The organism is Paraburkholderia phytofirmans (assembly GCF_046028095.1).
Classification (GTDB): domain Bacteria; phylum Pseudomonadota; class Gammaproteobacteria; order Burkholderiales; family Burkholderiaceae; genus Paraburkholderia; species Paraburkholderia phytofirmans_A.
The window spans coordinates 110,573-166,073 of record NZ_JAQQDJ010000016.1 but is presented as its reverse complement, the minus strand read 5'-3'; the positions used below and the strand labels follow the sequence as shown (position 1 = coordinate 166,073).

General features: G+C 60.4%; 61 protein-coding genes and 1 tRNA gene (1 of these 62 only partly in view). 57 read left to right on the top strand and 5 right to left on the bottom strand.

All coding sequences use genetic code 11. The annotated features are described in order from the left end of the window. The 47 genes from tuf (PQR54_RS33715) to PQR54_RS33485 form a co-directional block, all read left to right on the top strand. The coding region (gene tuf, locus PQR54_RS33715) for an elongation factor Tu (protein ID WP_244146128.1) at nucleotides 1-1,170 on the top strand (1,170 nt) is incomplete at its 5' end. 64 nt (nucleotides 1,171-1,234) lie between these two features. Beyond that, nucleotides 1,235-1,310 (top strand) — tRNA-Trp (locus PQR54_RS33710). A gap of 36 nt (nucleotides 1,311-1,346) precedes the next feature. Continuing rightward, entirely contained in the window at nucleotides 1,347-1,727 is a 381-nt protein-coding gene (gene secE, locus PQR54_RS33705; protein WP_408253237.1) for a preprotein translocase subunit SecE, read from the top strand. A gap of 1 nt (nucleotide 1,728) precedes the next feature. Then, nucleotides 1,729-2,286: a transcription termination/antitermination protein NusG gene (gene nusG / locus PQR54_RS33700; protein ID WP_007180147.1), complete on the top strand. Its 558-nt coding sequence runs from the start codon at nucleotides 1,729-1,731 to the stop codon at nucleotides 2,284-2,286. A 165-nt stretch (nucleotides 2,287-2,451) separates the two neighbouring features. Then, a complete protein-coding gene (gene rplK, locus PQR54_RS33695) occupies nucleotides 2,452-2,883 on the top strand; it encodes a 50S ribosomal protein L11 (protein WP_408253235.1) in 432 nt (143 codons plus the stop codon). Then, the gene (rplA, locus tag PQR54_RS33690; RefSeq protein WP_007180145.1) at nucleotides 2,884-3,582 is read left to right on the top strand and encodes a 50S ribosomal protein L1; all 699 of its coding nucleotides are present in this window, start codon (nucleotides 2,884-2,886) and stop codon (nucleotides 3,580-3,582) included. A gap of 302 nt (nucleotides 3,583-3,884) precedes the next feature. Further along, entirely contained in the window at nucleotides 3,885-4,388 is a 504-nt protein-coding gene (gene rplJ / locus PQR54_RS33685; protein ID WP_007180144.1) for a 50S ribosomal protein L10, read from the top strand. A 63-nt stretch (nucleotides 4,389-4,451) separates the two neighbouring features. Next, nucleotides 4,452-4,826, top strand: coding sequence for a 50S ribosomal protein L7/L12 (rplL, locus tag PQR54_RS33680; protein WP_062129471.1), 375 nt, complete (start codon nucleotides 4,452-4,454; stop codon nucleotides 4,824-4,826). A 370-nt stretch (nucleotides 4,827-5,196) separates the two neighbouring features. Further along, nucleotides 5,197-9,303, top strand: a complete 4,107-nt coding sequence (gene rpoB, locus PQR54_RS33675) for a DNA-directed RNA polymerase subunit beta (protein WP_106284137.1) — start codon at nucleotides 5,197-5,199, stop codon at nucleotides 9,301-9,303. Between the two features lie 21 nt (nucleotides 9,304-9,324). Next, nucleotides 9,325-13,563 carry a DNA-directed RNA polymerase subunit beta' gene (gene rpoC / locus PQR54_RS33670; protein WP_012434576.1) on the top strand — a complete coding sequence of 1,413 codons (4,239 nt, stop codon included), beginning with the start codon at nucleotides 9,325-9,327 and terminating at the stop codon, nucleotides 13,561-13,563. Between the two features lie 218 nt (nucleotides 13,564-13,781). Beyond that, entirely contained in the window at nucleotides 13,782-15,629 is a 1,848-nt protein-coding gene (gene recQ, locus PQR54_RS33665) for a DNA helicase RecQ (protein WP_408253231.1), read from the top strand. 221 nt (nucleotides 15,630-15,850) lie between these two features. Further along, nucleotides 15,851-16,231 carry a 30S ribosomal protein S12 gene (gene rpsL, locus PQR54_RS33660; protein WP_006998493.1) on the top strand — a complete coding sequence of 127 codons (381 nt, stop codon included), beginning with the start codon at nucleotides 15,851-15,853 and terminating at the stop codon, nucleotides 16,229-16,231. A 178-nt stretch (nucleotides 16,232-16,409) separates the two neighbouring features. Then, nucleotides 16,410-16,880 carry a 30S ribosomal protein S7 gene (rpsG, locus tag PQR54_RS33655; protein ID WP_006053291.1) on the top strand — a complete coding sequence of 157 codons (471 nt, stop codon included), beginning with the start codon at nucleotides 16,410-16,412 and terminating at the stop codon, nucleotides 16,878-16,880. 134 nt (nucleotides 16,881-17,014) lie between these two features. Beyond that, nucleotides 17,015-19,117 (top strand): elongation factor G, encoded by a 2,103-nt coding sequence (fusA, locus tag PQR54_RS33650; protein WP_012434573.1) that lies wholly within the window; start codon nucleotides 17,015-17,017, stop codon nucleotides 19,115-19,117. A gap of 47 nt (nucleotides 19,118-19,164) precedes the next feature. Next, entirely contained in the window at nucleotides 19,165-20,355 is a 1,191-nt protein-coding gene (gene tuf, locus PQR54_RS33645; RefSeq protein ID WP_012434572.1) for an elongation factor Tu, read from the top strand. Between the two features lie 131 nt (nucleotides 20,356-20,486). After that, complete coding sequence (gene rpsJ, locus PQR54_RS33640) at nucleotides 20,487-20,798, top strand: 30S ribosomal protein S10 (protein WP_006998489.1); 312 nt, start codon at nucleotides 20,487-20,489, stop codon at nucleotides 20,796-20,798. Nucleotides 20,799-20,999: 201 nt separating this feature from the next. Further along, nucleotides 21,000-21,659, top strand: a complete 660-nt coding sequence (gene rplC / locus PQR54_RS33635; protein WP_007180137.1) for a 50S ribosomal protein L3 — start codon at nucleotides 21,000-21,002, stop codon at nucleotides 21,657-21,659. Continuing rightward, the gene (gene rplD / locus PQR54_RS33630; RefSeq protein WP_007180136.1) at nucleotides 21,659-22,279 is read left to right on the top strand and encodes a 50S ribosomal protein L4; all 621 of its coding nucleotides are present in this window, start codon (nucleotides 21,659-21,661) and stop codon (nucleotides 22,277-22,279) included. Before rplC ends, rplD begins: the two co-directional genes overlap by 1 nt. Beyond that, entirely contained in the window at nucleotides 22,276-22,590 is a 315-nt protein-coding gene (rplW, locus tag PQR54_RS33625) for a 50S ribosomal protein L23 (RefSeq protein WP_007180135.1), read from the top strand. Before rplD ends, rplW begins: the two co-directional genes overlap by 4 nt. Before the next feature lie 2 nt (nucleotides 22,591-22,592). Next, nucleotides 22,593-23,420 (top strand): 50S ribosomal protein L2, encoded by an 828-nt coding sequence (gene rplB, locus PQR54_RS33620; protein WP_408253228.1) that lies wholly within the window; start codon nucleotides 22,593-22,595, stop codon nucleotides 23,418-23,420. Nucleotides 23,421-23,430: 10 nt separating this feature from the next. Further along, entirely contained in the window at nucleotides 23,431-23,706 is a 276-nt protein-coding gene (gene rpsS / locus PQR54_RS33615) for a 30S ribosomal protein S19 (protein ID WP_004199273.1), read from the top strand. Nucleotides 23,707-23,713: 7 nt separating this feature from the next. Further along, the gene (gene rplV, locus PQR54_RS33610) at nucleotides 23,714-24,046 is read left to right on the top strand and encodes a 50S ribosomal protein L22 (RefSeq protein WP_007180133.1); all 333 of its coding nucleotides are present in this window, start codon (nucleotides 23,714-23,716) and stop codon (nucleotides 24,044-24,046) included. An 11-nt stretch (nucleotides 24,047-24,057) separates the two neighbouring features. Then, nucleotides 24,058-24,864, top strand: coding sequence for a 30S ribosomal protein S3 (rpsC, locus tag PQR54_RS33605; RefSeq protein ID WP_012434570.1), 807 nt, complete (start codon nucleotides 24,058-24,060; stop codon nucleotides 24,862-24,864). 2 nt (nucleotides 24,865-24,866) lie between these two features. Further along, entirely contained in the window at nucleotides 24,867-25,283 is a 417-nt protein-coding gene (rplP, locus tag PQR54_RS33600; protein ID WP_007180131.1) for a 50S ribosomal protein L16, read from the top strand. Nucleotides 25,284-25,293: 10 nt separating this feature from the next. Continuing rightward, the gene (gene rpmC / locus PQR54_RS33595; RefSeq protein WP_007180130.1) at nucleotides 25,294-25,488 is read left to right on the top strand and encodes a 50S ribosomal protein L29; all 195 of its coding nucleotides are present in this window, start codon (nucleotides 25,294-25,296) and stop codon (nucleotides 25,486-25,488) included. Continuing rightward, complete coding sequence (gene rpsQ, locus PQR54_RS33590; RefSeq protein ID WP_007180129.1) at nucleotides 25,485-25,757, top strand: 30S ribosomal protein S17; 273 nt, start codon at nucleotides 25,485-25,487, stop codon at nucleotides 25,755-25,757. Before rpmC ends, rpsQ begins: the two co-directional genes overlap by 4 nt. 290 nt (nucleotides 25,758-26,047) lie before the next feature. Then, nucleotides 26,048-26,416: a 50S ribosomal protein L14 gene (gene rplN / locus PQR54_RS33585; RefSeq protein WP_006052212.1), complete on the top strand. Its 369-nt coding sequence runs from the start codon at nucleotides 26,048-26,050 to the stop codon at nucleotides 26,414-26,416. A gap of 9 nt (nucleotides 26,417-26,425) precedes the next feature. After that, a complete protein-coding gene (gene rplX, locus PQR54_RS33580; RefSeq protein WP_006052213.1) occupies nucleotides 26,426-26,734 on the top strand; it encodes a 50S ribosomal protein L24 in 309 nt (102 codons plus the stop codon). A 17-nt stretch (nucleotides 26,735-26,751) separates the two neighbouring features. Next, entirely contained in the window at nucleotides 26,752-27,291 is a 540-nt protein-coding gene (rplE, locus tag PQR54_RS33575; protein WP_408253226.1) for a 50S ribosomal protein L5, read from the top strand. Nucleotides 27,292-27,298: 7 nt separating this feature from the next. Continuing rightward, on the top strand, nucleotides 27,299-27,604 hold the full coding sequence (gene rpsN / locus PQR54_RS33570; protein ID WP_006052215.1) for a 30S ribosomal protein S14: 306 nt from the start codon (nucleotides 27,299-27,301) through the stop codon (nucleotides 27,602-27,604). A gap of 14 nt (nucleotides 27,605-27,618) precedes the next feature. Further along, nucleotides 27,619-28,014: a 30S ribosomal protein S8 gene (rpsH, locus tag PQR54_RS33565; protein ID WP_006052216.1), complete on the top strand. Its 396-nt coding sequence runs from the start codon at nucleotides 27,619-27,621 to the stop codon at nucleotides 28,012-28,014. 18 nt (nucleotides 28,015-28,032) lie between these two features. Then, nucleotides 28,033-28,563 (top strand): 50S ribosomal protein L6, encoded by a 531-nt coding sequence (rplF, locus tag PQR54_RS33560; RefSeq protein WP_012434569.1) that lies wholly within the window; start codon nucleotides 28,033-28,035, stop codon nucleotides 28,561-28,563. A gap of 12 nt (nucleotides 28,564-28,575) precedes the next feature. After that, nucleotides 28,576-28,941 carry a 50S ribosomal protein L18 gene (gene rplR, locus PQR54_RS33555; RefSeq protein ID WP_012434568.1) on the top strand — a complete coding sequence of 122 codons (366 nt, stop codon included), beginning with the start codon at nucleotides 28,576-28,578 and terminating at the stop codon, nucleotides 28,939-28,941. A 14-nt stretch (nucleotides 28,942-28,955) separates the two neighbouring features. Further along, nucleotides 28,956-29,474: a 30S ribosomal protein S5 gene (gene rpsE / locus PQR54_RS33550; protein ID WP_006052219.1), complete on the top strand. Its 519-nt coding sequence runs from the start codon at nucleotides 28,956-28,958 to the stop codon at nucleotides 29,472-29,474. Nucleotides 29,475-29,484: 10 nt separating this feature from the next. Beyond that, complete coding sequence (rpmD, locus tag PQR54_RS33545) at nucleotides 29,485-29,667, top strand: 50S ribosomal protein L30 (RefSeq protein ID WP_007180126.1); 183 nt, start codon at nucleotides 29,485-29,487, stop codon at nucleotides 29,665-29,667. A 29-nt stretch (nucleotides 29,668-29,696) separates the two neighbouring features. Beyond that, nucleotides 29,697-30,131 (top strand): 50S ribosomal protein L15, encoded by a 435-nt coding sequence (gene rplO / locus PQR54_RS33540; RefSeq protein ID WP_012434567.1) that lies wholly within the window; start codon nucleotides 29,697-29,699, stop codon nucleotides 30,129-30,131. A 46-nt stretch (nucleotides 30,132-30,177) separates the two neighbouring features. Continuing rightward, the gene (secY, locus tag PQR54_RS33535) at nucleotides 30,178-31,524 is read left to right on the top strand and encodes a preprotein translocase subunit SecY (protein ID WP_007180124.1); all 1,347 of its coding nucleotides are present in this window, start codon (nucleotides 30,178-30,180) and stop codon (nucleotides 31,522-31,524) included. Nucleotides 31,525-31,532: 8 nt separating this feature from the next. After that, a complete protein-coding gene (infA, locus tag PQR54_RS33530; protein WP_004521905.1) occupies nucleotides 31,533-31,751 on the top strand; it encodes a translation initiation factor IF-1 in 219 nt (72 codons plus the stop codon). A 20-nt stretch (nucleotides 31,752-31,771) separates the two neighbouring features. Beyond that, nucleotides 31,772-31,888 carry a 50S ribosomal protein L36 gene (gene rpmJ, locus PQR54_RS33525; protein WP_004199844.1) on the top strand — a complete coding sequence of 39 codons (117 nt, stop codon included), beginning with the start codon at nucleotides 31,772-31,774 and terminating at the stop codon, nucleotides 31,886-31,888. Between the two features lie 41 nt (nucleotides 31,889-31,929). Next, nucleotides 31,930-32,295, top strand: coding sequence for a 30S ribosomal protein S13 (gene rpsM, locus PQR54_RS33520; RefSeq protein ID WP_012434566.1), 366 nt, complete (start codon nucleotides 31,930-31,932; stop codon nucleotides 32,293-32,295). A gap of 28 nt (nucleotides 32,296-32,323) precedes the next feature. Further along, on the top strand, nucleotides 32,324-32,728 hold the full coding sequence (rpsK, locus tag PQR54_RS33515) for a 30S ribosomal protein S11 (RefSeq protein ID WP_006052224.1): 405 nt from the start codon (nucleotides 32,324-32,326) through the stop codon (nucleotides 32,726-32,728). Between the two features lie 147 nt (nucleotides 32,729-32,875). Beyond that, nucleotides 32,876-33,499, top strand: coding sequence for a 30S ribosomal protein S4 (gene rpsD / locus PQR54_RS33510; protein ID WP_106284146.1), 624 nt, complete (start codon nucleotides 32,876-32,878; stop codon nucleotides 33,497-33,499). Nucleotides 33,500-33,623: 124 nt separating this feature from the next. After that, nucleotides 33,624-34,601 carry a DNA-directed RNA polymerase subunit alpha gene (locus tag PQR54_RS33505; RefSeq protein WP_006052226.1) on the top strand — a complete coding sequence of 326 codons (978 nt, stop codon included), beginning with the start codon at nucleotides 33,624-33,626 and terminating at the stop codon, nucleotides 34,599-34,601. Between the two features lie 170 nt (nucleotides 34,602-34,771). Beyond that, complete coding sequence (gene rplQ / locus PQR54_RS33500; protein ID WP_006052227.1) at nucleotides 34,772-35,164, top strand: 50S ribosomal protein L17; 393 nt, start codon at nucleotides 34,772-34,774, stop codon at nucleotides 35,162-35,164. A 167-nt stretch (nucleotides 35,165-35,331) separates the two neighbouring features. Continuing rightward, nucleotides 35,332-35,664 carry a divalent-cation tolerance protein CutA gene (gene cutA / locus PQR54_RS33495; RefSeq protein WP_408253222.1) on the top strand — a complete coding sequence of 111 codons (333 nt, stop codon included), beginning with the start codon at nucleotides 35,332-35,334 and terminating at the stop codon, nucleotides 35,662-35,664. Next, on the top strand, nucleotides 35,657-37,534 hold the full coding sequence (gene dsbD / locus PQR54_RS33490; protein WP_408253220.1) for a protein-disulfide reductase DsbD: 1,878 nt from the start codon (nucleotides 35,657-35,659) through the stop codon (nucleotides 37,532-37,534). The genes cutA and dsbD overlap by 8 nt, the downstream gene beginning before the upstream one ends. Continuing rightward, nucleotides 37,492-37,770 (top strand): PDZ domain-containing protein, encoded by a 279-nt coding sequence (locus PQR54_RS33485; RefSeq protein ID WP_408253248.1) that lies wholly within the window; start codon nucleotides 37,492-37,494, stop codon nucleotides 37,768-37,770. Before dsbD ends, PQR54_RS33485 begins: the two co-directional genes overlap by 43 nt. A gap of 169 nt (nucleotides 37,771-37,939) precedes the next feature. Here the strand turns inward: PQR54_RS33485 and hemB are convergent, their stop codons facing one another. Continuing rightward, entirely contained in the window at nucleotides 37,940-38,938 is a 999-nt protein-coding gene (gene hemB, locus PQR54_RS33480) for a porphobilinogen synthase (protein ID WP_408253218.1), read from the bottom strand. A gap of 249 nt (nucleotides 38,939-39,187) precedes the next feature. Beyond that, on the bottom strand, nucleotides 39,188-39,841 hold the full coding sequence (gene yihA, locus PQR54_RS33475) for a ribosome biogenesis GTP-binding protein YihA/YsxC (RefSeq protein ID WP_408253244.1): 654 nt from the start codon (nucleotides 39,839-39,841) through the stop codon (nucleotides 39,188-39,190). 264 nt (nucleotides 39,842-40,105) lie between these two features. Here yihA and PQR54_RS33470 point away from each other — a divergent pair, with 264 nt between their 5' ends. The 5 genes from PQR54_RS33470 (at nucleotide 40,106) to msrQ (ending at nucleotide 46,294) form a co-directional block, all read left to right on the top strand. Continuing rightward, nucleotides 40,106-40,759 (top strand): c-type cytochrome, encoded by a 654-nt coding sequence (locus PQR54_RS33470; RefSeq protein WP_012434559.1) that lies wholly within the window; start codon nucleotides 40,106-40,108, stop codon nucleotides 40,757-40,759. A 201-nt stretch (nucleotides 40,760-40,960) separates the two neighbouring features. Beyond that, nucleotides 40,961-43,183 (top strand): cytochrome c biogenesis protein ResB, encoded by a 2,223-nt coding sequence (locus PQR54_RS33465; protein ID WP_408253216.1) that lies wholly within the window; start codon nucleotides 40,961-40,963, stop codon nucleotides 43,181-43,183. A gap of 4 nt (nucleotides 43,184-43,187) precedes the next feature. Then, on the top strand, nucleotides 43,188-44,393 hold the full coding sequence (ccsB, locus tag PQR54_RS33460; RefSeq protein WP_408253214.1) for a c-type cytochrome biogenesis protein CcsB: 1,206 nt from the start codon (nucleotides 43,188-43,190) through the stop codon (nucleotides 44,391-44,393). A gap of 189 nt (nucleotides 44,394-44,582) precedes the next feature. After that, a complete protein-coding gene (gene msrP, locus PQR54_RS33455; protein ID WP_408253212.1) occupies nucleotides 44,583-45,578 on the top strand; it encodes a protein-methionine-sulfoxide reductase catalytic subunit MsrP in 996 nt (331 codons plus the stop codon). A gap of 11 nt (nucleotides 45,579-45,589) precedes the next feature. After that, complete coding sequence (msrQ, locus tag PQR54_RS33450) at nucleotides 45,590-46,294, top strand: protein-methionine-sulfoxide reductase heme-binding subunit MsrQ (RefSeq protein WP_408253210.1); 705 nt, start codon at nucleotides 45,590-45,592, stop codon at nucleotides 46,292-46,294. A gap of 88 nt (nucleotides 46,295-46,382) precedes the next feature. Here msrQ and lysA read toward each other — a convergent pair whose 3' ends face one another. Both lysA and lptM read right to left on the bottom strand, forming a co-directional pair. Beyond that, entirely contained in the window at nucleotides 46,383-47,645 is a 1,263-nt protein-coding gene (lysA, locus tag PQR54_RS33445; protein WP_408253207.1) for a diaminopimelate decarboxylase, read from the bottom strand. Between the two features lie 9 nt (nucleotides 47,646-47,654). Next, nucleotides 47,655-47,993 (bottom strand): LPS translocon maturation chaperone LptM, encoded by a 339-nt coding sequence (gene lptM / locus PQR54_RS33440; RefSeq protein ID WP_408253204.1) that lies wholly within the window; start codon nucleotides 47,991-47,993, stop codon nucleotides 47,655-47,657. Between the two features lie 35 nt (nucleotides 47,994-48,028). On the opposite strand from lptM, the gene cyaY reads away from it, so the two are divergent. Then, nucleotides 48,029-48,346, top strand: a complete 318-nt coding sequence (cyaY, locus tag PQR54_RS33435) for an iron donor protein CyaY (protein ID WP_310813684.1) — start codon at nucleotides 48,029-48,031, stop codon at nucleotides 48,344-48,346. 128 nt (nucleotides 48,347-48,474) lie between these two features. On the opposite strand, the gene PQR54_RS33430 is transcribed toward cyaY, so the two are convergent. After that, on the bottom strand, nucleotides 48,475-50,874 hold the full coding sequence (locus tag PQR54_RS33430; RefSeq protein ID WP_408253202.1) for a penicillin-binding protein 1A: 2,400 nt from the start codon (nucleotides 50,872-50,874) through the stop codon (nucleotides 48,475-48,477). Between the two features lie 254 nt (nucleotides 50,875-51,128). Between PQR54_RS33430 and pilM the strand changes: the two genes are divergently transcribed. The 4 genes in view from pilM to PQR54_RS33410 are tightly spaced (each overlapping or abutting the next) and all read left to right on the top strand, a layout consistent with a single transcriptional unit that may run on beyond the window. Further along, nucleotides 51,129-52,121 (top strand): type IV pilus biogenesis protein PilM, encoded by a 993-nt coding sequence (gene pilM / locus PQR54_RS33425; protein WP_408253200.1) that lies wholly within the window; start codon nucleotides 51,129-51,131, stop codon nucleotides 52,119-52,121. Then, the gene (locus PQR54_RS33420) at nucleotides 52,118-52,837 is read left to right on the top strand and encodes a fimbrial assembly protein (RefSeq protein WP_408253197.1); all 720 of its coding nucleotides are present in this window, start codon (nucleotides 52,118-52,120) and stop codon (nucleotides 52,835-52,837) included. The genes pilM and PQR54_RS33420 overlap by 4 nt, the downstream gene beginning before the upstream one ends. After that, nucleotides 52,834-53,766, top strand: a complete 933-nt coding sequence (locus PQR54_RS33415) for a hypothetical protein (protein WP_408253195.1) — start codon at nucleotides 52,834-52,836, stop codon at nucleotides 53,764-53,766. The genes PQR54_RS33420 and PQR54_RS33415 overlap by 4 nt, the downstream gene beginning before the upstream one ends. Next, on the top strand, nucleotides 53,766-55,501 hold the 5' portion of the coding sequence (locus tag PQR54_RS33410) for a type IV pilus secretin PilQ (protein WP_408253193.1). 25 nt of this gene lie beyond the right edge of the window; the window shows 1,736 of its 1,761 coding nt (coding positions 1-1,736); it begins with the start codon at nucleotides 53,766-53,768; its stop codon lies beyond the right edge, outside the window. The genes PQR54_RS33415 and PQR54_RS33410 overlap by 1 nt, the downstream gene beginning before the upstream one ends.

Below are 55,501 nucleotides of genomic sequence, written 5' to 3'. Positions count from 1 at the left end.
CGGACCAAGCCGCACGTGAACGTCGGCACGATCGGTCACGTTGACCACGGCAAGACCACGCTGACGGCAGCGATCACGACGGTTCTGACGCAGAAGTTTGGCGGCGAAGCGAAGGCATACGACCAGATCGACGCGGCGCCGGAAGAAAAGGCACGTGGTATCACGATCAACACGGCACACGTCGAGTACGAAACGGCTAACCGCCACTACGCACACGTCGACTGCCCGGGCCACGCTGACTATGTGAAGAACATGATCACGGGCGCAGCGCAGATGGACGGCGCGATCCTGGTGTGTTCGGCCGCTGACGGCCCGATGCCGCAAACGCGTGAGCACATCCTGCTGGCGCGTCAGGTTGGCGTGCCGTACATCATCGTGTTCCTGAACAAGTGCGACATGGTGGACGACGCTGAGCTGCTGGAGCTGGTCGAGATGGAAGTTCGCGAACTTCTGTCGAAGTACGACTTCCCGGGCGACGACACGCCGATCATCAAGGGTTCGGCCAAGCTGGCGCTGGAAGGCGACAAGGGCGAGCTGGGCGAAGTGGCGATCATGAATCTGGCCGACGCGCTGGACACGTACATCCCGACGCCGGAGCGCGCAGTTGACGGTGCGTTCCTGATGCCGGTGGAAGACGTGTTCTCGATCTCGGGTCGCGGCACGGTGGTGACGGGTCGCGTTGAGCGCGGCGTCGTGAAGGTCGGCGAGGAAATCGAAATTGTCGGTATCAAGCCGACGGTGAAGACGACCTGCACGGGCGTGGAAATGTTCCGCAAGCTGCTCGATCAGGGTCAGGCAGGCGACAACGTGGGTATCCTGCTGCGCGGCACGAAGCGTGAAGACGTGGAGCGTGGCCAGGTTCTGGCGAAGCCGGGTTCGATCAACCCGCACACGCACTTCACGGCTGAAGTGTACGTGCTGAGCAAGGACGAAGGTGGCCGTCATACGCCGTTCTTCAACAACTATCGTCCGCAGTTCTACTTCCGTACGACGGACGTGACGGGCTCGATCGAGTTGCCGAAGGACAAGGAAATGGTCATGCCGGGCGACAACGTGTCGATCACGGTGAAGCTGATCAACCCGATCGCGATGGAAGAAGGTCTGCGTTTCGCAATCCGCGAAGGCGGCCGTACGGTCGGCGCAGGTGTGGTTGCCAAGATTCTCGAGTAACGCCAGATAGTTCTCGTTAATCGGTAGTTTCGGGGTTGGCGGTGTCGTCAACCCCAAATGGTTTAGGGGTATAGCTCAACTGGCAGAGCGTCGGTCTCCAAAACCGAAGGTTGGGGGTTCGATTCCCTCTGCCCCTGCCAACTCTCGCGTCGTATGTGGCGCTTCGTTAAGGTGTTATGGCGAATCCTTCCGTCGAAACTGTAAGTACATCGGGCGACAAGCTGATGCTCGTCGCGGGCGTATTGCTGGTCTTGGCCGGGTTCGTGGGGTTTTTCTGGCTTAGCGGCCAGGAATGGTACGTCCGCGGAGCTGCCTTGGCTGTTGGTGCGATCGCGGGTGTTGCAGTCGGTCTTCTCTCCGCGCCTGGCAAGGGTTTCATCGCTTTCGCCAAAGATTCGTACAAGGAAGTCCGCAAGGTTGTCTGGCCGACTCGTAAAGAGGCTACCCAGACAACGCTCGTAGTGTTCGGCTTCGTGTTCGTCATGGCGATCTTTCTTTGGATTGGTGATAAATCCATCGAATGGGCGATTTTCTCGGTGATTCTGGGTTGGAAATGATATGAGCGATACTCCGGCATCCCCGAGCGGCAAACGTTGGTACGTCGTGCACGCCTACTCCGGCATGGAGAAGAGCGTGCAACGTGCGCTTCAAGAGCGCATCGAACGTGCCGGCATGCAAGATCAGTTCGGTCAAATCCTCGTTCCGACCGAAGAGGTGGTCGAGGTAAAAGGCGGTCACAAGTCGGTGACCGAGCGTCGTTTCTTCCCGGGCTATGTGCTCGTTGAAATGGAAATGACTGACGAGACGTGGCACCTCGTGAAAAACACGGCAAAGGTGACAGGTTTCGTAGGCGGTGCGCGTAATCGTCCAAGCCCGATTTCCCCGCGGGAAGTCGAGAAAATCATGTCGCAAATGCAGGAAGGCGTTGAAAAACCGCGTCCAAAGACCCTGTTCGAAGTTGGCGAGATGGTGCGGGTGAAGGACGGTCCGTTCACTGATTTCAACGGCAGCGTCGAAGAAGTGAACTACGAAAAGTCGCGCGTCCGTGTTTCCGTTACAATCTTCGGCCGCGCAACGCCGGTCGAACTAGAATTCGGCCAGGTCGAAAAGCTGTAGTCCAGAATTCTACGGGGCGCACCGCGCGGTGCGTTCCGTATTTCGCGCTTACGGTCCGCGTAATGGCCGTTGAGGAGCGTAAGTACCCCATATTTCGGCGAACGCGCGCTACTACTCACTGAACGTCCGCATGTACCCGTGCGGTGTTCCAAAGAGGTTTTCAACATGGCAAAGAAAATTATCGGCTTTATCAAGCTGCAGATTCCTGCAGGTAAAGCCAATCCGTCGCCGCCGGTTGGTCCGGCACTGGGCCAACGCGGCCTGAATATCATGGAGTTCTGCAAGGCGTTCAACGCGCAGACCCAAGCACTGGAACCGGGTCTGCCGACTCCAGTCGTGATCACCGCGTTTGCGGATAAGAGCTTCACGTTCGTTCTGAAGACGCCGCCGGCAACGGTTCTGATCAAGAAGGCAGCGAAGATCGATAAGGGTTCGAGCAAGCCGCATACCGACAAGGTCGGCAGGATCACCCGCGCTCAAGCTGAAGATATCGCCAAGACCAAGATGCCCGATCTGACGGCAGCTGATCTGGACGCAGCGGTTCGTACGATCGCTGGTAGCGCCCGCTCGATGGGCATCACCGTGGAGGGCGTGTAAATGGCTAAGCTTTCAAAGCGTCTGCAAGCATTTGCAGCCAAGGTTGATCGTCAAAAGCTGTACGCAATCGACGAAGCTCTGTCGCTGGTGAAGGAATGCGCAAGCGCGAAGTTCGACGAGTCGATCGACGTCGCAGTGCAGCTCGGCATTGACGCGAAGAAGTCGGACCAAGTGGTTCGTGGCTCGGTCGTCCTGCCGGCTGGTACTGGTAAGTCTGTTCGCGTTGCAGTGTTCGCACAGGGCGAAAAAGCTGAGCAAGCTCGTGCAGCTGGCGCAGAAGTCGTCGGTATGGAAGACCTGGCTGAGCAAGTCAAGGCCGGCAAGTTGGACTTCGACATTGTGATCGCTTCGCCGGACACGATGCGCGTTGTCGGTACGCTCGGTCAGATCCTCGGCCCGCGTGGCCTGATGCCGAACCCGAAGGTCGGTACGGTTACGCCGGACGTCGCGACTGCCGTGAAGAACGCCAAGGCTGGTCAGGTGCAATTCCGTGTCGACAAGGCCGGTATCATCCACGCTACCATCGGCCGCGCTTCGTTCGAGCCGACAGCTCTGCGTAGCAACCTGAACGCTCTCGTCGACGCCCTGCAAAAAGCGAAGCCGGCAACGAGCAAGGGTGTGTATCTGCGTAAGGTTGCTCTGTCGAGCACGATGGGCGTTGGCGTTCGCGTCGACCAGGCATCGATCGCAGCACAGTAATAGATTTCATCGCCTCGGCGTGAGTCGGGGCGGTTTTATGGGCTTTGGGCGGTCGTTAGGTGGCAGTCTGCATCAAGCGACCGGTTGTCAAAGACCGTTGGCGGGCACGCAGCAGGTAGGCGTGTCCTTAATGTAAAGCCAACGCAGATGGCGAACCCGAAAAGGTTTTGTAGTGATGAAGCCGGTTGAAGTCTGCAGCAATGTGGACGTCAGGCGGTCGAAATACTCCTGACTGGTCGGACGCCGTTATTGAACGCGGTACACAAGGCGCACGCCGCGTGTATCGAATCTGGAGGTTAACCGTGCCACTTAACAAAGAAAGCAAGCAGGCCGTCGTCGCTGAGGTTGCCGCGCAAGTCGCGAAAGCCCAGACCGTGGTTCTGGCTGAGTATCGTGGAATCGCGGTTGGCGATCTGACCAAGCTGCGCGCGAAAGCGCGTGAGCAACAGGTTTATCTTCGCGTGTTGAAGAACACGTTGGCGCGTCGCGCTGTCGAAGGTACCCCGTTCGCTCCGCTGGCAGAGCAGATGACTGGTCCGCTGATCTACGGCATCTCGGAAGATGCAATTGCTGCTGCTAAGGTCGTCAACGACTTCGGCAAAACCAATGACAAGTTGATCATCAAGGCTGGTTCCTACGAAGGCAAGGTGATGGACAAAGCTGGCGTGCAAGCGCTGGCAAACATCCCGAGCCGCGAAGAACTGCTCTCCAAGCTGTTGTACGTTATGCAAGCACCTGTTTCCGGCTTTGCGCGCGCTCTGGCCGCGCTGGCAGAAAAGAAACAAGGCGAAGAAACCGCTGCGTAATGCACTTCAGTCGAGCGTGATTGATCGCTGGCTGTATCCGAATTCAATTTAGGAGTATTTCAAATGGCAATCGCAAAAGAAGACATCCTCGAGGCAGTAAGCTCGATGTCGGTTCTGGAACTGAACGAGCTGGTCAAGGCGTTCGAAGAAAAATTTGGCGTGTCGGCAGCTGCTGTTGCAGTGGCAGGCCCGGCTGGCGGCGGCGCTGCTGCTGCTGCTGAAGAGCAAACCGAATTCACGGTCAACCTGACGGAAGTCGGCGCGAACAAGGTTTCGGTCATTAAGGCTGTTCGTGAACTGACGGGTCTCGGCCTGAAGGAAGCGAAGGACCTGGTTGACGGTGCACCGAAGCCTGTTAAGGAAGCGGTACCGAAGGCTGCTGCTGAAGAAGCCAAGAAGAAGCTGGAAGAAGCCGGCGCGAAAGCTGAAATCAAGTAAGTTTCAGCGCGCTGTGCGAAGGCTGGCGGTTTTCCACCGCCGGCCTTTTTGTGCTTTGTGGGGACAACGTTTTTGCCTGCTAGTTTCGGCAAGAACCGGAGCCCCAGAAGCCAAAGAAAATCGCCTTTCGGCAACATTGACCGGCGTTTCTCTTTGTCTTCTGAAGCGACTGCAGAAGGCAAGTTTGGTCGGGTAGCGGGCAACATAGGCATCCGCTGCCGTCAGCCAGCGGTTGGTAGCGGCCAACCACCAAGCTTCTAGGCTCGTTCAAGCCATCGGACGGCCATCGGGTCTCAGTCGGTGAACACTCGGGTTGTCTCATCAAGGTATCCTGCCTCGACAACAATGCCCGCCGTGATTCGGAGATCGTATGCAATATTCCTTCACCGAGAAGAAGCGTATTCGCAAGAGTTTTGCGAAGCGCCCCATCGTTCACCAAGTACCTTTCCTGCTGGCTACCCAGCTTGAATCATTCAGCACGTTTCTGCAAGCAGACACGTCGTCCACGCAACGCAAGCCGGAAGGCCTGCAAGCTGCGTTTACCTCCGTTTTTCCGATTGTTTCGCATAACGGGTTCGCTCGTCTAGAGTTCGTCAGCTACATGCTGTCGCCGCCGGCATTCAACATCAAGGAATGTCAGCAGCGCGGTTTGACGTACTGTTCGGCCCTGCGCGCGAAAGTGCGTCTGGTGCTGCTCGACAAGGAATCGCCGAGCAAGCCGGTCGTCAAGGAAGTGAAGGAACAGGAAGTGTACATGGGCGAAATTCCGCTCATGACGCCGACGGGTTCGTTCGTCATCAATGGCACGGAACGTGTGATCGTTTCGCAGTTGCATCGTTCGCCGGGCGTGTTCTTCGAACACGACAAGGGCAAGACGCACAGCTCGGGCAAGCTCCTGTTCTCGGCACGTATCATTCCCTACCGCGGTTCGTGGCTCGATTTCGAGTTCGACCCGAAGGACGTGCTGTACTTCCGCGTCGACCGTCGCCGCAAGATGCCGGTCACGATCCTGCTGAAGGCAATTGGCCTCACGCCGGAACAGATCCTCGCAAACTTCTTCGTGTTCGACAATTTCACGCTGATGCCGGAAGGCGCGCAGATGGAATTCGTTCCCGAGCGTCTGCGTGGTGAAGTCGCGCGTTTCGACATCACGGACCGTGATGGCAACGTGATCGTCCAGAAGGACAAGCGGATCAACGCGAAGCACATTCGCGATCTCGACAACGCAAAGACCAAGTTCATCTCGGTCCCGGAAGACTATTTGCTCGGCCGCGTGCTGGCGAAGAACGTGGTCGACGGCGACACGGGTGAAGTCATCGCTAACGCGAACGACGAAATCACGGAGACCGTGCTCGAGAAGCTGCGCGAGTCGAAGATCAAAGACATCCAGACGCTCTACACGAACGATCTGGATCAAGGTCCGTACATCTCGTCGACGCTGCGTATCGACGAAACCGCGGACAAGATGGCCGCGCGCATCGCGATCTACCGCATGATGCGTCCGGGCGAACCGCCGACCGAAGAAGCGGTCGAGGCGCTGTTCAACCGTCTGTTCTATAGCGAAGACGCATACGACCTCTCGAAGGTGGGTCGTATGAAGTTCAATCGCCGTGTCGGTCGCGACGAAATCGTCGGCCCGATGACGCTGCAAGACGACGACATCCTGGCCACGATCAAGATCCTGGTCGAGCTGCGTAACGGCAAGGGCGAAGTGGACGACATCGACCACTTGGGCAATCGTCGTGTGCGTTGCGTCGGCGAACTGGCGGAAAACCAGTTCCGCGCAGGTCTCGTGCGTGTCGAACGTGCTGTGAAGGAACGCCTCGGCCAGGCCGAAAGCGAAAACCTGATGCCGCACGACCTGATCAACTCGAAGCCGATTTCGTCGGCGATTCGCGAGTTCTTCGGTTCGTCGCAGCTGTCGCAGTTCATGGACCAAACGAACCCGCTGTCGGAAATCACCCACAAGCGCCGTGTTTCGGCTCTTGGCCCGGGCGGTTTGACGCGTGAGCGCGCTGGCTTTGAAGTCCGCGACGTGCACCCGACTCACTACGGTCGCGTGTGCCCGATTGAAACGCCGGAAGGTCCGAACATCGGCCTGATCAACTCGCTCGCTCTGTACGCGCACCTGAACGAATACGGCTTCCTCGAAACGCCGTATCGCAAGGTCGTGGACAGCAAGGTGACGGATCAGATCGACTATCTGTCGGCGATCGAAGAAGGCCGTTACGTGATCGCTCAGGCGAACGCGGCAGTTGCTGAAGACGGCTCGCTGACCGACGAACTGGTGTCGTCGCGTGAAGCTGGCGAAACGCTGATGGTCACGCCGGACCGCATCCAGTACATGGACGTGGCGCCGTCGCAGATCGTGTCGGTGGCAGCATCGCTGATTCCGTTCCTCGAGCACGATGACGCGAACCGCGCATTGATGGGTTCGAACATGCAGCGTCAGGCTGTGCCGTGTCTGCGTCCTGAAAAGGCCGTGGTCGGTACGGGTATCGAGCGCACGGTGGCAGTCGACTCGGGTACGACGGTTCAGGCATTCCGCGGCGGTGTGGTCGATTACGTCGACGCAGGCCGTATGGTGATCCGCGTGAACGACGATGAAGCCGTTGCTGGCGACGTCGGCGTGGACATCTACAACCTGATCAAGTACACGCGTTCGAACCAGAACACGAACATCAACCAGCGCCCGATCGTGAAGGTCGGCGACATCGTGTCGCGTGGCGACGTGCTGGCTGACGGCGCATCGACCGACCTCGGCGAACTGGCTCTCGGCCAGAACATGCTGGTCGCGTTCATGCCGTGGAACGGCTACAACTTCGAAGATTCGATCTTGATCTCGGAGAAGGTGGTTGCAGACGACCGTTACACGTCGATCCACATCGAAGAACTGAACGTCGTTGCTCGCGATACGAAGCTCGGACCGGAAGAAATCACGCGCGACATCTCGAACCTGGCTGAAGTGCAACTCGGCCGTCTCGATGAGTCGGGCATCGTCTACATCGGCGCTGAAGTCGAAGCAGGCGACGTGCTGGTCGGCAAGGTCACGCCGAAGGGCGAAACCCAGCTGACGCCGGAAGAAAAGCTGCTGCGCGCGATCTTCGGTGAAAAGGCTTCGGACGTGAAGGACACGTCGCTGCGCGTGCCGTCGGGCATGAGCGGCACCGTGATCGACGTTCAAGTGTTCACGCGTGAAGGCATTCAGCGCGACAAGCGCGCGCAACAAATCATCGACGATGAACTGAAGCGCTATCGCCTCGACCTGAACGACCAGCTGCGTATCGTGGAAGGCGACGCGTTCCAGCGTCTCGCACGTATGCTCGACGGCAAGGTCGCGAACGGCGGTCCGAAGAAGCTGGCGAAGGGCACGAAGATCGAACAGGCTTACCTGCAAGATCTGGATCACTACCACTGGTTCGACATCCGCCTCGCGGACGAAGAAGCAGCGGCACAGCTCGAAGCCATCAAGGACTCGATCGAACAGAAGCGTCACCAGTTCGATCTGGCGTTCGAAGAAAAGCGCAAGAAGCTCACGCAAGGCGACGAACTGCCGCCGGGCGTGTTGAAGATGGTCAAGGTGTACCTGGCAGTCAAGCGCCGCCTGCAGCCTGGCGACAAGATGGCCGGCCGTCACGGTAACAAGGGTGTGGTGTCGAAGATCGTTCCGATCGAAGACATGCCGTACATGGCCGACGGCCGTCCGGCTGACGTCGTTCTGAACCCGCTCGGCGTGCCGTCGCGGATGAACGTGGGTCAGGTTCTCGAAGTGCATCTGGGTTGGGCCGCGAAGGGTCTCGGCTGGCGTATCGGCGAAATGCTGCAGCGTCAGGCGAAGATCGCTGAACTGCGCGAATTCCTGACCAAGATCTACAACGAGTCGGGCCGCGCCGAAGAGCTGGACAGCTTCACGGACGACGAGATCGTCGAACTGGCGAAGAACCTGCGCGAAGGCGTGCCGTTCGCTACGCCGGTGTTCGACGGTGCGACGGAAGAAGAAATGTCGCGCGCGCTGGATCTGGCATTCCCGGACGACATCGCGAAGAACCTCGGCATGACGCCGTCGAAGAACCAGGTGCGTCTGTACGATGGCCGCACGGGCGAAATGTTCGAACGTACGGTGACGGTCGGCTACATGCACTACCTGAAGCTGCACCACTTGGTCGACGACAAGATGCACGCGCGTTCCACGGGCCCGTACTCGCTCGTGACGCAGCAGCCGTTGGGCGGTAAGGCGCAATTCGGTGGCCAGCGTTTCGGTGAAATGGAAGTGTGGGCGCTCGAAGCGTACGGCGCATCGTACGTGCTGCAGGAAATGCTGACGGTGAAGTCGGACGACGTGACAGGCCGGACCAAGGTTTATGAAAACCTGGTCAAGGGCGATCACGTGATCGACGCCGGCATGCCGGAATCCTTCAACGTGTTGGTGAAGGAAATCCGCTCGCTCGGTATCGACATCGACCTCGACCGCAACTAATCGGACTACGGAGAGAAAGCAATGAAAGCTCTGCTCGATCTATTCAAGCAAGTCCAACAGCCTGAAGTTTTTGACGCGATCAAGATCGGTCTGGCTTCGCCGGACAAGATCCGTTCGTGGTCGTTCGGTGAAGTGAAGAAGCCGGAAACCATCAACTACCGGACGTTCAAGCCGGAACGCGATGGTTTGTTCTGCGCGAAGATCTTCGGGCCGATCAAAGACTACGAATGCCTTTGCGGCAAGTACAAACGCCTGAAGCACCGTGGCGTGATCTGCGAGAAGTGCGGCGTCGAAGTGACGCTGGCGAAAGTGCGTCGCGAACGCATGGGCCACATCGAACTGGCCTCGCCGGTTGCGCACATCTGGTTTTTGAAGTCGCTGCCGTCGCGTCTGGGCATGGTGCTCGACATGACGCTGCGCGACATCGAACGCGTGCTGTACTTCGAAGCATACGTGGTGATCGATCCGGGCATGACGCCGCTGAAAGCGCGGCAGATCATGACCGAAGAGGATTACTACAACAAGGTCGAAGAATACGGTGACGAATTCCGTGCCGAGATGGGCGCGGAAGGCGTGCGTGAACTGCTGCGCGCGATCAACATCGACGAACAGGTCGAGATGCTGCGCACCGAACTCAAGAACACGGGTTCGGAAGCGAAGATCAAGAAGTACGCGAAGCGCCTGAAGGTGCTCGAGGCTTTCCAGCGTTCGGGCATCAAGCCTGACTGGATGGTGCTCGAAGTGCTGCCGGTGCTGCCGCCGGAACTGCGTCCGCTGGTGCCGCTGGACGGCGGCCGTTTCGCGACGTCGGACCTGAACGACCTGTATCGCCGCGTGATCAACCGTAACAACCGGTTGAAGCGTCTGCTCGAACTGAAGGCGCCTGAAATCATCGTCCGCAACGAAAAGCGGATGCTGCAGGAAGCCGTCGATTCGCTGCTCGACAACGGTCGTCGCGGCAAGGCTATGACCGGCGCGAACAAGCGTCCGCTGAAGTCGCTGGCTGACATGATCAAGGGTAAGGGCGGTCGTTTCCGTCAGAACTTGCTCGGTAAGCGCGTCGACTACTCGGGCCGTTCAGTGATCGTGGTCGGCCCGACGCTCAAGCTGCATCAGTGCGGTCTGCCAAAGCTGATGGCGCTCGAACTGTTCAAGCCGTTCATCTTCAACAAGCTCGAAGTAATGGGTGTCGCTACCACCATCAAGGCTGCGAAGAAGGAAGTCGAGAACCAGACGCCGGTGGTGTGGGACATTCTCGAAGAAGTCATTCGCGAACATCCGGTCATGCTGAACCGTGCGCCTACGCTTCACCGTCTTGGCATTCAGGCTTTCGAGCCGGTGCTGATCGAAGGTAAGGCAATCCAGCTGCACCCGCTCGTTTGCGCAGCGTTCAACGCCGACTTCGACGGTGACCAGATGGCTGTTCACGTGCCGCTGTCGCTGGAAGCGCAGATGGAAGCGCGCACGCTGATGCTGGCGTCGAACAACGTCCTGTTCCCGGCCAACGGCGATCCGTCGATCGTGCCGTCGCAGGATATCGTGCTCGGTCTGTACTACGCGACCCGTGAAGCAGTGAACGCAAAGGGCGAAGGCCTGACGTTCACCGGCGTCTCGGAAGCGCTGCGTGCATACGAGAACAAGGAAGTCGAGCTTGCCTCGCGCGTCAACGTGCGGATCACCGAAATGGTCCATAACGAAGACAAGTCGGAAGGTGCGCCGGCGTTCGTGCCGAAGATCACGCTGTACCCGACCACCGTCGGCCGTGCAATCCTGTCGGAAATTCTTCCGCCGGGCCTGCCGTTCTCGGTGCTCAACAAGCCGCTGAAGAAGAAGGAAATCTCGCGCCTGATCAACACCGCGTTCCGCAAGTGCGGTCTGCGTGAAACGGTGATTTTCGCCGACCAGTTGATGCAGTCGGGTTTCCGTCTGGCAACGCGCGCTGGTATCTCGATCTGCGTCGACGACATGCTCGTGCCGCCGCAGAAGGAAACCATCGTCGGCGACGCCGCGAAGAAGGTGAAGGAATACGACCGTCAGTACATGTCGGGTCTCGTCACGTCGCAAGAGCGCTACAACAACGTGGTCGACATCTGGTCGGCAACGTCGGAAGCGGTCGGCAAGGCGATGATGGAACAGCTGTCGACGGAACCGGTCACGGATCGCGACGGCAACGAAACGCGTCAGGAATCGTTCAACTCGATTTACATGATGGCGGACTCGGGTGCTCGTGGTTCCGCGGTTCAGATTCGTCAGCTGGCTGGTATGCGTGGCCTGATGGCGAAGCCGGACGGCTCGATCATCGAGACGCCGATTACGGCGAACTTCCGTGAAGGCCTGAACGTGTTGCAGTACTTCATCTCGACCCACGGCGCACGTAAGGGTCTGGCTGATACGGCACTGAAGACGGCAAACTCGGGTTACCTGACGCGTCGTCTGGTCGACGTGACGCAGGATCTGGTGGTGGTCGAGGACGATTGCGGTACGTCCAACGGCGTCGCCATGAAGGCGTTGGTCGAAGGCGGTGAAGTCGTCGAAGCGCTGCGTGACCGTATTCTGGGTCGCGTGACGGTGGCTGACGTCGTCAATCCGGAGTCGCAGGAAACGCTGTACGAAACGGGCACCTTGCTCGACGAAGACGCGGTCGAAGAAATCGAGCGCCTCGGCATCGACGAAGTGCGCGTACGTACGCCGCTGACTTGCGAAACGCGTTACGGTCTGTGCGCAGCCTGCTACGGCCGCGACCTGGGCCGCGGCTCGTCGGTCAACGTCGGTGAAGCAGTCGGCGTGATTGCTGCGCAGTCGATCGGTGAACCGGGCACGCAGCTCACGATGCGTACGTTCCACATCGGTGGTGCGGCATCGCGTGCGGCAGTGGCTTCGTCGGTTGAAGCGAAGTCGAACGGTACGGTGCGTTTCACGGCAACCATGCGTTACGTCACCAACGCGAAGGGCGAGCAGATCGTCATCTCGCGTTCGGGCGAAGCCATGATTACCGACGACCACGGTCGCGAGCGCGAACGTCACAAGGTGCCGTACGGCGCGACGCTGTTGCAACTGGACGGCGCGCAGATCAAGGCCGGCACGCAACTGGCAACGTGGGATCCGATGACGCGTCCGATCATCACCGAGTGGGGCGGTACGGTGAAGTTCGAAAACGTCGAAGAAGGCGTGACCGTTGCGAAGCAGATCGACGATGTGACGGGTCTGTCCACGCTGGTCGTGATCGACGTGAAGCGTCGTGGTTCGCAAGCTTCGAAGACGGTGCGTCCGCAGGTCAAGCTGCTCGACGCGAACGGCGAAGAAGTCAAGATCCCGAACACCGAGCACTCGGTGCAGATCGGCTTCCAGGTCGGCGCTCTGATCACCGTGAAGGATGGTCAGCAAGTGCAGGTCGGTGAAGTGCTGGCACGTATCCCGGTCGAATCGCAGAAAACGCGTGACATTACCGGTGGTCTGCCGCGTGTGGCCGAACTGTTCGAAGCTCGTTCGCCGAAGGACGCAGGTATCCTGGCGGAAGTCACGGGTACGACGTCGTTCGGTAAGGACACGAAGGGCAAGCAGCGTCTCGTTATCACGGACCTCGACGGCAATCAGCACGAGTTCCTGATCGCGAAGGAAAAGCAGGTTCTGGTGCACGATGGTCAGGTCGTCAATAAGGGCGAAATGATTGTCGACGGGCCGGCCGATCCGCACGACATCTTGCGTCTGCAAGGTATCGAAGCGCTGTCGCGTTACATCGTGGACGAAGTGCAGGACGTGTACCGTCTGCAAGGCGTGAAGATCAACGACAAGCACATTGAAGTGATTGTTCGTCAGATGCTGCGCCGCGTGCAGATTACGGACAACGGCGACACGCGTTTCATCCCGGGCGAACAGGTCGAGCGGTCGGATATGCTCGACGAGAACGACCGTATGATCGCGGAAGACAAGCGTCCGGCAACGTACGAAAACGTGCTGCTCGGTATCACGAAGGCCTCGTTGTCGACCGATTCGTTCATCTCGGCGGCGTCGTTCCAGGAAACGACCCGCGTGCTGACCGAAGCGGCGATCATGGGCAAGCGCGACGACCTGCGTGGTCTGAAGGAAAACGTGATCGTCGGCCGTCTGATTCCGGCCGGTACGGGTCTCGCGTTCCACAAGGCACGCAAGAGCAAGGAACTGTCCGACCGCGAGCGTTTCGATCAGATCGCAGCGGAAGAGTCGTTCGAATTCGGTACGCCGGAAACCCCGGCCGCCGAACAGCAGCACTCAGGCGAGTAAGCTCAGGTCAGTAAGTCCAGGCGGCGTAAGCCGCTTGGGCTCACGAGCCAGCGAAGCCGCTCAGTTTCGACTGAGCGGCTTTTTTTATGCGCTTTCCTTTCAGCGCTCTTTTTGCGGACTAGTTGGCCAAACGGCTAACGCTGCATCAAAGCGCGGGCGCAACGCGAATGCGTTGGTAAAATTCGTGTCACCGGCATCACGCTGCTTCTCTCAAATTCATGTCCCGTCCGCTCGAAATTCTCAACGAAGTCTTCGGTTACCCCGCGTTCAGAGGGCAGCAGGGCGAAATTGTCGAGCACGTCGCCGGCGGCGGCGACTGCCTCGTGCTGATGCCGACGGGCGGCGGCAAGTCCCTCTGCTATCAGATTCCGTCGCTGGTACGCCGTGAAGGCGGCTTCGGCACCGGCATCGTCGTTTCTCCGCTGATCGCGCTGATGCAGGATCAGGTCGCCGCGCTCACCGAAGTGGGCGTGCGCGCGGCGTATCTGAATTCGACGCTCTCGAGCGCGGAAGCGATGGCGACCGAGCGCGCGTTGCGCGACGGCGATATCGATCTGCTCTACGTGGCGCCGGAGCGTTTGATCACACCCCGTTTCCAGGAGTTGCTGGAGCGCACGCGTATCGGTTTGTTCGCCATCGACGAAGCGCATTGCGTGTCGCAATGGGGGCATGATTTCCGTCCGGAATACATTCAGTTGTCGGTGCTGCACGAGCGGTTCCCGAACGTGCCGCGAATCGCGCTGACGGCCACCGCTGACGACATCACGCGCGACGAGATCGTCCACCGCCTGGCGTTGGACGACGCGCGCATTTTCGTGTCGAGCTTCGACCGGCCGAACATTCGTTATCGCATCGTCGAGAAGGACAATGCGCGTACGCAGTTGCTGGACTTCATCCGCGCGGAGCACTCGAAGCCGGACGGCACGACCGACGCGGGCGTCGTCTATTGCCTGTCGCGCCGCAAGGTCGAAGAGACGGCGGAATGGCTGAAGGAAAAAGGCATGCGCGCGCTGCCGTATCACGCCGGCATGGAGTTCGAAATCCGCCAGAAGCATCAGGAGATGTTTCAGCGCGAGGAAGGGATTGTGATGTGCGCGACGATCGCATTCGGTATGGGGATCGACAAACCGGACGTGCGTTTCGTCGCTCACCTCGACCTGCCGAAGAGCGTCGAAGGCTACTACCAGGAAACGGGTCGCGCGGGCCGCGACGGCATGCCGGCGAATGCATGGATGGCCTACGGTCTCGGCGACGTCGTGCAGCAGCGCAAAATGATCGACGAATCCGACGCCGACGACGCGCACAAGCGCGTACAGACCGGCAAGCTGGACGCGTTGCTCGGATTGTGCGAAGCGGCGACCTGCCGGCGCGTGCGCCTGCTCGGCTATTTCGGTGAATCGAGCAAGCCTTGCGGCAACTGTGACAACTGTCTTGAACCGCCGGATACATGGGATGCGACGCGCGAGGCGCGCATGGCGCTATCGTGTGTGTTCCGCGCACAGCGTGCGAGCGGCTTTCATTTCGGCGCCGGCCATCTGATCGACATCCTGCGCGGTAACAGCAGCGAGAAAATCCTGCAGCGTGGTCACGAGAAGCTGACCACATTCGGTATCGGTTCGGCGCTTGGCGAGCAGGAGTGGCGAGCTGTGTTCCGCCAGTTGGTCGCATTCGGATATCTGACGGTCGATCACGAAGGCTTCGGCTCACTCGTCCTGACCGAGGCGAGCAAGCCGGTGCTCAAAGGTGAGCAGAACGTCACAATGCGCCGCTATGTGAAGCCTACGCGCACGCGTCAATCGTCCGGCCGCACCAGTGAGCGCGCCGACCCGACGATCGGCATGGGCCCGCGCGAACGTGCGCGCTGGGAGCGGCTGCGGGCATGGCGCACAGAAACGGCGAAGAGCGATGGCGTGCCGGCCTATGTGATTTTCCACGATGCGACGCTGGCGGAAATTGCCCGCAACGGCCCCGACTCGATTGACGATTTGCGCGGCATCCCGGGTATGGGCGCGCGCAAACTCGACCGTTTCGGCGACGAACTGCTGGAAGTTGTCGCTGCCGACTGAGTGCTCAGCGAATGCCTGAGCAGGTCGGCAGGGGTGCGAAACATCGCAACCTGTTGACTCCTTTAGTAAATTCGGACTATTATGCTAGGTTCCGGTTCTTGGAATGCCTGCGCGCGTAGTTAACTCGTGCATCGGTACCCGGTCCGGAAGTTCGATGCGCAATCGTTTCTGCTTTGCCCGGAAACAGATGCGTCGATTTTGTTCAATTTCAGGAATAAACAATGCCAACCATCAATCAACTGGTTCGCAAAGGCCGCGCGTCGGAAACGACGAAGAGCAAGAGCCCGGCTTTGCAGGACTGCCCCCAGCGTCGCGGCGTGTGCACCCGTGTGTACACCACGACGCCGAAGAAGCCTAACTCGGCACTGCGTAAGGTTGCCAAGGTTCGTCTGACGAACGGCTTCGAAGTTATTTCGTACATCGGTGGTGAAGGCCACAACCTGCAGGAACACTCGGTCGTGCTGATTCGCGGCGGCCGTGTCAAGGACTTGCCGGGTGTGCGTTACCACATGGTTCGCGGCTCGCTGGATACCCAGGGCGTCAAGGATCGTAAGCAGGCTCGCTCGAAGTACGGTGCGAAGCGTGCCAAGGCTGGCAAGTAATTAGCCGGTCAGTATTTCAGGTCGCCTGCAAAGGCGGTAATAGCGGTGGTACCGGAATCGCCGGTGCTGTCGAGTAAGTGGTCACCCGACCGGGCTGGTAAGTCGTAAGAGATAAATCGGGTTAGTTGGTGGCCGCGGGGCTGAAAATAGCTCCAACTGAAAAGTTAAAGGAAGAAACATGCCGCGTCGTCGCGAAGTCCCCAAGCGGGAAGTGTTGCCGGATCCGAAATTCGGTAACGTTGATGTAGCTAAGTTCATGAACGTGCTGATGCTCTCCGGCAAGAAGTCGGTTGCCGAGCGTATCGTGTACGGCGCTTTCGAACAGATCCAGACCAAGGGTGGCAAGGACCCGCTGGAAGTGTTCACGGTAGCGCTCAACAACGTCAAGCCGGTGGTCGAAGTGAAGAGCCGACGCGTTGGTGGTGCGAACTATCAGGTTCCGGTCGAAGTGCGCCCGTCGCGTCGTATGGCATTGGCGATGCGTTGGCTGCGTGAAGCCGCGAAGAAGCGCAGCGAGAAGTCGATGGCCCTGCGTCTGGCAGGTGAACTCTCCGAAGCGGCCGAAGGCCGTGGCGGCGCAATGAAGAAGCGCGACGAAGTTCACCGGATGGCAGAAGCCAACAAGGCGTTCTCGCACTTCCGTTTCTAAGCTTCCCGAATCCGGGTTTAGCAGAAAAAGCGGAAAGAAATTCCGGGCGGGTGCGCTTACAAAGCGCCTCGCCCGTTTGTGTTACAGCGCGATGGGCATTTTCTCGCATCGCGTCATCCCAATAGAGGATCAAAGTGGCTCGCAAGACACCTATCGAGCGCTACCGTAACATCGGTATTAGCGCTCACATCGACGCCGGCAAAACGACGACGACCGAGCGCATCTTGTTCTACACCGGCGTGAACCACAAGATTGGTGAAGTTCACGACGGCGCTGCCACCATGGACTGGATGGAGCAGGAGCAGGAACGCGGCATCACGATCACGTCCGCTGCTACCACGGCGTTCTGGAAAGGCATGGCCGGCGACCGCGCTGAGCACCGCATCAACATCATCGACACCCCGGGCCACGTCGACTTCACGATTGAAGTTGAGCGCTCGATGCGCGTGCTCGACGGCGCATGCATGGTGTACTGCGCTGTGGGCGGCGTTCAGCCCCAGTCGGAAACCGTGTGGCGTCAGGCTAACAAGTACAAGGTTCCCCGTCTCGCGTTCATCAACAAGATGGACCGTACCGGCGCGAACTTCTTCAAGGTTTACGACCAGCTCAAGCTGCGTCTGAAGGCGAACCCGGTTCCGGTCGTGGTGCCTATCGGCGCGGAAGAAAACTTCACGGGCGTCGTCGATCTGCTGAAGATGAAAGCGATCATTTGGGACGAAGCGTCCCAAGGCACGAAGTTCTCGTACGAAGAAATCCCGGCAGAACTGGCTGACTCTTGCAACGAGTGGCGCGAGAAGATGATCGAAGCGGCCGCCGAGTCGAGCGAAGAGCTGATGAACAAGTACCTGGAAGAGGGCGAGCTCTCCGAAGCGGAAATCATCAAGGGTCTGCGCGACCGTACGATCGCTTGCGAAATCCAGCCGATGCTGTGCGGCACCGCGTTCAAGAACAAGGGCGTGCAACGCATGCTGGACGCAGTGCTCGACTTCCTGCCGTCGCCGATCGACATCCCGCCGGTTACCGGCGAGCTGGAAAACGGTGAAAAGGGCGAGCGCCGCGCTGCCGACGACGAGAAGTTCTCGGCACTGGCATTCAAGATCATGACCGACCCGTTCGTCGGCCAACTGATCTTCTTCCGTGTGTACTCGGGCGTCGTGAATTCGGGCGACACCGTGCTGAACGCGACCAAAGACAAGAAGGAACGTCTGGGTCGTATTCTGCAGATGCACGCAAACCAGCGCGAAGAAATCAAGGAAGTCCGCGCAGGCGACATCGCTGCTGCAGTCGGCCTGAAAGACGCAACGACCGGCGACACGCTGTGCGATCCGCAAAGCCCGATCGTGCTCGAACGCATGATTTTCCCGGAGCCGGTGATTTCGCAGGCTGTCGAGCCGAAGACGAAGCCTGACCAGGAAAAAATGGGTCTGGCGCTGAACCGTCTGGCGCAGGAAGATCCGTCGTTCCGCGTTCAAACGGACGAAGAATCGGGCCAAACCATTATTTCGGGCATGGGCGAGCTCCACCTGGAAATTCTGGTTGACCGTATGAAGCGCGAGTTCGGCGTGGAAGCAACCGTCGGTAAGCCGCAGGTTGCATACCGCGAAACGATTCGCGGCAAGGCGGAAGACGTTGACGGCAAGTTCGTCAAGCAGTCGGGTGGTCGCGGCCAGTACGGTCACGCGGTCATCACGCTCGAGCCGAATGAGCAAGGCAAGGGCTACGAGTTCCTCGACGAGATCAAGGGCGGCGTGATTCCGCGCGAATACATCCCGGCGGTGGACAAGGGTATCCAGGAAACGCTGAAGGCTGGCGTGCTGGCAGGCTTCCCGGTCGTCGACGTCAAGGTTCACCTGACGTTCGGTTCGTACCACGACGTTGACTCGAACGAAAATGCGTTCCGCATGGCCGGTTCGATGGCGTTCAAGGAAGCAATGCGCAAGGCTCAACCGGTCATCCTCGAACCGATGATGGCTGTTGAAGTCGAAACGCCTGAAGATTACATGGGCAACGTGATGGGCGACCTGTCGGGTCGTCGCGGCATCGTGCAGGGCATGGACGACATGGTTGGCGGCGGCAAGATCGTTCGCGCCGAAGTCCCGCTGTCGGAAATGTTCGGCTACTCGACGTCGCTGCGTTCGCTGACCCAAGGTCGTGCAACGTACACGATGGAGTTCAAGCACTACTCCGAAGCACCGCGTAACGTGTCCGAAGCGATCATCAACGCGAAGTCGAAGTAATCGCGCGGCAAGTCATTCAACGATTAACTTTTTGAAAGAAGAGAAACATGGCTAAAGGTAAATTCGAACGGACCAAGCCGCACGTGAACGTCGGCACGATCGGTCACGTTGACCACGGCAAGACCACGCTGACGGCAGCGATCACGACGGTTCTGACGCAGAAGTTTGGCGGCGAAGCGAAGGCATACGACCAGATCGACGCGGCGCCGGAAGAAAAGGCACGTGGTATCACGATCAACACGGCACACGTCGAGTACGAAACGGCTAACCGCCACTACGCACACGTCGACTGCCCGGGCCACGCTGACTATGTGAAGAACATGATCACGGGCGCAGCGCAGATGGACGGCGCGATCCTGGTGTGTTCGGCCGCTGACGGCCCGATGCCGCAAACGCGTGAGCACATCCTGCTGGCGCGTCAGGTTGGCGTGCCGTACATCATCGTGTTCCTGAACAAGTGCGACATGGTGGACGACGCTGAGCTGCTGGAGCTGGTCGAGATGGAAGTTCGCGAACTTCTGTCGAAGTACGACTTCCCGGGCGACGACACGCCGATCATCAAGGGTTCGGCCAAGCTGGCGCTGGAAGGCGACAAGGGCGAGCTGGGCGAAGTGGCGATCATGAATCTGGCCGACGCGCTGGACACGTACATCCCGACGCCGGAGCGCGCAGTTGACGGTGCGTTCCTGATGCCGGTGGAAGACGTGTTCTCGATCTCGGGTCGCGGCACGGTGGTGACGGGTCGCGTTGAGCGCGGCGTCGTGAAGGTCGGCGAGGAAATCGAAATTGTCGGTATCAAGCCGACGGTGAAGACGACCTGCACGGGCGTGGAAATGTTCCGCAAGCTGCTCGATCAGGGTCAGGCAGGCGACAACGTGGGTATCCTGCTGCGCGGCACGAAGCGTGAAGACGTGGAGCGTGGCCAGGTTCTGGCGAAGCCGGGTTCGATCAACCCGCACACGCACTTCACGGCTGAAGTGTACGTGCTGAGCAAGGACGAAGGTGGCCGTCATACGCCGTTCTTCAACAACTATCGTCCGCAGTTCTACTTCCGTACGACGGACGTGACGGGCTCGATCGAGTTGCCGAAGGACAAGGAAATGGTCATGCCGGGCGACAACGTGTCGATCACGGTGAAGCTGATCAACCCGATCGCGATGGAAGAAGGTCTGCGTTTCGCAATCCGCGAAGGCGGCCGTACGGTCGGCGCAGGTGTGGTTGCCAAGATTCTCGAGTAAAATCGCGGATTGACGTATTTGCTGTAAGTGGTGCCCGGAGCCGGGCGCCGGGCCCTCAGCGGGCACCCGGCTCTACGTTCTTTTACTGTCTGGCGGTGCAATACCGCCTCGCTCTTTTCCAAGGAATTGTCATGCAGAACCAGAAAATCCGCATTCGCCTGAAGGCTTTCGACTATCGCCTGATCGATCAATCGGCAGCTGAAATCGTGGACACGGCAAAGCGGACTGGCGCAATCGTTCGTGGTCCGGTGCCCCTGCCGACCCGCATTCAACGCTTCGACATCCTGCGTTCGCCGCACGTCAACAAGACGTCGCGCGACCAGCTCGAAATCCGTACGCACCAACGCCTGATGGACATCGTCGATCCGACGGACAAGACCGTTGACGCACTGATGAAGCTGGACCTGCCGGCTGGCGTGGACGTGGAAATCAAGCTGCAATAAAGCTTCAAAGCGTTGCCTGGCGTGCCAGGCAACGCTAAGTCATTGATTGCTTGCGGAAAACGAAAAGCCTCGCTATAATAGTGGGCTTTTCGCGCATTTGCGCAAAAAAGTCGGCGTGCTGCAGCATGAATTCATGCCCGAAACGGCGCCGGCATTTTGTAAATTAGCCCCGACCAATCGCAGTCGGGAATGGAGAAAACGATGAGCCTTGGACTCGTAGGTCGCAAGGTTGGTATGACCCGTATCTTCACGGCAGAAGGGGATTCGATTCCCGTTACCGTGCTGGACGTGTCCGACAACCGCGTGACGCAGATCAAGACTGTTGAAACCGACGGCTACACGGCCGTGCAGGTTGCATTCGGTACGCGCCGTGCATCGCGCGTGACGAAGCCGTTGGCCGGTCATCTCGCCAAAGCCGGTGTTCAAGCCGGTGAAATCCTCAAAGAATTCCAGATCGATGCTGCCAAGGCTGCCGAGTTGTCGAACGGCACCGTGGTCGGTCCCGACCTGTTCGAAGTGGGCCAGAAGGTCGACGTGCAAGGCGTGTCGATCGGTAAGGGCTACGCCGGTACCATCAAGCGTTACAACTTCGCATCCGGCCGTGCATCGCACGGTAACTCGCGCTCGCACAACGTGCCGGGCTCGATCGGTATGGCGCAGGATCCGGGTCGTGTTTTCCCGGGTAAGCGCATGACCGGTCACATGGGTGACGATACGGTAACCGTGCAAAACCTCGAAATCGCTCGTATCGACGCTGACCGCAAGCTGTTGCTGGTCAAGGGCGCCGTTCCGGGTGCGAAGGGTGGCAAGGTATTCGTTACGCCGGCCGTGAAGACGCGTGCCGTGAAAGGAGCGAAATAATGGAACTTAAGCTCCTGAATGCCAATGGTCAGGAAGGTGCAGGCGTTAGCGCGTCGGACGTCGTGTTCGGCCGCGATTACAACGAAGCCCTGATTCACCAAGTGGTAGTGGCGTATCAAGCGAATGCCCGCAGCGGCAACCGCGCGCAGAAGGACCGTGAGCAAGTCAAGCACACGACCAAGAAGCCGTGGCGTCAAAAGGGTACGGGCCGCGCTCGTGCCGGTATGTCGTCGAGCCCGCTGTGGCGCGGCGGTGGCCGTATCTTCCCGAATTCGCCGGAAGAAAACTTTTCGCACAAGGTTAACAAGAAGATGCATCGCGCAGGCCTCTGCTCGATCTTCTCGCAGCTGGCCCGCGAAGGCCGCATCTCGGTGGTCGACGAGCTGACGCTCGAAGCGCCGAAGACGAAGCTGCTGGCCGAAAAATTCAAGGCGATGGGTCTCGACTCCGTGCTGGTGATTACCGACACGGTTGACGAAAACCTGTACCTCGCGTCGCGCAACCTGGCCCATGTGGCAGTTGTCGAGCCGCGTTACGCCGACCCGCTGTCGCTGATCTACTTCAAGAAGATCCTGATCACGAAGGCTGCGGTCGCCCAGATCGAGGAGTTGCTGTCATGAGCGAGATTCGCAAGAACGATCATCGTTTGATGCAGGTCCTGCTCGCGCCGGTGATCTCCGAAAAGGCGACGCTGGTGGCCGACAAGAACGAGCAAGTCGTGTTCGAAGTCGCGCCCGATGCCACGAAGCAGGAAGTGAAAGCTGCAGTCGAGCTGCTGTTCAAGGTGGAAGTCAATTCCGTCAACGTGCTGGTCTCGAAGGGCAAAGCCAAGCGCTTTGGCCGCTTCATGGGCAAGCGCAAGGACGTGAAGAAGGCGTACGTCTGCCTGAAGCCCGGCCAGGAAATCAACTTTGAAGCGGAGGCCAAGTAATCATGGCAATCGTTAAAGTTAAGCCGACTTCGCCGGGTCGCCGTGCGATGGTCAAGGTGGTCAACAAGGAACTGCACAAGGGCAAGCCGTACGCACCGCTGCTCGACTCGCAATTCTCGACCGCCGGCCGTAACAACAACGGTCACATTACCACCCGCCATAAGGGCGGTGGTCACAAGCATCACTATCGCGTAGTCGATTTCCGCCGTAACAAGGACGGTATCGCAGCGAAGGTCGAACGTCTTGAGTACGATCCGAACCGTAGCGCGAACATCGCGCTGGTTCTGTACGCAGACGGCGAGCGCAAGTACATCATCGCTCCGAAGGGTGTGACGGTTGGCCAGCAACTGATGTCGGGTTCGGAAGCTCCGATCCGCGCAGGCAACACGCTGCCGATCCGCAACATCCCGGTTGGTACGACGATTCACTGCATCGAAATGCTGCCGGGCAAGGGCGCGCAAATGGCGCGTTCGGCTGGTACGTCGGCGATGCTGCTGGCTCGTGAAGGCATCTACGCACAGGTCCGCCTGCGCTCGGGTGAAATCCGCCGCGTTCACGTTGAATGCCGCGCGACGATTGGTGAAGTTGGCAACGAAGAGCACAGCCTCCGTCAAATCGGTAAGGCTGGCGCGAACCGCTGGCGCGGTATCCGCCCGACGGTGCGTGGCGTTGCAATGAACCCGGTCGATCACCCGCACGGTGGTGGTGAAGGCAAGACGGCTGCAGGTCGCGATCCGGTGAGCCCGTGGGGCACGCCTGCTAAGGGTTATCGCACCCGCAGCAACAAGCGCACGACGAGCATGATCGTCCAGCGCCGTCACAAGCGTTAAGGAGTAGGCAATGGCACGTTCTGTAAAAAAAGGTCCGTTCTGCGACGCCCATTTGCTGAAGAAAGTTGAGGCGGCAGCAGCTTCGCGGGATAAGAAGCCGATCAAAACCTGGTCGCGCCGTTCGACGATCCTCCCGGATTTCATCGGTCTGACGATCGCCGTTCACAACGGCCGTCAACACGTTCCGGTGTACATCTCGGAAAACATGGTCGGCCACAAGCTTGGCGAGTTTGCATTGACCCGTACGTTCAAGGGTCACGCAGCCGACAAGAAGGCTAAGAAATAAGGGGCTCATGATGGAAGTGAAAGCAATTCATCGCGGTGCCCGCATCTCGGCGCAGAAAACGCGCCTTGTGGCTGACCAGATCCGCGGTTTGCCGGTCGACAAGGCGCTGAACGTTCTGACGTTCTCGCCGAAGAAGGCTGCGGGAATCGTGAAAAAGGTCGTGCTGTCGGCGATCGCGAATGCGGAGCATAACGAAGGCGCCGATATCGATGAGCTCAAGATCACGAGCATCTACATCGACAAGGCTGCGTCGCTCAAGCGTTTTACCGCGCGCGCTAAAGGCCGTGGTAACCGCATCGAGAAGCAATCCTGTCACATCACTGTGACGGTCGGGAATTAAGGGGTCATACGATGGGACAGAAAATTCATCCGACTGGCTTCCGTTTGGCCGTCAGCCGCAATTGGGCGTCGCGTTGGTACGCGAACAACAACAATTTCGCGGCGATGTTGCAGGAAGACATCGGTGTTCGTGAATACCTGAAGAAGAAGCTGAAGAACGCGTCCGTCGGCCGCGTTGTGATCGAGCGTCCTGCAAAGAACGCCCGCATCACGATTTTCAGCTCGCGTCCGGGTGTCGTGATCGGTAAGAAGGGTGAAGACATTGAACTGCTGAAGTCCGAGCTGCAAAAGCGCATGGGCGTTCCGGTTCACGTCAACATCGAAGAAATCCGTAAGCCGGAAACCGATGCGCAACTGATCGCGGATTCGATCACGCAACAGCTCGAGCGTCGGATTATGTTCCGCCGCGCGATGAAGCGTGCGATGCAAAACGCCATGCGTCTGGGTGCTCAAGGCATCAAGATCATGAGCGCTGGCCGCCTGAACGGTATCGAAATCGCTCGTACGGAATGGTATCGCGAAGGTCGCGTGCCGCTTCATACGCTGCGTGCTGATATCGACTACGCAACCTCGGAAGCGAAGACGACGTACGGCATCATCGGCGTGAAGGTGTGGGTGTACAAGGGCGACACGCTCGGCCGCAACGACGCACCGGTGGTCGAAGAAGTCGCTGAAGAAAAGCGTCCGCGCCGTAACGCACGTCCGGGTGGCGATCGCCGTCCGCGTCGCGATGGTGAAGGTGGTGGCCCGGCAGGTGCACGCCGTGGCGCTCCTCGTCGTGCTGGCGGTGCCGGCGGCGACGGGAAGACTGGAGAATAACGATGCTGCAACCGAAACGCAGAAAGTATCGCAAAGAGCAGAAGGGTCGTAACACCGGTATCGCCACCCGCGGCAACGCGGTGTCGTTCGGTGAGTTCGGCCTGAAGGCTATCGGTCGTGGTCGCTTGACCGCGCGCCAGATTGAAGCGGCACGTCGTGCAATGACGCGTCACATCAAGCGTGGTGGCCGCATCTGGATCCGCATCTTCCCGGACAAGCCGATCTCGCACAAGCCGGCTGAAGTACGGATGGGTAACGGTAAAGGTAACCCTGAGTACTACGTCGCAGAGATTCAACCGGGCAAGATGCTGTACGAAATGGACGGCGTAACCGAAGAGCTGGCACGCGAAGCGTTCCGTCTGGCTGCAGCTAAGCTGCCGCTCAAGACGACGTTTATCGTGCGTCAGCTCGGCGCCTAAGGAGCAAATGATGAAGGCTTCCGAACTTCACCAGAAAGATCAGGCCGCGCTCAACAAGGAGCTGTCGGACCTGTTGAAGGCGCAATTCGGCCTGCGCATGCAACTCGCGACCCAGCAGCTCACGAACACGAGCCAGCTGAAGAAGGTCCGTCGCGACATCGCACGTGTGCGGACCGTCCTGACTGAGAAGGCGAACCAGAAATGAACGATAGCGTAAAAACCTCGCTCAAGCGGACGCTGGTCGGCAAGGTCGTCAGCAACAAGATGGACAAGACGGTCACCGTGCTGGTCGAGCACCGCGTGAAGCATCCGATCTACGGCAAGTACGTTGTGCGTTCGAAGAAGTACCACGCGCACGACGATGCGAACACGTATAACGAGGGCGACCTCGTTGAAATCCAGGAAACGCGTCCGATTTCGAAGACGAAAGCTTGGGTTGTGGCTCGCCTGGTCGAGGCTGCTCGCGTCATCTGACGCCGCAAAGTTGTAGAAGTAATTGAAATCGCAGTAAGTTTCGCTTGCAAGACCGAGATTATTTGTTATAATCTCGGTCTTCCCTCTTTTATGGGAGCCCCGTCGCGGGCGAAGTTGGTGGGGGAAGCGGTTCGGGCGCCAGTCTGTTCCGTAGGATTCACCGGATTGCGATGGCGGGTTTCGTTTGCCGTCGCTGCTGTTCATACCCAAGCAGCCGATTGGCTGACGGGACCAAGACTGACCGGGTACGCCATGGTGGTGTGACCGGATTAAGTTGGGAAAGATAAACCATGATCCAGACCGAAACTCGGCTTGAAGTGGCCGACAACACGGGTGCGCGTGAAGTCATGTGCATCAAGGTGCTCGGCGGCTCGAAGCGTCGTTATGCCAGCATTGGCGACATCATCAAGGTGACCGTCAAAGAAGCAACGCCGCGCGGGCGCGTGAAGAAAGGCGAAATTTACAACGCCGTGGTGGTTCGCACCGCCAAGGGCGTGCGCCGTCAGGACGGCTCGCTGATCAAGTTCGATGGCAACGCCGCTGTGTTGTTGAATGCCAAGCTCGAACCTATTGGCACCCGTATTTTCGGGCCTGTCACGCGCGAGTTGCGCAGCGAACGATTCATGAAGATCGTTTCGTTGGCACCTGAAGTGCTGTAAGGAGTCGCGATGAACAAGATTCGCAAAGGTGACGAAGTTATCGTCATCACCGGCAAAGATAAAGGCAAGCGCGGCGTCGTGCTGTCCGTTGGCGAAGGCAAAGTGATTGTCGAGGGCATCAACCTCGTCAAGAAACACGTCAAGCCGAACCCGATGAAGGGTACGACGGGCGGTGTGGAAGCCAAGACGATGCCGCTGCAAATTTCGAACGTCGCATTGGTCGACGCGAATGGCAAGGCGTCGCGTGTAGGCATCAAGGTCGAAGGAGACAAGAAAGTCCGTTTCCTTAAAACGACCGGTGCCGAGCTGAGCGCCTGACGCTGCGGAGTAAAAAAATGGCTCGTTTGCAAGAGTTTTACAAAGAGAAGGTTGTACCCGGCCTCATCGAGAAGTTCGGTTACAAGTCCGTGATGGAAGTGCCGCGCATCACCAAGATCACCGTGAACATGGGTCTTGGCGAAGCGGTTGCTGACAAGAAGATCATCGAAAACGCCGTTGGCGACCTGACGAAGATCGCAGGCCAGAAGCCGGTGATCACGAAGGCACGCAAGGCAATCGCTGGCTTCAAGATCCGTCAAGGCTATCCGATCGGTGCAATGGTCACGTTGCGTGGTCAGGCAATGTACGAATTTCTGGACCGTTTCGTGACGGTTGCGCTCCCCCGGGTGCGTGACTTCCGTGGCGTGTCGGGTCGTGCGTTCGATGGTCGCGGCAACTACAACATCGGTGTGAAAGAGCAGATCATTTTCCCCGAAATCGACTACGACAAGATCGACGCACTGCGTGGGCTGAACATCAGCATCACGACGACTGCGAAGACTGACGACGAAGCAAAGGCTCTGCTCGCCAGCTTCAAGTTCCCGTTCAGAAACTGAGGTTACCGTGGCTAAACTGGCACTGATCGAACGTGAAAAGAAGCGTGCTCGCCTGGCCGCCAAGTACGCTCCCAAGCGTGCTGAGCTGAAAGCGATTATCGGCGATATGAGCAAGTCGGACGAAGAGCATTACGCAGCACGTCTGGAACTGCAACAACTGCCGCGCAACTCTAACCCGACCCGTAAGCGCAACCGTTGCGCAATTACCGGTCGCCCGCGTGGCACGTTCCGTAAATTCGGGCTGGCGCGTAACAAGATTCGCGAAATCGCGTTCCGCGGCGAGATCCCTGGCCTGACCAAGGCGAGCTGGTAATAGGAGAAACGTAAATGAGCATGAGTGATCCTATCGCCGATATGCTGACTCGCATCCGCAATGCGCAGATGGTTGAGAAAGTCTCGGTGACTATGCCCTCGTCGAAAGTCAAGGTTGCGATTGCGCAGGTCCTGAAGGACGAAGGCTATATCGATGATTTCGCAGTGAAGTCTGAAGGTGCGAAGTCTGAATTGAACATCGTGTTGAAGTACTACGCTGGCCGTCCGGTTATCGAACGCATTGAACGCGTTTCGAAACCTGGTCTGCGTGTGTACCGCGGCCGTAACGACATCCCCGTGGTCATGAATGGCCTCGGCGTGGCAATCGTGTCGACGCCGAAGGGCGTGATGACGGACCGCAAGGCGCGCGCAACGGGCGTTGGCGGCGAAGTCATCTGCTACGTCGCTTAAGGCCGAAAGGAGAGAAACATGTCTCGAGTAGGTAAAAGCCCGGTCGCGCTGCAAGGCGCAGAAGTGGCCCTGAGCGACGATCGCATCACCGTCAAGGGCCCGCTGGGTACGATTACGCAGGCGGCAAACCGCCTCGTGAAAGTGGTGAACGACAACGGCACGCTGAATTTCGAGCCGGTTGACGAAAGCCGCGAAGCGAATGCGATGTCGGGCACGATGCGCGCACTGGTTGCGAACATGGTGAACGGCGTGACGAAGGGTTTCGAGCGCAAGCTGACGCTGGTTGGCGTTGGTTACCGCGCACAGGCGCAAGGCGACAAGCTAAACCTGTCGCTGGGTTTCTCGCACCCCGTGGTGCACCAGATGCCGGAAGGCGTCAAGGCTGAAACCCCGACGCAAACCGAAATCGTGATCAAGGGGATCAATAAACAACAAGTTGGCCAGGTCGCTGCAGAAGTGCGCGGCTATCGCCCGCCGGAGCCCTACAAGGGCAAGGGTGTGCGTTACGCCAATGAGGTTGTGATCCTCAAAGAAACGAAGAAGAAGTAAGGGTGCGCAATCATGGATAAGACTCAATCTCGCCTGCGCCGCGCTCGTCAGACGCGTATCAAGATCGCTGAGCTGCAGGTCGCGCGTCTCGCCGTGCATCGCACGAACACGCACATCTACGCGCAAGTGTTCTCGCCGTGCGGCACCAAGGTGCTCGCCAGCGCGTCGACGCTCGAGGCCGAAGTGCGTGCGCAACTCGCTGATCAGACCGGCAAGGGCGGCAACGTCAATGCTGCGACCCTGATCGGTAAGCGCATCGCAGAAAAGGCTAAGGCTGCCGGCATCGAATCCGTCGCCTTCGACCGTTCGGGTTTCCGTTACCACGGCCGCGTGAAAGCGCTGGCTGATGCGGCGCGCGAAGCCGGACTCAAGTTCTAAGGGAAGAATTCGTCATGGCAAAGATGCAAGCGAAAGTTCAGGCTGACGAACGCGACGACGGCCTTCGTGAAAAAATGATTTCGGTCAATCGCGTGACCAAGGTCGTGAAGGGTGGCCGGATTCTCGGTTTCGCCGCACTGACCGTGGTTGGCGACGGTGATGGCCGCGTCGGTATGGGCAAGGGCAAGGCGAAGGAAGTGCCGGTCGCTGTTCAGAAGGCGATGGAACAGGCTCGCCGCAACATGTTCAAGGTGCCGCTCAAGAACGGTACCCTGCAACACGAAGTGCACGGTAAGCACGGCGCATCGATGGTCCTCCTGGCTCCGGCCAAGGACGGTACCGGCGTGATCGCTGGCGGCCCGATGCGCGCAGTGTTCGACGTGATGGGCGTGCAGAACGTTGTGGCCAAGAGCCACGGTTCGACGAACCCGTATAACCTCGTTCGTGCAACGCTCGACGGTCTGCGCAAGCAGTCCACGCCGGGCGACATCGCGGCGAAGCGCGGCAAGTCCGTCGAAGATATTCTGGGCTAAGGTGGACACCATGTCTGATAAAACTGTCAAGGTCCAGCTCGTCAAGAGCCTGATCGGCACCCGTGAAACGCACCGTGCAACAGTGCGTGGCTTGGGCTTGCGCCGACTCAACTCGGTTAGCGAGTTGCAGGACACGCCGGCTGTGCGCGGCATGATCAACAAGGTTTCGTACCTCGTTAAGGTCATCAGCTAAGCGGCTGACCAGGACTCAAGGAGTTGATAATGGAATTGAATAACCTGAAGCCGGCTGAAGGCTCGAAGCACGCTAAGCGTCGCGTCGGCCGTGGCATCGGCTCCGGTCTGGGCAAGACGGCTGGCCGCGGTCACAAGGGTCAGAAATCGCGTTCGGGCGGCTTTCACAAGGTTGGCTTCGAAGGCGGTCAAATGCCGCTGCAACGTCGTCTGCCGAAGCGTGGCTTCACCTCGCTGACGAAGGAATTCGTCGGAGAAGTGCGTCTCTCGGATCTGGAAAAGCTGCCGGTCGACGAGATCGATCTGTTGGCTCTGAAACAAGCCGGCCTGATCGGCGAGATGATCACGAGCGCCAAGATCATCAAGACCGGCGAGTTGAAGCGTAAGGTCGTTGTGAAGGGTCTGGGTGCGACGAAAGGTGCGCGCGCTGCTATCGAAGCAGCTGGCGGCTCGTTCGCCGAGTAACGCGCAAGTTATTTGCCGTCACTAGCATTTGCATCGGAGAAGGTACTTGGCTAACAGCCCGAGTCTCGCAAAACCCGGTCGCAGCGCGGCGAAGTTCGGCGATCTGCGTCGGCGGGCAGTGTTCCTGCTGCTGGCGCTGATCGTCTACCGTATCGGCGCGCATATTCCGGTGCCGGGTATTGACCCGGACCAACTGGCAAAGTTGTTCCAAAGTCAGTCGGGCGGCATCCTTGGCATGTTCAACATGTTCTCGGGTGGCGCGCTATCGCGGTTCACGATTTTTGCGCTGGGGATCATGCCGTACATTTCGGCGTCGATCATCATGCAGTTGCTGGCAATTGTCTCGCCGCAACTCGAAGCGCTGAAAAAGGAAGGGCAGGCGGGTCAGCGGAAGATTACGCAGTACACGCGTATCTTCACGGTCCTGCTGGCGACGTTCCAAGCGTTCGGCATTGCCGTCGCGTTGGAAAATCAGCCTGGCCTGGTGATCGATCCGGGGATGGTTTTTCGGTTGACGACGGTCGTGACGCTGGTGACCGGCACGATGTTCCTGATGTGGCTGGGTGAGCAGATCACGGAGCGCGGGCTTGGCAACGGTATCTCGATCATTATTTTCGGCGGGATTGCAGCGGGTTTCCCGAATGCGATCGGTGGTCTTGTTTCGCTGGTGCAAACCGGTTCGATGAGCCCGATATCCGCGATTATCGTCGTTGCGCTGATTGCTGCTGTTACGTATCTGGTGGTGTTCATTGAACGCGGCCAGCGCAAGATTCTTGTGAACTACGCGAAGCGGCAGGTCGGTAACAAGATTTACGGCGGTCAGTCTTCGCATCTGCCGCTGAAGTTGAACATGTCGGGCGTGATTCCGCCGATCTTTGCATCGTCGATCATTCTCTTCCCGGCAACCATCCTGAACTGGTTTAGTTCGGGGTCGCGTACCAGCTGGTTCGCAGACACGTTGCACAACGTGGCCGAAGCCCTCAAGCCCGGTCAACCCGTGTACGTGTTGCTGTACGCGTTGGCGATCGTTTTCTTCTGTTTCTTCTACACCGCGCTGGTGTTCAACAGCAGAGAGACGGCCGACAACCTGAAAAAGAGTGGCGCTTTCGTCCCAGGCATCCGCCCGGGCGATCAAACGGCGCGATACATCGACCGCATCTTGACGCGTCTGACGCTGGCCGGTGCGATCTACATCGTGTTTGTTTGTCTGCTGCCCGAGTTTCTGGTGCTGCGCTGGAACGTGCCGTTTTATTTTGGTGGAACGTCGCTGCTGATCATTGTCGTCGTCACAATGGATTTCATGGCGCAGGTGCAGTCGTACGTTATGTCGCAACAGTATGAATCGCTGCTGAAGAAAGCTAATTTCAAAGGCGGCGGCGTCCCGATGCGTTGAAAGGACTTATGGCCAAAGACGATGTTATCCAGATGCAGGGTGAAGTCATCGAAAACCTGCCTAACGCTACCTTCAGGGTAAAGCTGGAAAACGGCCATGTCGTATTGGGACACATATCCGGAAAGATGCGGATGCACTACATCCGAATCTTGCCGGGCGACAAGGTGACGGTTGAATTGACGCCTTACGATCTGTCGCGTGCGCGGATCGTGTTCCGGGCGAAGTGATTTGAAAAAAGGGTAATATCATGAAAGTGATGGCATCGGTTAAGCGCATTTGCCGCAATTGCAAGATCATCAAGCGCAAAGGCGTTGTGCGCGTGATTTGCAGCTCTGATCCGCGCCACAAACAGCGTCAAGGCTGAACGCCGCGCTTTTTGCTGCGCTTTTTGTTTGAGGAAAAACAATGGCTCGTATCGCAGGGGTTAACATCCCGAATCACCAGCATACCGAAATCGGCCTGACGGCTATTTACGGTGTAGGCCGCACGCGCTCGCGCGACATCTGCGTCGCTGCTGGTGTGGCATTTTCGAAGAAGGTCAAAGACCTGAACGACGCAGACCTCGAAAAGCTGCGTGAAGAAGTCGGCAAGTTCATCGTTGAAGGCGATCTGCGCCGTGAAACGACGATGAACATCAAGCGCCTGATGGATCTCGGCTGCTACCGTGGCGTTCGGCATCGTAAGGGCTTGCCCCTGCGCGGCCAACGTACGCGTACGAATGCCCGTACGCGCAAGGGTCCGCGTCGTGCAGCGCAATCGCTGAAGAAGTAAGCGGAACTGACAGTTACAGGAAAACGTAATGGCTAAGGCTTCGAACAACTCCGCGGCGCAACGCGTTCGCAAGAAGGTCAAGAAGAACGTCGCCGAGGGCGTGGTTCACGTTCACGCGTCGTTCAACAACACCATCATCACGATCACCGATCGTCAAGGCAATGCACTTGCTTGGGCAACGTCGGGTGGTCAGGGCTTCAAGGGTTCGCGTAAATCGACCCCGTTTGCAGCCCAGGTGGCAGCCGAATCGGCTGGCCGCGTGGCGATGGAATACGGCGTGAAGAACCTCGAAGTGCGGATCAAGGGCCCCGGTCCTGGCCGTGAGTCGGCGGTGCGCGCGTTGCATGGTCTTGGCATCAAGATCACCGCGATCTCCGACGTGACCCCGGTCCCGCACAACGGCTGCCGTCCGCCGAAGCGTCGTCGTATCTAAGACGCCGATTTTGCTAGCGCCTGTTGCCGCCTTGGGCGGCGGCAGGCTGCTTGCGTTATTGAATTGACTAAGCCCACCGTTCGACCCAAAGGGTTCGGACTAGCGCGGGTGCATGCATCCGCGTGATCAATCAACAAAGGAATCAACGTGGCACGTTATATCGGCCCTAAGGCCAAGCTGTCCCGCCGTGAAGGCACTGACCTCTTCCTGAAGAGCGCCCGTCGTTCGCTCGCTGACAAGTGCAAGCTTGACAGCAAGCCCGGCCAACACGGCCGCACCTCGGGTGCCCGTACGTCCGACTACGGCACGCAGCTGCGCGAAAAGCAAAAAGTGAAGCGCATCTACGGTGTCCTCGAGCGTCAATTCCGTCGTTACTTCGCTGAAGCCGACCGTTTGAAGGGCAACACGGGTGAAAACCTGCTGCAATTGCTCGAATCGCGTCTGGACAACGTCGTGTATCGCATGGGCTTCGGCTCTACGCGCGCTGAAGCACGTCAGCTCGTGAGCCACAAGGCGATCGTCGTGAACGGCGTCGTGTCGAACATCCCGTCGATGCAAGTGAAGGCTGGCGACGTCGTCGCGGTGCGCGAAACGAAGAAGAAGCAGGCGCGTATTCTCGAAGCGCTGTCGCTGGCTGAGCAAGGCGGTCTGCCGAGCTGGGTCGCTGTCGATTCGAAGAAGTTCGAAGGCACGTTCAAGCAAAAGCCGGAACGCAGCGACATCGCTGGCGATATCAACGAAAGCCTGATCGTCGAATTGTATTCGCGGTAATCGGATTAACGGCCGGGGCACCTCGATTGCGCTAAGCAAGGGGGCGTCTCGGCTGTTTATTTTCAGGTTGTTACCGGTCAGCCTTATCGGTGTAACGAGCCGAGGGTATTGAAAAGGAAAACCTATGCAAACCAGTTTGTTGAAGCCCAAGATCATCGCTGTTGAATCGCTTGGTGAGAGCCATGCGAAAGTGGTCATGGAACCGTTTGAACGCGGTTACGGCCACACCTTGGGTAACGCGCTCCGGCGCGTGCTGCTGTCGTCGATGATCGGCTACGCGCCGACCGAAGTGACGATCGCAGGCGTCGTACATGAATATTCGACGCTCGACGGTGTGCAAGAGGATGTGGTCAACCTGTTGTTGAACCTGAAGGGCGTGGTGTTCAAGCTGCACAACCGTGACGAAGTGACGGTTACGCTGCGCAAGGAAGGCGAAGGCGTTGTCACCGCTGGCGACATCGAACTCGCGCATGATTGCGAAGTGATCAACCCGGATCACGTGATTGCGCACCTGTCGAAGGGCGGCAAGCTCGACGTGCAGATCAAGGTCGAAAAGGGCCGCGGTTATGTGCCGGGCAACGTGCGTCGTTACGGCGAAGAGTCGGCCAAGATTATCGGCCGTATCGTGCTGGACGCGTCGTTCTCGCCGGTTCGCCGCGTGAGCTACGCCGTTGAAAGCGCTCGCGTCGAACAGCGTACCGACCTCGACAAGCTCGTGATGAACATCGAGACCAACGGTGTCATTTCGCCGGAAGAAGCGATCCGCCAGTCGGCGCGCATTCTGGTCGATCAACTGTCGGTCTTCGCTGCACTGGAAGGCACCGAAGCAACGGCTGAAGCGCCGTCGCGTGCGCCGCAGATCGATCCGATCCTGCTGCGCCCGGTCGATGACCTCGAACTGACGGTTCGTTCCGCGAACTGCCTGAAGGCCGAGAACATTTACTACATCGGCGACCTGATCCAGCGCACGGAAAACGAGTTGCTGAAGACGCCGAATCTGGGCCGCAAGTCGCTGAACGAAATCAAGGAAGTACTGGCGTCGCGTGGTTTGACGCTCGGCATGAAACTCGAAAACTGGCCGCCGGCAGGTTTGGACAAGTAAGTCGACAAGTAATCCCGGGACACAACCCGCCGCTGCACTGGCAAAGACGCGGATTTTCCTTTAAAATCCGCGTCTTGTCTTTTTTCAATACCGGCCCGTGCACTCACACCTTCGGGTGAACTGAGCGCGATAGAAGAGCTGGACCAAAACTTTGAATCGAAGGAATTAACATGCGTCACCGTCATGGTTTGCGGAAACTGAACCGCACGAGCAGCCACCGTCTGGCAATGCTCCGTAATATGTCCAACTCGCTGATCGAGCACGAAGTCATCAAGACCACGCTGCCGAAAGCAAAAGAACTCCGTAAAGTTGTCGAGCCGCTGATCACGCTCGGCAAGAAGCCGTCGCTGGCAAATCGTCGTCTGGCGTTCAACCGCCTGCGCGATCGTGACTCGGTCACGAAGCTGTTCGAAGTTCTGGGCCCGCGTTACGCTACCCGTCCGGGCGGCTACCTGCGCGTCCTGAAGTTCGGCTTCCGCGTCGGCGACAACGCTCCGATGGCACTGGTCGAGTTGCTCGACCGTCCGGAAGTTGAAGAAGTCGAAGTGCAAGAAGCTGAGTAAGCTTCCGAGCATCTAAAAAAGCCAGGCGCCAAGCCTGGCTTTTTTGTTTGTGGCGCCAGCCAGCGCCAGCGGCCATTCGCCGCATGGTCGCTGCGGAGCGGTCTGCGAGCAGACAAGGCTAGGTGATACGATATCGGCACCTGAATCGTGCCGTGCCGGAGCCATCTGTGAGCGTGAATGTGACCTTGATTCTGACGACGGTGCCGGATGCGGCGGTGGCTCAGAAGCTTGCTGCGGGTGCTCTGGCCGCGCGGCTATGCGCCTGTGTCACGCAATTGGGCTCCGTGCAGTCCAGCTATCACTGGCAGGGTGCGGTTGAAACCGCGCAGGAAATCCAGTTGCTGTTCAAGACCAGCGCGACACGCGCGCTTGAACTCGAGCAGTACATTCAGGCTCACCATCCCTACGACACACCGGAAATTCTCTCATGGCAAGCGACGGCGTCCGCCGCTTACGGCCAGTGGATCATTGCTGAAACTCAACGTCCTCTCCATGTTTAAAGGCCTAGACCGGCGCACGCGCAACGCGCTGCGCACCGTATTCTTCCTGTTCGGCTGCCTGATCCTCGCGCAGTTCGGCACGCTCGCCCGAGCGGCGGACGATTTCCTGGATCCCGCGGTCGCGTTCAAATTCAGCGCGTCGGAGAAGCCCGGCGAAGTCGACGTGACCTACAAAATCGCGGACGGCTATTACATGTATCGCGAGCGCTTCGCCTTCGCGACGCGTAACGGCACGACAACGGTCGGCGAGCCGCAATTGCCGGCTGGGCACATCAAGTTCGATCAGACTTTTAACAAGAACGTCGAGACTTATCGGAATGAACTGACGATCCGGATTCCCGTTAAACAGGCAGCCGGGCCGTTCGACCTGGTGGTGACGTCGCAAGGCTGTGCCGATGCCGGCATCTGCTATCCGCCGATGGAGCGCGTGTACCACGTGAGCGGCGCAGCTCTTCAGCCGGCCGGCAGCGCGGCAGCTCCGGCAGCCGACGTCGCGCAGCCTTCCGCCGCCGCGGGCACCTCGTGGTACGACCGCGCCACCAGCGCCGACTACGCGCAGTCGCTGCTGCAAGGCGGTGGCTTCTTCGCGATCGTCGGGCTCTATTTCGTCGCCGGCGCTGTGCTCAGCCTGCTCCCCTGTTCGTATCCGATGATTCCGATTCTCTCGGCGATCATCATCGGCGAAGGTGCGCGTGTGACGCGTGCCCGCGGATTCGCGCTGTCTCTGGCCTATGTTGTCGGCATGGCGCTCGTGTACACGGCTCTCGGTATCGCCGCCGCGTTGGTCGGGCAGAGTCTCGGCGCATGGCTGCAAAACCCATGGGTGCTCGGTGCATTCGGCGTACTTTTGACCATTTTCGCGCTGACTCTGATTGCGGGCTTCGACATCGCGCTGCCGCAACATTGGCAGGACGGCGTTTCACGCGCGTCGTCTGGGCGCACCGGCGGCAAGTTTGCGGCGGTTGCCGTCATGGGCGCGCTGTCCGCGCTGGTGGTCGGGGCGTGTATGACCGCGCCGCTCTTTGCGGTGCTGGCGTTCATTGCGCATACGGGCGACGCGGTGCTCGGCGGTGCGGCGCTGTTCTCGATGGGGCTGGGTCTGGGCGTGCCGCTGCTGATCCTCGGTTTTGGCGCGGGCACGCTGTTGCCGCGTGCCGGCGCATGGATGGACGGCGTCAAGGTGTTCTTCGGCGTCGTGCTGCTTGCGGCCGCGTTATGGATTGTGTGGCCGGCGCTTGGCGCGACGGCGACGATGCTATTGAGCGCACTCTGGTTGCTGGTCGCTTCGGCCTCTCTCGGCTTATTCTCTGCGCCGGCTGTGGAGGCTTCCGTGTGGCGCAGGCTTGGCCGAGGCATTGGCGCTGCGCTCGTTATCTGGGCTGCAGTCCTGCTGGTTGGGCTGGCGGCGGGCTCTTCCGATCCGCTGCGCCCGCTTGCCGTGCTGGCGGCGCGTGGCGGGGAAGCGGGTGTTGCGAGCGCGTCGAATAGGCTCGACAGCGCGCCGCAGGGCGATCTGACGTTCGCCCCGGTTCGCTCATCAAATGAACTCGACCAGGCCGTCAAATCGGCCGCACAGCCCGCCATGCTCGATTTTTACGCGGACTGGTGCGTCAGCTGCAAGGAAATGGAGAAATTCACCTTTAGCGACCCGCGTGTTCAGGCGAAATTGACGCAGATGAATCTGCTGCGCGCCGATGTGACCGCGAACAACATCGACGATCAAGCGCTGCTCAAGCGCTTCAGCCTGTTTGGGCCGCCGGGGATCATCTTTTTCGATCAGCGTGGCAAGGAAGTGCTGCGCGTCGTGGGATACGAGTCGGCGGATAAATTCTTGCGCAGTCTGGATCGGGCGAGTGCGCCCGGCGCGTAACGGGTAGCGGGTGGTCGGTCGCGGCGCCCAGCGCGCCGGCCGAACTCGCTGGCGTGAAACGCGGCGACCAGATCACGACAATCGACGGCCGGTCGACCGCCGAGATGTCGCTCATCCAGATCGCGGGTCTGATTCCAGGCCAGCCGGCGATTTCAGTGAAGCTGGGGATCGAGCGCGAAGGGCGGCGTCTGGCTCTGACTGCGGAGCGCAAAGCAATCGTGGTGGAGGCGGACTAGCGAGCAGCCGGCCGCGGCGTGACCACGGCTTCGCAAAAACTAACGGAGCGTGTGGAGCAAGCGCCGAGCGCCAAACGCCCTCGCCGTCCAATAAAAAACGGAGGCACGACACATAAGTCGTCCTCCGGTCATTACAACGCCCGAACCGCCCGCAAGGCGTCTCGTCGAGTCACTTCTGCGAACGCAAAATCCGCGCGGCATCCAATGCGAAATAGGTCAGCACTCCGTCGGCACCCGCCCGCTTGAAAGCCAGCAGCGATTCCATCATCACCTTGTCGTGATCGAGCCAGCCGTTCTGCGCGGCCGCTTTCAGCATCGCGTACTCGCCGCTCACCTGATACACGTACGTCGGAAACTGGAACTCGTCCTTCACGCGACGCACGATGTCCAGATACGGCATGCCGGGCTTGACCATCACCATGTCCGCGCCTTCGTTGATGTCCGCTTGCACTTCGCGCAGCGCTTCATTCGAATTGGCCGGGTCCATCTGGTAGGTCATCTTGTTGCTTTTGCCGAGGTTCGTCGCGGAACCGACGGCGTCGCGGAACGGGCCGTAAAACGCCGACGCGAACTTGGCCGCATAAGCCATGATCCGTGTGTGGACATGACCCTCGCTCTCGAACATTTCGCGGATCGCGCCGATGCGGCCGTCCATCATGTCCGAAGGCGCGACGATATCGACGCCCGCTTCAGCCTGCGCACGCGCCTGTTCGACCAGGATTTCGACGGTCTCGTCGTTGATGACATAGCCGGCTTCGTCGAGCACGCCGTCCTGGCCGTGGCTCGTGTACGGGTCGAGCGCCACGTCGGTGAGCACGCCCAGCTCGGGGAAATTCTTCTTCAGTTCGCGAACCGCGCGCGGAATCAAACCGGCCGGGTTGGTCGCCTCGCGGCCATCGGGCGTTTTCAGCGACGGCTCGATTGCCGGAAACAGCGACAGCACGGGCACGCCCAGTTCGACGCATTGTTCAGCGACGCCCATCAGCAGATCGACCGACACGCGTTCGACGCCCGGCATCGACGGCACGGCTTGCCGCACGTTGGTGCCTTCGACGATAAAGACCGGGTAAATCAGATCGTTGGTGGTGAGGATGTTTTCCCGCATCAGACGGCGCGAGAAGTCGTCGCGGCGCATGCGGCGCGGACGGTGGTGCGGATAGAAGCTCATAGCGAATCTAGGAAACGTGGATGTGTGGAGTGGACAAGTAACGCCTGCCTCCGCTCCCGGAAACTTTTCGAGACAATGGTATATCATACCGATCGAGCAAGGCGCCTTGCGCTGACCTCCCCGCTTCTCCTCCCTGAGCGGGTGCCTGTCGTTTTTCGATTAGGCTGTTTGACCCGCCGTTAAAGCGGCGGGTTTTTTTATGGGCGGCCGGAATAGCGTTTCTGTGCTTGCCTGCGACGCTCGCCTCGCTTACCGAGCGGCGTCCGTTTCGCCCTTGTCGTCGGGGATCAGCCAGCTTTCGATCAGCTCGTGCGCTTCGTCGATGCCGACGCGTTTGAGCGCGGAGAACAGCTGAGCCGTCAGTTCGCCCTGATAGCCGGCGGTGCGGTACTCGGCCAGACCTTTCTGCGTCGCACGCAACGCGTTGATGCTTTCCTGGCGTGTCAATTTGTCGCACTTGGTCAGGAGCGTGTGGATCGGCTTGCCGGTCGGCGCGAACCACTCGATCATGCGGCGATCCAGATCCGTCAACGGGCGGCGCGAGTCCATCATCAGGATCATGCCGCGCAGTTGCGAGCGCGTTTGCAGATAGGTGGACAGTAGCGCTTCCCAATGCGCCTTGGCGGCGCCCGGCACTTCCGCGTAGCCGTAGCCCGGCAGATCGACCAGATGCGCGGTCGGCTCGTCCGCCTTGCCCACCGAAAAGTAGTTGATATGCTGCGTGCGCCCCGGCGTCTTACTGGCAAAGGCCAACCGCTTTTGATTGCACAGAATATTGATCGCCGTCGACTTGCCCGCGTTCGAGCGCCCCGCAAAGCAGATCTCGGGTTGCGAAGTGGCCGGCAGATCACGCAAGTGATTGACGGTCGTGAAAAAGCGGGATTGGTGGAGCAGGAAGGACATGATCAGGCCGAGATTCGAGACGCCGGGGAACCCGGAGTGGGGACGGGTCAAGCCCGACTGGCGTCTTAGCGATTAGCGAGTTATTGTACAATACGATGGTTTACTGAAAACCTGAGGGGGCCAGCCCACGTGCCTTGGCGGCTCCTGGCGGTCACTCGGTCGCCGTCGTGTTTTGCAAAACCTTCAAGAAAACGCCGGGCCTGGCGCGTAGCGGCAGGTCTAGGGGCTCTCTAAAAATCCCACAAGACGAGACAGGGTGTGCGAATGAATCGACTGAGCAAGACTCTGATGGTGCTTCATGTAGCGGCAGGTCTTTCAGGTTTGGCAATTCAGGCACGAGCAGCAGAACCGGCAAAGCCGGACGTCAATCGGGGGCAGGCAATCGCGGTGCAGGTATGCGCGTCATGTCACGGGGCAGACGGCAACAGTGCCGGCGGCGCGTACCCGAAGCTGGCGGGCCAGCACCCGGAGTATCTCGTCAAGCAACTCAAGGACTTCAAGACCCAGCCGGGCGCCAAGCAGCCAGCGCGCAACAATGCGATCATGGCGGGCATGGCGGCGGCGCTGTCCGATCAGGATATGGTCAACGTCGCGGCCTATTTCGCGGCGCAGACCCCGAAACCAGGCTACGCGCACAACAAAGACACCGTTCCGCTTGGCCAGAAGATTTATCGCGGCGGGATCGCGGACAAGGGCGTACCGGCGTGCGCGAGCTGTCACGGGCCGACCGGTCAAGGGATTCCGTCGCAGTATCCGCGGCTCTCGGGACAGTGGTCGGAATACACGGTGGCGCAGTTGCTCGCGTTCACGCAAGGTCCGGGCGCACGCAACAACAACGAGCCGATGCATGCGATTGCAACGCGTCTGTCGGATAGTGAGATCAAGGCAGTAGCCGATTACATCGCGGGCTTGCACTAGGATAGAGTGCCCCCGAACCTGGCGCTTTGCGCCAGGACCCCACGCGGGGGCGTGAGAAAACCTGGGGCGGCCCGGCGTTTTCTCACAAGTCCGCACGCAAGTGCAACCGGCCCGGCGAGGCCGGTACAAAACAAGAAAAGGGTGAGGGCGTCGTGCCTACGACAGCCCTTCACCCTTTTTTGCTGTTCAGTCGGAGTATGAATGAGCGTCACCACGTCGGGTTTGCAGTCGAAGTCGAGCAATCGGGTCATGCGCAGCGTCGTCGAAGTCTTGAGTTCGATGCGTTTTGCCATTTCGTTGCTCGTGATTCTGTCGATCGCCAGCATCATCGGTACCGTCCTCACGCAGGACGATCCGTATCCCAATTACGTCAATCAGTTCGGCCCGTTCTGGGCGGACATCTTCCGCTCGCTTAGCCTGTACACGGTGTACAGCTCGTGGTGGTTCATGCTGATTCTCGGCTTCCTGATGGTGTCGGTGTCGCTGTGCGTGATCCGCAATGCGCCGAAAATGATCGCCGACGTAAAGAGCTGGAAGGACAAGGTCCGCGAAGGCAGCCTGCGCGCCTTCCATCACAAGGGCGAATTCGCGGTGCATGGCTCCCGCGCGCAGACCGCGGCGCTGCTCGCGCGGCTCTCGGCGAAGCTCGGCTACAAGTTCGTCACGCGTGAGTCCGACGGCGCGACCTTGATCGCCGCCAAGCGCGGCGCGCTGACCAAGTTCGGCTACATCTCGGCTCACCTCGCGATCGTGGTGATCTGCCTCGGCGGTCTGCTCGACAGCAATCTGCCGATCAAGCTGCAGATGTGGCTGTTCGACAAGTCGCCGATCCGCGCCAACACGGTGATCAACGACATCACGCCGGATCATCGTCTCTCGCAGTCCAACCCAACGTTCCGCGGCTATGCATGGGTGCCGGAAGGCCAGCACGTGTCCACGGCGATTCTCAACCAGCCGGACGGCTCGCTGATCCAGGATCTGCCGTTTTCGATCGAACTGAACAAGTTCATCGTCGATTACTACTCGACGGGCATGCCGAAGCTGTTCGCGAGCGACATCGTGGTGGTGGATCACAAGACGGGCGCGCGCGTGCCGGCGCGCGTCGAAGTGAACAAGCCGTTCACCTACGACGGCGTGTCGATCTATCAGTCGAGCTTCCAGGACGGCGGCTCGCAAATGCAGATGACGGCCTACCCGATGAGCGGCGCAAGCGCGAAAACCGCGCCGTTCGGCGGCACGATCGGCGGTAACGCGCCGTTGAGCACGGCCACGCCGCTCGCCGACGGCCAGACGGTCGAATTCACGGATTTCCGCGCGATCAACGTCGAAAACATCCAGAACGGCAGCGGCCAGACCGACGCGCGCGGTGTCGCGGCGCAGCGCACGCTGAAAGAAGCTTTCGACGAACGCCTTGGCTCAGGCGCGAAGACCTCGAAGCCGCTCGATCTGCACAACGTCGGGCCGTCGGTGCAATACAAGGTGCGCGACAAGGACGGCCAGGCGCGCGAGTACAACAACTACATGCTGCCGGTCGACGTGTCCGGCGAAAAGATGTTCCTCGCCGGCATGCGCTTGAACCCGGACGATCCGTTCCGCTACCTGCGCATTCCCGCCGACAGCGGCGGCACCGTCAAGGAATGGATGAACCTGCGTGCGACGCTCGAGGACCCGGCCATGCGCGCTTCGGCGGCGCACAGTTTCGCGCTGCGCTCGGTGCCCGGCTCGAATGCCGAACTGCAACAGCATCTGGAGGAAAGCGCGCTGCGCGTGCTGACCCTTTTTGCTGGCGCAGATAACAGCATCAAGATGCCGAACGGCCAGACGGTCGGTGGCTTCCAGGCGATCGCCGGCTTTATCGACCATTCGGTGCCGAAGGGCGAGCAGGAAAAGGCCGCCGGCCTGCTGCTGCGCATGCTGGAAGGCTCGACGTGGGACCTGTATCAGCTGTCCCGCCAGCAACTCGGCGAGCCTCAGGCGACGGCCAATGCCGACGCCAGCCGCTTCATCCAAAGCTCGATCAACGCGATATCCGACAGCTTTTTGTATGGATCGCCGGTCTACTTACAACTCGACTCATTCAAGCAGGTGCAAGCTTCGGTATTTCAGCTGACGCGCGCACCGGGCAAAAAAGTCGTGTATCTTGGCAGCCTGCTCCTCGTTTTGGGCATCTTTTCGATGTTCTACGTCCGCGAACGGCGCCTCTGGTTCTGGCTCAAAGACACCGAGCACGGCACGAATGTCGTGATGGCGATGTCGAGCGCGCGCAAGACGCTCGACTTCGAGAAAGAGTTCGTTCAGACGCGCGACGCGGTAGGCGCCGCACTGGGCGCCAAACTCGTTGAAGCACCCGACGCCGCCGGCGCCTCCGCTCAATCCGGCAACGCCGGCGCGCCGTCCGCAAGCTCACAAGATTCGACCCGGTAAGATCATGGACTTGACTCAGGTTTCCCAATCTCCCTCCTCGCGGCCCCAGAAGGCGCTGGCAGGCGAGTCGCTCAACATCGGCGAGTACGACGAACGGCCGTTGCTGAAACGGCTCGGCATTGTCGACTGGCTGTTTGCCCTCGCAATGGTCGCGGGCGCCGGGTTCGCGCTATCGCGCTATCACCCGTTCATGAACTACTACGACAAGCTGGTGCTCTGCTGCGCCGTGCCGGTTTTCGTGGTGCTCGGCTGGCGCTGGAAACCGGTGCGGCCGCTGATGGTCGGCATCGCCGCGCTGTCGCTGCTGGCCATCCAGATTTATCACGGCGATCTCAGCCGCGCCGATAACGCTTTCTTCCTCAAATATTTCTTGTCGAGCCAGTCCGCGATTCTGTGGATGAGCGCGCTCTTCGTGTTCGCCACGGTGTTCTACTGGATCGGCCTGCTGTCGCGCTCGCCGACCGGCGCCGCGATCGGCTCGAAAATGACGTGGGCGGCTGTGCTGATGGGCTTTGTCGGCCTGATGGTGCGCTGGTACGAGTCGTACCTGATCGGCGCGGACGTCGGCCATATTCCTATTTCGAACCTGTACGAAGTGTTCGTGCTGTTCAGCCTGATCACCGCGCTGTTCTATCTGTACTACGAGCAGCACTACAACACCCGCGCGCTCGGCGCGTTCGTGCTGCTGGTGATCAGCGCCGCAGTCGGCTTCCTGATGTGGTATTCGGTGGCGCGCGACGCGCAGCAGATCCAGCCGCTGGTTCCCGCACTGCAAAGCTGGTGGATGAAGATTCACGTGCCGGCGAACTTCATCGGGTACGGCAGCTTCGCGCTGTCTGCCATGGTGGGTGTCGCGTATCTGGCGAAAGAGCGCGGCGTGCTGGCCGATCGCCTGCCGGCGCTCGAAGTGCTCGACGACGTGATGTACAAGTCGATCGCCGTCGGCTTCGCGTTCTTCACGATCGCCACGATTCTCGGCGCGCTGTGGGCCGCTGAAGCCTGGGGCGGTTACTGGAGCTGGGACCCGAAGGAAACGTGGGCGCTGATCGTCTGGCTGAACTATGCAGCCTGGCTGCACATGCGTCTGATGAAGGGCCTGCGCGGCGCGGTCGCGGCATGGTGGGCGCTGACTGGCCTGCTGGTGACGACCTTCGCCTTCCTCGGCGTCAACATGTTCCTGTCGGGCCTGCATAGCTACGGCAAGCTGTAAGATCTGCCGCGCTGAACCGACTCAAAACCGCCGCGTGCTGCGCACCGGCGGTTTTTTTATGGCTGATGGAATATCCGCTGCATCCAAAGTGTTCGCCCTCACAGTACCTATAGATGGCTGGACGGACGAGCGATCATCAACATGGCCCCTTGATATGCATAGACCGATGGGCCGGTAAGGAGCAGCACGATGTGGATCAAGCGTAGCGACAGAATTCAACTCATCGGCGACGACATTGCGCGCAGCGAAATCACGCCGCAACGTGTTTTTCAGAACCGGCGGCGCGTGTTGCAAACGGCCGGCGCGGTGGCGCTGGGCAGTCTGATCGGGGTGAACGGCGAGGCGATGGCGGCTTACACGTCGCCGGACCCGAAGGCGCAGAAGCTGGCGGCGAAAACCAATGCCAAATTCGTCGCGCTCGACAAGATCACGCCGTACAAGGACATCACCACGTACAACAATTTCTACGAGTTCGGCACCGACAAGGCCGATCCCGCGCATAACGCCGGGACGCTGCGGGCGCATCCGTGGAAGGTGAGCGTCGAGGGTGAGATCAAGAATCCCAAGGTCTACGACATCGACGAATTGCTCAAGCTCGCGCCGCTCGAAGAGCGCGTGTACAGAATGCGCTGCGTCGAAGGGTGGTCGATGGTGATTCCGTGGATCGGCGTGCCGCTCGCGGAATTGATCAAGCGCGTGCAACCGACGGGCAACGCCAAATACGTGCAATTCATCACGCTGGCCGATCCGTCGCAAATGCCCGGGCTGTCGACGCCCGTGCTCGATTGGCCGTACTCCGAAGGGCTGCGCATGGACGAAGCGATGAATCCGCTGACGTTGCTGACGATGGGCCTCTACGGCCAGGTGCTGCCCAATCAGAACGGCGCGCCGGTGCGCGTCGTGGTGCCTTGGAAATACGGCTTCAAGAGCGCGAAGTCGCTGGTGAAGATCCGCTTCCTCGATAAGCAACCGCCGACCAGCTGGAACACATACGCGTCGAACGAGTATGGGTTTTACTCGAATGTGAATCCGAACGTCGATCATCCGCGCTGGAGTCAGGCGACCGAGCGCCGTATTGGCGAAGACGGTTTCTTCACGCCCAAGCGCAAGACGTTGATGTTCAACGGCTACGGCGATCAGGTCGCGTCGCTTTATCAGGGCATGGACCTGAAGAAGAATTTCTGAGCGGCGTGAACATGGCTTCCTCTGACACGCAATCCGCCACGCAGACCGAACGCAAAGCACCGCGCGCGCAGGCGTCAGCGAAAACGACGACGGCAAAGCGGCCCACAACTGGCGCGCGCTGGATAGTGCCTGCCAAGATCGCGGTATTCATCGCCGCGTGGTATCCGCTCGCGCGTATCGTGCTGTTCGGCGTGACTGACCGGCTGGGCGCAAATCCGATCGAGTTCATCACGCGCTCGACCGGTCTATGGACGCTCGTCTTCCTCTGCATCACGCTGGCCGTAACGCCGTTGCGCAGACTCACCGGTGTTGCCGCGCTGGTGCGTTTTCGCCGCATGCTCGGACTCTATGCGTTCTTCTACGCGACGCTGCATTTCACCACTTACCTCTGGTTCGACAAGTGGTTCGACGTCGCCGCGATCATCAAGGACATCGGCAAGCGGCCGTTCATCACGGTGGGCTTCGCGGCGTTCGTGTTGCTGATCGCATTGGCCGTCACCTCGCCGCGCGCGATGGTGCGCAAGCTTGGGCGCCGCTGGCAGATGCTGCATCGGTCCATCTATGCGATCGGCGCGCTCGCGATCCTGCACTTCTGGTGGATGAAGGCCGGCAAACACGATCTGATCCTGCCGAAGATTTACGGCGCGATCATGGTGGCGTTGCTTGGTTGGCGTTTGATCGTGTGGCTGCGTGACAGGAAATTGAAGACTCGCTGACGGGCGTTGGTGCGCCTCGCGTCGTAAACAGAAAAAGGCGATGCCACAGTGGCATCGCCTTTTTTGATGTTGGAGCAACTGTTGAAGGTTATGCCGGCAGAATGCTTTCGCCCGCAAACAGCTGCTTCATCTCTTCGCGTATGCGGACCACATGAACCTGTGTACCATCAACCATCACCTCAGCCGCGCGCGGACGTGTGTTGTAGTTTGAGCTCATCACGAAGCCATACGCGCCGGCCGAACGAATCGCGAGCAGATCGCCCGCTTCAACGGACAGCAGACGCTCACGTCCAAGCCAGTCGCCGCTCTCGCAAACCGGACCAACCACGTCATACACGTGCGCCGGCACGTCGCGCTTCACCACAGGGTCGATCGCGTGATACGCCTCGTACATGGCGGGGCGCGCGAGATCGGTCATGGCTGCGTCGACGATAGCGAAATTCTTTTCCGCGCCCGGCTTCAGAAACTCGACGCGCGTGAGCAGCACGCCGGCATTGCCGACCAGCGAACGGCCCGGCTCGAAATACACCTCACGATGGCCGTGACCGCGCGCTTCGATGCGATCGAGCACGGTGCGCACGAACTCGCCGATTTCCGGCGGCGTTTCATCGTCGTACGTGATGCCGAGGCCGCCGCCCACGTCGATGTGACGAATCTTCACGCCGTCCTGCTCGATCTGCTCGACCAGTTCCAAAACCTTGTCGACGGCGTCGAGATACGGCGCCACTTCAGTGATCTGCGAGCCGATATGGCAGTCGATGCCGACCACCTCGAGATTCGCCATGGCCGCGGCCGCCTGATACGTGGCGCGCGCGTCTTCGAACGCGACGCCGAACTTGTTCGACTTCAAGCCGGTGGAAATATACGGATGCGTTTTCGCGTCGACGTCCGGATTCACGCGCAGCGAGACAGGCGCCTTCTTGCCCATTGCCGCGGCAACCGCATTCAGGCGGTCGAGTTCGGGAATCGATTCGACGTTGAAGCATTTCACGCCGGCCGCGAGCGCGTCGCGCATTTCGTCCGCGTTCTTGCCGACGCCGGAAAACACGGTGTTTTCCGCTTTGCCGCCGGCGGCCAGCACGCGCGCCAGTTCACCGCCCGACACGATGTCGAAGCCGGCGCCGAGGCGCGCGAACACGTTCAACACCGCGAGATTGCTATTGGCCTTCACGGCGACATGAACGCTCGCGCGACGGCCTGCGCAAGCGCCTGCGTAAGCGTTCCACGCCTCGGTGAGCGCGGCGCGGGAGTACACGTACAGCGGCGTGCCGAACTGCTCGGCGAGGGAGACGGCGGACACGCCTTCGGCGTGCAGCACGCCGTCGACGTAGTCAAATGCGGATCGAGTCATGCGAAAGTCTTATTGAACAGGTGTGGCAGCGGAAGCAGGCAGCGGAGCCGCCGTGGCGGATGCAGCGGAGGCGGGCGGCGCGGCGAGTTCGTTTTCCGGCGCCAACGAAAGCGGCGTGCCGGAGGTATCCGGGACGGTGCTCATGTCGGTGGATGTAGCCGGCGCGGGTTGCGCGACGTCCGGCGTTTGCGTGCGATCGGTCGGCTTGGCCGGTAGCGGCGGCACGTTGGGCAAATAGAGCGAACCGCGTTGTCCGCAGCCAGCAAGTGCACAACCTGCGAGAATGGCTAAAACCGCTACAATCGCGCGGCCGGGCGCCGCCGCGCGCATCCGAGATACGACTCGCATGACTGTCCCTGAATAAATAATCGATGGAGTTTAGCATGTCCGATAGTGAATACCTGACCCGCGCGGAAGCCGCGCTAGCCGCCATCGAACGCGCGCTCGACGACACGGATGCCGACATCGAACTGGAGCGCAGCGGCAACGTCCTGACCCTCGAATTCGAGAACCGCACGAAGATCATCGTCAACCTTCAGCCGCCCATGAGCGAGATCTGGATCGCCGCGAAAGCGGGCGGTTTCCACTTCCGTTTCGTCGATGGTGAATGGCGTGATACGCGCAGCGGCACGGAGTTTTTCGCCGCGTTGTCGGAGTACGCGACGCAGCAGGCCGGCGAGCCGGTTCACTTCGAAGCGTAAGATCCGCCGATTGGGCGAGCGCCGCCAGAGCGGCCGAATCGGTTGGTTCTGATCGCACAGTACAAAGCAAACGGCCGCGCATTGAGCGCGGCCGTTTGCTTTTCTACCGGACTGTGTGAACGCGTCCGTCAGTGTCCCCGGAACAGATTCATGATGTCCTGCTTCTCCTGCTCGCCGACCTGCTCAGGCGCCGCCGCCGACGCAGCACTCGACTGCGCATCCAGTGTCGCCTGACTGACGCCGACCGCGGCAACGAAACCATTTCCCGGCGTGAAGTCGTCGAAATAAAGCTCTGAGCCGATTTCCGTGACGTCGTCGGGCTTCGGCATCTTGTACTCCGGCACACCCTTCAGCGCGCGGCCCATGTATTCGACCCACACGGGCAACGCGAGGCCGCCACCGGTTTCCTTGTCGCCGAGACTGCGCGGGTTGTCGTAGCCGATCCACGCAATGGCCGTGAGCGTGTGCTGATAACCGGCGAACCACGCGTCGCGCGAGTCGTTGGTCGTGCCCGTCTTGCCGGCGAGATCAGTGCGTTTCAACACGTTGGTCTTGGCGCCAGTGCCGCGTTGCGCGACGCTTTGCAGCAGGCTGTTCATCACGTACGCATTGCGCGGCTCGATCGCGTGCGGCGCGCTCTGCCCGGCCACCAGCGGTTGCGCATGCGCGACCACCATGCCGCGCTGATCCGTGACTTCGGCGATCAGATACGGATTGACCCGATAGCCGCCGTTGGCGAACACCGAGAACGCACCCGCCATCTGCAACGGCGTGACGAGACCGGCGCCCAGCGCCATCGGCAGATAAGCCGGGTGACGATCCGCGTCGAAGCCGAAACGCGTGATGTACTGCTGCGCGTACTTCGTGCCGATCTGGTTCAGGATACGAATCGACACCAGGTTCTTCGAGCGCTGCAACGCGGTGCGCATGGTCATCGGGCCGTCGAAGCCGCCGCCGTAGTTCTTCGGCTCCCACGCCTGGCCGCCGGTCTCAGCCGCGCTGAAGAAAAGCGGCGCGTCGTTGATCACGGTTGCCGGCCCGAGTCCTTTTTCGAGCGACGCCGAATAGATGAACGGCTTGAAGCTCGACCCCGGCTGACGCCACGCCTGCGTGACGTGATTGAACTTGTTCTTGTTGAAGTCGAAGCCGCCGACCAGCGCGCGGATCGCGCCATCTTGCGGGATCACCGAAACGAACGCGCCTTCCACTTGCGGCAATTGCGTGATCGACCAGTTGCCGTCGTCGTTCTTGACGAGCCGGATGATCGCGCCGGGCCGTACACGTTGATTCGGCTGCGCGCGCGGGCCGAGCGCGAACTGCGCGAAGCGCAGGCCGTCGCCCTGGATCGTCGCGACATTGCCGTCGATGAAAGCAGCCTGCACCTGTTTCGGACTCGCCGCGGTGACCACGGCGGCAATGATCTCGCCGTTGTCCGGGTGTTCGAGCAGCGCGTCGTCGATGGCCTGTTCGCGGTCGTCGGCGTCGGACGGCAGATCGATGAACGCCTCCGGACCGCGATAGCCGTGACGCCGTTCGTAGTCCATCAGACCTTTGCGCAGCGCGCGGTACGCGACGTCCTGATCGGCCGAATCGATCGTGGTCACCACGTTCAGGCCGCGCGTATAGGCTTCCTCGCGATACTGCGCGTACATCATCTGACGCACCATTTCTGCTACGTACTCCGCGTGCACGCTGAATTCCTTGCCCGCGCCCTTGACCACGAGCGGCTGCTTGCTCGCTTCGTCGTATTGTTCCTGCGTGATGTAGTGCAACTCGTACATGCGCTGCAGGATGTACTCCTGACGCACCTTCGCACGCTTCGGATTGACCACCGGGTTATACGCGGACGGCGCCTTCGGCAAACCGGCCAGCATGGCCGATTCCGCCAATGTCAGATCCTTCAGGTCCTTGCCGAAATACACGCGCGCCGCGCTCGCAAATCCGTAGGCGCGCTGGCCGAGATAGATCTGATTCATGTACACCTCGAGAATCTGATCTTTGGACAGCTTCGACTCGATCTTGTACGCGAGCAGCATCTCGTAGATCTTGCGCGTGTAGGTCTTTTCGCTCGAAAGGAAGAAGTTGCGCGCCACCTGCATGGTGATCGTGCTTGCGCCTTGCGTGGCGTGGCCGTTAGTCAGCGCGACGAAGCCCGCGCGCGCAATGCCCGTGAGGTCGACGCCGCCGTGATCGTAGAAGCGCGCGTCTTCGATGGCGAGGATCGCCTTCTTCAGGCTATCGGGCACATCCTGAATATGGACGATGTCGCGCCGTTCCTCGCCGAATTCGCCGATCAGCACATGGTCGGCCGTATAGATGCGCAGCGGCACCTTCGGACGATAGTCGGTCAACGCATCGAGCGACGGCAGATTGGGCGTGGCGACGACAAGCGCATAGCCGAGCACCAGCAGCACGCACAGAATGCCTGCGACGATCAGACCGACGAAGCCCAGGATGAGCTTCAGCCACAACGGGCGTTTGCGCTTTTTAGGCGCGGGCGGCGGGGACGTAGAAGACGTGGATTGCATGTAGGCACCAAAAAAGCAGTCCCGCGATTATAGCCGCCTCGCTTTTCAGCTTTCGGCATGCTTACTGACACTTCTTGACAAGTCTGCGCGCCGCGCGGGAATGACTTCACTGTAGTCGCTTTGATGGCGTGCAGGTCGTGCGTTGCTCAACGTTAGCCGTTTGGCTGAGTGTCGCGCGGCGGCGCGGCTACGCACAATTCTTCCTCATCACTCGCGTTCGAATGGTTCGTCGCGTGAGTCAGAGGGAGGGCGTGATGGCGTGGAAAAGATCTTGGCTTCAGGCAGTGCAACCCGGCGCGCAGCGTTTCGCCGCGGGGATTGATGTGGGCTCGCAGACTGTGCGTCTGGTCGTGCTGAGTCAGCGCGTGCGTTCACCAGGCGCGCTGCATATCGAATACGCGAGCACGGTCCCGCTTGTCGCCGGTGCGATGGCCGGCAGCGAGATTGCCGACCGGCACGCGGTGGCGCGTGCGTTGCGCGACGCGTTCGCCGATCTGCCGCATGCATGCGCGACGCAGGCCTTGCGGTGCGCGATGGCGCTGCCCGCATCGGCGACCATGACCACCACAGTGCCGCTCACGCGGCTTGCCGCGCAAAGCGGTTGTTCGGAAGACGGCGGGCATCAGTTGGCCGAGCTGGAGCCGGCGGTAATGAGCGAAGTCGAGCGCATTGCGGGCCTCGAGCGGCATGCTCTCGCTGTCGACTGGTATCTCGACGAAGCGTATGCGCCGGTCCGCTCCGTGACCATTGCCGCGACCGCGCGGCAACATCTCGAAGCGCGAATCGAATGCGCGGCGATTGCCGGCATCTCGCTCACGGCCATCGACGGTGAGCCGCATGCCGCATTGCGCGCCATGCGCTACGCGGCGAGTTACGAGCTCGATCCGCACGAGCCGTATGTCGCGTTGTGGATCGGCACGGACGGCGTGTACGGCTGGCGCATCGTGGACGACATCGTCGCCCGCGAAATGCGCTACCCCGCGCCGGAACACACCGATCTCGCCGATGCGTTGCGCGATCTGGCGCACGGCCCGGAACTCGACTGCGCATTGGTGAGCGGCGAGGTCGATCTGCTCGGCGGCGTGGGTTTCTCGACTGCGGATATCGCTGACGTATTGGGCTGCACGGTTCTGCCGTTCGAATGCGCGAGGCTCGGCGGCGTCGCTCGACCCTTGGACGATTCGCTGTTGCTCGACCCGTCCGGCGCGGTCGCATTCGGACTTGCGTTGCGCGGGGTGCTCGAATGACGGGCGGCCTGTTGCGTGCGGCGGCCTCGAACACGCGAGCGCCGGAACGCGGCACGCGCTTCGCGCGATCGTGGCTCGGGGGTTTCAATCTGCTGCCTTATCGGCAACGCAATGCGCGGCTTGCGCGCCGGCGGCGCGTGCTCGAATGGATTGCCGCGGTTTGCGCCGGTTTTGTCGCCGTCTTCGCACTGGCCGCCTGGCAGGCAATCGAGAGGGCGCGGCTCGAGGCACAGCGCGTGTCGATTGAACACACGTTCACGCAGCTATCGGCGCCGCTCGCCGAGCACGCCACGTTGCTGCGCGCGCGAGACGAACAGCGGCAGAACGGCGCCCGCGCAAAAAGCCTGTCGGAACCGCTCGTACATCTACGCGACCTGCTCGACGCGCTGAGTTTCGAACCGGGCGACGGTGTGGTGTTGCAGCAGTTGCGTCAGCGCGAAGACGAGACCGAGTTGCTGGCGACGTCGCGTGGACATCTCGCTTCGGCCGAGTGGCTCAAGCGCTTGAGTGCGATCCGCGGCGTGAAGGGGGCGGAGGTGAGCGACCTGCATCGTTCGGTCCCGCGCGGCGGTGCGGTTGCACAGGCGAGCTTGGCCGGTCCGATCGAATTCGGCGCGCATCTGCGTTGGAGCGAACCGGTGCAAAAAGCGGCTCGCCCGGCTGGGTCGTCCACGCAGCGTCCTGTGAAGTCTGAACAATCAAGAGGTGCGAAATGAGTACGATCTTTGTCGAGTTCGGCGGCGCGGCAAACGCGCGGCTTTTTCTTTCCCATTGGATGAAGCGCGTGCGCGTGCCGCTCGATGCATGGAGCCGGCGCCGCCGCTGGCTGGTCGCCTTGCTGATTGCCGTCGTGGTGTTCGGTTTGGGCGCGCACGGCTGGGTGGTGGCCGATCTCGGTGGCGTCGAAGCGAGCCGGGTGGCGTTGGAGGCCAGTCGCTTGCGTCTCGCAAACGCGCGGCACGCACTGGCGCAATTGCCTGCGCTGCGCCGCGAAGCTGCCGCCATGCCGGTTGCTGCTTCGACTGCGCGTTCCTCAGGGCCGTGGAGCTCCGCCGACGACGTCCGCATCGTCTCCGAACTGGCTGCGCAAAATAGCGTCGCGTTGCTGGCGGTGGAACCCGGTGCGGTGAGCGGCGCGGGCGTTGAGAGCATGCGTCCGCTGCAACTGACCGCGCGCACGGACTTCGTTCACCTGATGGCATTTCTGCGTGGACTGTCCGATCTGCCGGTGCTGATCGTGCCCGTCGATGTGACCGTCAAGCGGGACCCCGCCGCGCTGTCGGTGAGCGCCACGCTGCGCGTGTTCGACGCGCTGCGGCCGGCGTCGTCGGCAAACTCGGTGGAAGCACTCGACGACGACAGCCTCGATTCGGACGACGATGAAGAGGTTGTCTTCTTCGATCCGTTTTCGCAGCCGCAAATGCAGGCTGCCGGCGATCTGCCCGATGGCTCGTCAATGCGTCTGGTCGGAGTGCTGAGCGATCGCACGCGTGGATTGGCGGTGCTCGATACACCGGGCGGCGTGACGAGCGTCGAGCCCGGAGAGCGGATCGGCGCCGAGCGTGTCACGAAGCTGGACGCGTCCGGCATTACGTTGGCAAGGGACGGCGCGACACGCACGTTGGCGCTGACGGAGGCTTCCTGATGAGACTGGCGAAGCCATTTCCTTTTGCCTTGTCGAGTGCTGATACGCTTGCGTCGTCTCGCCTGATCGTGTGTCTCGGCCTGTGTCTTAGCACGGCGCTGGGCGCCGGCGTCACGCAGGCCTCGACTCAACCGCTGCCGCCGCTACCGGCCTACATGCCGCTCGACGACGCGGTCTCGCCACGCGATGCTTCGTACAACGGCACACCGCCGCTGCCACGCGACGTTTCCGCCGAGGTGCCCAATCCGTTTCGTCAGGATTCCGCAGACGATCGAGACGCACCGCGTATGAGTGCGGCAGCGGCGAATAATCGCACGGACGAGCCTGCCGCCGCCGACGACGCCGAGGGTTTACTGCCGTCGCCGTCGCGAGGGCAACCCTCCGCTCCAGCTCCTGGCGACGCAGACACCGATGCCGATTCCGACGGCTCCGTGCCACTGGGAAGACAGTTCGCTGCGTCGGCTCGCGCCGCCGCCACGCTCGAAGGCCCGCCGGTGCCGCTGCCGCCGCTCGCTCGTCTGAGCAACGCGCCACGCAGTGCCGCCGACGCGGCCCTCGCCCCCGACGACAAACCAATCTCGCTGAATTTCCAGCGTGCCGAACTTGGCGCCGTCCTCAATGCGTTCGCGCGATTCACCGGGCTGAACATCGTCGCGAGCGAGAGAGTGCGCGGCGCGGTCTCGTTGCGGCTCGACAAGGTGCCGTGGCGCACCGCGTTCGACACCCTGCTGGACGTCAACGGCCTCGCGATGGAGCGCCACGGCAACGTGATCTGGGTCGCCCCGATCGCGGATCTGGCCGCACGCGAGCGGCAGCGCTTCGAAGCGCACGCCCGGGCCGCCGATCTCGAGCCGCTCGCGAGCCGCACTTTCGAGCTGCACTACGCGCACGCCGAAGACGTCAGGCGTCTGCTGACCGGTTCGGGCGCTCAACGCGTACTGTCCAGGCGCGGTGCCGCGACTGCCGATCCGCGCACCAATCTGCTGTTCGTGACCGATCTCGAAGGGCGCCTCGCGCAGATTGCGGCGCTGCTCGCCTCCGTTGACCGGCCGACGCGCCAGGTGTTGATCGAAGCGCGTATCGTCGAGGGCGAACATGGTTTTTCGCGCAATCTCGGCGTGAAGCTCTCCATGGCGGCCACGAACGCCGACGGCACCGCGAAAGGCTTGACCGACGCCGGCTACGATCTGTCGGCCCGCCCGATTTCCGGCTTCGACGTCGCGACTGCCGGCCTGACCTTGTTCGCCGCCGGCGCGACGCGGCTGCTGAACATCGAGCTGAGCGCGCTGGAAGCGCAGGGGCGCGGCGAAATCGTCTCGAGCCCGCGCGTGGTCACGGCCGACCGGATGAAAGCGGTCGTCGAGCAGGGCACCGAGCTGCCGTATCAGGCGAAAGTGGGGCAGGGCGTGTCGGGCGTGCAGTTTCGCCGCGCCACGCTCAAACTGGAGGTCGAGCCGCAAATCATGCCGGACGGCCGGGTGGTGCTTGACCTCGACGTCGCCAAGGACAGCGTCGGCGAACAGACCGACGCCGGGCCCGCGATCAACACCAAGCACGTGCAAACGCGCGTCGAGGTCGAGGATGGTGGTACGGTGTCGATCGGCGGAATTTATGCGACCGACGACCGGGACGATGTGACGCGGGTTCCGGTCCTGGGCAAAATACCGGTTCTGGGTGCGCTTTTCCGCCATCGGGCTCATCGCGACCAGCGCAGCGAACTGGCTGTTTTCATTAC

Coding starts and splice junctions, on each gene's coding strand:
- recQ (WP_408253231.1), top strand. CDS start 13,782: ATGTCCCGTCCGCTCGAAATTCTCAACGAAGTCTTCGGTTACCCCGCG.
- nusG (WP_007180147.1), top strand. CDS start 1,729: ATGAGCGATACTCCGGCATCCCCGAGCGGCAAACGTTGGTACGTCGTG.
- rplX (WP_006052213.1), top strand. CDS start 26,426: ATGAACAAGATTCGCAAAGGTGACGAAGTTATCGTCATCACCGGCAAA.
- PQR54_RS33430 (WP_408253202.1), bottom strand. CDS start 50,874: ATGCAATCCACGTCTTCTACGTCCCCGCCGCCCGCGCCTAAAAAGCGC.
- PQR54_RS33420 (WP_408253197.1), top strand. CDS start 52,118: ATGACGGGCGGCCTGTTGCGTGCGGCGGCCTCGAACACGCGAGCGCCG.
- hemB (WP_408253218.1), bottom strand. CDS start 38,938: ATGAGCTTCTATCCGCACCACCGTCCGCGCCGCATGCGCCGCGACGAC.
- infA (WP_004521905.1), top strand. CDS start 31,533: ATGGCCAAAGACGATGTTATCCAGATGCAGGGTGAAGTCATCGAAAAC.
- PQR54_RS33505 (WP_006052226.1), top strand. CDS start 33,624: ATGCAAACCAGTTTGTTGAAGCCCAAGATCATCGCTGTTGAATCGCTT.
- pilM (WP_408253200.1), top strand. CDS start 51,129: ATGGCGTGGAAAAGATCTTGGCTTCAGGCAGTGCAACCCGGCGCGCAG.
- rplK (WP_408253235.1), top strand. CDS start 2,452: ATGGCAAAGAAAATTATCGGCTTTATCAAGCTGCAGATTCCTGCAGGT.
- rplC (WP_007180137.1), top strand. CDS start 21,000: ATGAGCCTTGGACTCGTAGGTCGCAAGGTTGGTATGACCCGTATCTTC.
- rpsH (WP_006052216.1), top strand. CDS start 27,619: ATGAGCATGAGTGATCCTATCGCCGATATGCTGACTCGCATCCGCAAT.
- rpmD (WP_007180126.1), top strand. CDS start 29,485: ATGTCTGATAAAACTGTCAAGGTCCAGCTCGTCAAGAGCCTGATCGGC.
- cyaY (WP_310813684.1), top strand. CDS start 48,029: ATGTCCGATAGTGAATACCTGACCCGCGCGGAAGCCGCGCTAGCCGCC.
- rplV (WP_007180133.1), top strand. CDS start 23,714: ATGATGGAAGTGAAAGCAATTCATCGCGGTGCCCGCATCTCGGCGCAG.
- rpsL (WP_006998493.1), top strand. CDS start 15,851: ATGCCAACCATCAATCAACTGGTTCGCAAAGGCCGCGCGTCGGAAACG.
- rplQ (WP_006052227.1), top strand. CDS start 34,772: ATGCGTCACCGTCATGGTTTGCGGAAACTGAACCGCACGAGCAGCCAC.
- msrQ (WP_408253210.1), top strand. CDS start 45,590: ATGGCTTCCTCTGACACGCAATCCGCCACGCAGACCGAACGCAAAGCA.
- rplE (WP_408253226.1), top strand. CDS start 26,752: ATGGCTCGTTTGCAAGAGTTTTACAAAGAGAAGGTTGTACCCGGCCTC.
- rplL (WP_062129471.1), top strand. CDS start 4,452: ATGGCAATCGCAAAAGAAGACATCCTCGAGGCAGTAAGCTCGATGTCG.
- rpsG (WP_006053291.1), top strand. CDS start 16,410: ATGCCGCGTCGTCGCGAAGTCCCCAAGCGGGAAGTGTTGCCGGATCCG.
- rplO (WP_012434567.1), top strand. CDS start 29,697: ATGGAATTGAATAACCTGAAGCCGGCTGAAGGCTCGAAGCACGCTAAG.
- lysA (WP_408253207.1), bottom strand. CDS start 47,645: ATGACTCGATCCGCATTTGACTACGTCGACGGCGTGCTGCACGCCGAA.
- lptM (WP_408253204.1), bottom strand. CDS start 47,993: ATGCGAGTCGTATCTCGGATGCGCGCGGCGGCGCCCGGCCGCGCGATT.
- PQR54_RS33415 (WP_408253195.1), top strand. CDS start 52,834: ATGAGTACGATCTTTGTCGAGTTCGGCGGCGCGGCAAACGCGCGGCTT.
- rpmC (WP_007180130.1), top strand. CDS start 25,294: ATGAAGGCTTCCGAACTTCACCAGAAAGATCAGGCCGCGCTCAACAAG.
- dsbD (WP_408253220.1), top strand. CDS start 35,657: ATGTTTAAAGGCCTAGACCGGCGCACGCGCAACGCGCTGCGCACCGTA.
- rpsE (WP_006052219.1), top strand. CDS start 28,956: ATGGCAAAGATGCAAGCGAAAGTTCAGGCTGACGAACGCGACGACGGC.
- rpsQ (WP_007180129.1), top strand. CDS start 25,485: ATGAACGATAGCGTAAAAACCTCGCTCAAGCGGACGCTGGTCGGCAAG.
- ccsB (WP_408253214.1), top strand. CDS start 43,188: ATGGACTTGACTCAGGTTTCCCAATCTCCCTCCTCGCGGCCCCAGAAG.
- rpsK (WP_006052224.1), top strand. CDS start 32,324: ATGGCTAAGGCTTCGAACAACTCCGCGGCGCAACGCGTTCGCAAGAAG.
- rpsS (WP_004199273.1), top strand. CDS start 23,431: ATGGCACGTTCTGTAAAAAAAGGTCCGTTCTGCGACGCCCATTTGCTG.
- rpsM (WP_012434566.1), top strand. CDS start 31,930: ATGGCTCGTATCGCAGGGGTTAACATCCCGAATCACCAGCATACCGAA.
- rplD (WP_007180136.1), top strand. CDS start 21,659: ATGGAACTTAAGCTCCTGAATGCCAATGGTCAGGAAGGTGCAGGCGTT.
- rpoC (WP_012434576.1), top strand. CDS start 9,325: ATGAAAGCTCTGCTCGATCTATTCAAGCAAGTCCAACAGCCTGAAGTT.
- secE (WP_408253237.1), top strand. CDS start 1,347: ATGGCGAATCCTTCCGTCGAAACTGTAAGTACATCGGGCGACAAGCTG.
- rpsC (WP_012434570.1), top strand. CDS start 24,058: ATGGGACAGAAAATTCATCCGACTGGCTTCCGTTTGGCCGTCAGCCGC.
- rpsJ (WP_006998489.1), top strand. CDS start 20,487: ATGCAGAACCAGAAAATCCGCATTCGCCTGAAGGCTTTCGACTATCGC.
- rpmJ (WP_004199844.1), top strand. CDS start 31,772: ATGAAAGTGATGGCATCGGTTAAGCGCATTTGCCGCAATTGCAAGATC.
- rplW (WP_007180135.1), top strand. CDS start 22,276: ATGAGCGAGATTCGCAAGAACGATCATCGTTTGATGCAGGTCCTGCTC.
- rpoB (WP_106284137.1), top strand. CDS start 5,197: ATGCAATATTCCTTCACCGAGAAGAAGCGTATTCGCAAGAGTTTTGCG.
- PQR54_RS33470 (WP_012434559.1), top strand. CDS start 40,106: ATGAATCGACTGAGCAAGACTCTGATGGTGCTTCATGTAGCGGCAGGT.
- rplR (WP_012434568.1), top strand. CDS start 28,576: ATGGATAAGACTCAATCTCGCCTGCGCCGCGCTCGTCAGACGCGTATC.
- rplF (WP_012434569.1), top strand. CDS start 28,033: ATGTCTCGAGTAGGTAAAAGCCCGGTCGCGCTGCAAGGCGCAGAAGTG.
- rplP (WP_007180131.1), top strand. CDS start 24,867: ATGCTGCAACCGAAACGCAGAAAGTATCGCAAAGAGCAGAAGGGTCGT.
- msrP (WP_408253212.1), top strand. CDS start 44,583: ATGTGGATCAAGCGTAGCGACAGAATTCAACTCATCGGCGACGACATT.
- rplB (WP_408253228.1), top strand. CDS start 22,593: ATGGCAATCGTTAAAGTTAAGCCGACTTCGCCGGGTCGCCGTGCGATG.
- PQR54_RS33465 (WP_408253216.1), top strand. CDS start 40,961: ATGAGCGTCACCACGTCGGGTTTGCAGTCGAAGTCGAGCAATCGGGTC.
- rplN (WP_006052212.1), top strand. CDS start 26,048: ATGATCCAGACCGAAACTCGGCTTGAAGTGGCCGACAACACGGGTGCG.
- rplA (WP_007180145.1), top strand. CDS start 2,884: ATGGCTAAGCTTTCAAAGCGTCTGCAAGCATTTGCAGCCAAGGTTGAT.
- yihA (WP_408253244.1), bottom strand. CDS start 39,841: ATGTCCTTCCTGCTCCACCAATCCCGCTTTTTCACGACCGTCAATCAC.
- tuf (WP_012434572.1), top strand. CDS start 19,165: ATGGCTAAAGGTAAATTCGAACGGACCAAGCCGCACGTGAACGTCGGC.